At 41.0% G+C, this 57,671-nt stretch carries 50 protein-coding genes (1 of these 50 running past the window's edge); 38 read left to right on the top strand and 12 right to left on the bottom strand.

All coding sequences use genetic code 11. The annotated features are described in order from the left end of the window. Positions 1–71 precede the first annotated feature (71 nt). From ACSSVW_RS04360 to ACSSVW_RS04350, 3 genes are all read left to right on the top strand, one after another. A complete protein-coding gene (locus ACSSVW_RS04360; RefSeq protein WP_074989402.1) occupies positions 72–632 on the top strand; it encodes an RNA polymerase sigma factor in 561 nt (186 codons plus the stop codon). Next, on the top strand, positions 629–1,699 hold the full coding sequence (locus tag ACSSVW_RS04355; RefSeq protein WP_036967913.1) for a FecR family protein: 1,071 nt from the start codon (positions 629–631) through the stop codon (positions 1,697–1,699). The genes ACSSVW_RS04360 and ACSSVW_RS04355 overlap by 4 nt, the downstream gene beginning before the upstream one ends. Positions 1,700–1,824: 125 nt before the next feature. Beyond that, positions 1,825–4,731, top strand: coding sequence for a TonB-dependent receptor plug domain-containing protein (locus ACSSVW_RS04350; RefSeq protein WP_065978534.1), 2,907 nt, complete (start codon positions 1,825–1,827; stop codon positions 4,729–4,731). A gap of 58 nt (positions 4,732–4,789) precedes the next feature. On the opposite strand, the gene ACSSVW_RS04345 is transcribed toward ACSSVW_RS04350, so the two are convergent. Then, positions 4,790–5,188 carry an ExbD/TolR family protein gene (locus ACSSVW_RS04345; protein WP_454178915.1) on the bottom strand — a complete coding sequence of 133 codons (399 nt, stop codon included), beginning with the start codon at positions 5,186–5,188 and terminating at the stop codon, positions 4,790–4,792. 288 nt (positions 5,189–5,476) lie between these two features. Between ACSSVW_RS04345 and ACSSVW_RS04340 the strand changes: the two genes are divergently transcribed. Next, complete coding sequence (locus ACSSVW_RS04340) at positions 5,477–6,454, top strand: catalase family peroxidase (RefSeq protein ID WP_182394969.1); 978 nt, start codon at positions 5,477–5,479, stop codon at positions 6,452–6,454. A gap of 57 nt (positions 6,455–6,511) precedes the next feature. Here the strand turns inward: ACSSVW_RS04340 and ACSSVW_RS04335 are convergent, their stop codons facing one another. The 6 genes from ACSSVW_RS04335 to ACSSVW_RS04310 form a co-directional block, all read right to left on the bottom strand. Continuing rightward, positions 6,512–6,955, bottom strand: coding sequence for a ferritin-like domain-containing protein (locus ACSSVW_RS04335; protein ID WP_036967916.1), 444 nt, complete (start codon positions 6,953–6,955; stop codon positions 6,512–6,514). Positions 6,956–7,148: 193 nt separating this feature from the next. Continuing rightward, complete coding sequence (locus ACSSVW_RS04330; RefSeq protein WP_036967919.1) at positions 7,149–8,087, bottom strand: LysR family transcriptional regulator; 939 nt, start codon at positions 8,085–8,087, stop codon at positions 7,149–7,151. A gap of 16 nt (positions 8,088–8,103) precedes the next feature. After that, complete coding sequence (gene aceK, locus ACSSVW_RS04325) at positions 8,104–9,828, bottom strand: bifunctional isocitrate dehydrogenase kinase/phosphatase (protein ID WP_036967922.1); 1,725 nt, start codon at positions 9,826–9,828, stop codon at positions 8,104–8,106. Positions 9,829–9,928: 100 nt separating this feature from the next. Further along, positions 9,929–10,402 (bottom strand): DUF4124 domain-containing protein, encoded by a 474-nt coding sequence (locus ACSSVW_RS04320; RefSeq protein WP_036967925.1) that lies wholly within the window; start codon positions 10,400–10,402, stop codon positions 9,929–9,931. Positions 10,403–10,477: 75 nt separating this feature from the next. Beyond that, a complete protein-coding gene (locus ACSSVW_RS04315) occupies positions 10,478–11,971 on the bottom strand; it encodes a DUF3413 domain-containing protein (protein ID WP_065978494.1) in 1,494 nt (497 codons plus the stop codon). Between the two features lie 5 nt (positions 11,972–11,976). Next, positions 11,977–12,189: a YejL family protein gene (locus tag ACSSVW_RS04310; protein WP_036967930.1), complete on the bottom strand. Its 213-nt coding sequence runs from the start codon at positions 12,187–12,189 to the stop codon at positions 11,977–11,979. Between the two features lie 63 nt (positions 12,190–12,252). Between ACSSVW_RS04310 and yejK the strand changes: the two genes are divergently transcribed. The 6 genes from yejK to ACSSVW_RS04280 all read left to right on the top strand — a co-directional run bounded on the left by yejK (position 12,253) and on the right by ACSSVW_RS04280 (position 17,320). Next, entirely contained in the window at positions 12,253–13,269 is a 1,017-nt protein-coding gene (gene yejK, locus ACSSVW_RS04305) for a nucleoid-associated protein YejK (protein ID WP_036967934.1), read from the top strand. A gap of 196 nt (positions 13,270–13,465) precedes the next feature. After that, the gene (locus tag ACSSVW_RS04300) at positions 13,466–13,963 is read left to right on the top strand and encodes a DinB family protein (protein ID WP_454178914.1); all 498 of its coding nucleotides are present in this window, start codon (positions 13,466–13,468) and stop codon (positions 13,961–13,963) included. 155 nt (positions 13,964–14,118) lie between these two features. Further along, entirely contained in the window at positions 14,119–14,484 is a 366-nt protein-coding gene (locus ACSSVW_RS04295) for a cupin domain-containing protein (protein ID WP_074989399.1), read from the top strand. A 24-nt stretch (positions 14,485–14,508) separates the two neighbouring features. Beyond that, positions 14,509–14,781, top strand: a complete 273-nt coding sequence (locus ACSSVW_RS04290) for a hypothetical protein (protein WP_454178913.1) — start codon at positions 14,509–14,511, stop codon at positions 14,779–14,781. A 982-nt stretch (positions 14,782–15,763) separates the two neighbouring features. After that, positions 15,764–16,183 carry a hypothetical protein gene (locus ACSSVW_RS04285; protein WP_036967950.1) on the top strand — a complete coding sequence of 140 codons (420 nt, stop codon included), beginning with the start codon at positions 15,764–15,766 and terminating at the stop codon, positions 16,181–16,183. A 270-nt stretch (positions 16,184–16,453) separates the two neighbouring features. Continuing rightward, a complete protein-coding gene (locus ACSSVW_RS04280) occupies positions 16,454–17,320 on the top strand; it encodes a PhzF family phenazine biosynthesis protein (protein ID WP_454178912.1) in 867 nt (288 codons plus the stop codon). Between the two features lie 80 nt (positions 17,321–17,400). On the opposite strand, the gene rne is transcribed toward ACSSVW_RS04280, so the two are convergent. Then, positions 17,401–20,670: a ribonuclease E gene (gene rne / locus ACSSVW_RS04275; protein WP_454178911.1), complete on the bottom strand. Its 3,270-nt coding sequence runs from the start codon at positions 20,668–20,670 to the stop codon at positions 17,401–17,403. 622 nt (positions 20,671–21,292) lie between these two features. On the opposite strand from rne, the gene rluC reads away from it, so the two are divergent. Both rluC and ACSSVW_RS04265 read left to right on the top strand, forming a co-directional pair. After that, on the top strand, positions 21,293–22,261 hold the full coding sequence (rluC, locus tag ACSSVW_RS04270) for a 23S rRNA pseudouridine(955/2504/2580) synthase RluC (protein WP_036967959.1): 969 nt from the start codon (positions 21,293–21,295) through the stop codon (positions 22,259–22,261). Then, on the top strand, positions 22,248–22,940 hold the full coding sequence (locus ACSSVW_RS04265) for an HAD family hydrolase (protein WP_454178910.1): 693 nt from the start codon (positions 22,248–22,250) through the stop codon (positions 22,938–22,940). Before rluC ends, ACSSVW_RS04265 begins: the two co-directional genes overlap by 14 nt. On the opposite strand, the gene ACSSVW_RS04260 is transcribed toward ACSSVW_RS04265, so the two are convergent. After that, the gene (locus tag ACSSVW_RS04260) at positions 22,876–23,484 is read right to left on the bottom strand and encodes a Maf family protein (RefSeq protein ID WP_036967964.1); all 609 of its coding nucleotides are present in this window, start codon (positions 23,482–23,484) and stop codon (positions 22,876–22,878) included. The genes ACSSVW_RS04265 and ACSSVW_RS04260 overlap by 65 nt on opposite strands. Before the next feature lie 141 nt (positions 23,485–23,625). On the opposite strand from ACSSVW_RS04260, the gene yceD reads away from it, so the two are divergent. The 14 genes from yceD to ACSSVW_RS04190 all read left to right on the top strand — a co-directional run bounded on the left by yceD (position 23,626) and on the right by ACSSVW_RS04190 (position 35,327). Further along, positions 23,626–24,150, top strand: a complete 525-nt coding sequence (gene yceD, locus ACSSVW_RS04255; RefSeq protein ID WP_036967966.1) for a 23S rRNA accumulation protein YceD — start codon at positions 23,626–23,628, stop codon at positions 24,148–24,150. A gap of 10 nt (positions 24,151–24,160) precedes the next feature. After that, positions 24,161–24,331: a 50S ribosomal protein L32 gene (gene rpmF, locus ACSSVW_RS04250; protein ID WP_036967969.1), complete on the top strand. Its 171-nt coding sequence runs from the start codon at positions 24,161–24,163 to the stop codon at positions 24,329–24,331. Positions 24,332–24,342: 11 nt separating this feature from the next. Continuing rightward, positions 24,343–25,371 carry a phosphate acyltransferase PlsX gene (gene plsX, locus ACSSVW_RS04245; RefSeq protein WP_036967971.1) on the top strand — a complete coding sequence of 343 codons (1,029 nt, stop codon included), beginning with the start codon at positions 24,343–24,345 and terminating at the stop codon, positions 25,369–25,371. Between the two features lie 71 nt (positions 25,372–25,442). Further along, the gene (gene fabD, locus ACSSVW_RS04240) at positions 25,443–26,369 is read left to right on the top strand and encodes an ACP S-malonyltransferase (protein ID WP_454178909.1); all 927 of its coding nucleotides are present in this window, start codon (positions 25,443–25,445) and stop codon (positions 26,367–26,369) included. Positions 26,370–26,380: 11 nt separating this feature from the next. Then, entirely contained in the window at positions 26,381–27,127 is a 747-nt protein-coding gene (fabG, locus tag ACSSVW_RS04235) for a 3-oxoacyl-ACP reductase FabG (protein WP_036967976.1), read from the top strand. A gap of 238 nt (positions 27,128–27,365) precedes the next feature. Next, positions 27,366–27,602 (top strand): acyl carrier protein, encoded by a 237-nt coding sequence (gene acpP, locus ACSSVW_RS04230; RefSeq protein ID WP_016707440.1) that lies wholly within the window; start codon positions 27,366–27,368, stop codon positions 27,600–27,602. A gap of 117 nt (positions 27,603–27,719) precedes the next feature. Further along, positions 27,720–28,958 (top strand): beta-ketoacyl-ACP synthase II, encoded by a 1,239-nt coding sequence (gene fabF, locus ACSSVW_RS04225; RefSeq protein WP_036967982.1) that lies wholly within the window; start codon positions 27,720–27,722, stop codon positions 28,956–28,958. 59 nt (positions 28,959–29,017) lie between these two features. Next, positions 29,018–29,830, top strand: coding sequence for an aminodeoxychorismate lyase (gene pabC / locus ACSSVW_RS04220; RefSeq protein WP_036967985.1), 813 nt, complete (start codon positions 29,018–29,020; stop codon positions 29,828–29,830). Beyond that, positions 29,827–30,807: an endolytic transglycosylase MltG gene (gene mltG, locus ACSSVW_RS04215; RefSeq protein WP_036967988.1), complete on the top strand. Its 981-nt coding sequence runs from the start codon at positions 29,827–29,829 to the stop codon at positions 30,805–30,807. Before pabC ends, mltG begins: the two co-directional genes overlap by 4 nt. Positions 30,808–30,822: 15 nt before the next feature. After that, on the top strand, positions 30,823–31,449 hold the full coding sequence (tmk, locus tag ACSSVW_RS04210) for a dTMP kinase (protein ID WP_454178908.1): 627 nt from the start codon (positions 30,823–30,825) through the stop codon (positions 31,447–31,449). Position 31,450: 1 nt separating this feature from the next. Then, positions 31,451–32,344, top strand: coding sequence for a DNA polymerase III subunit (locus ACSSVW_RS04205; protein WP_454178907.1), 894 nt, complete (start codon positions 31,451–31,453; stop codon positions 32,342–32,344). Positions 32,345–32,352: 8 nt separating this feature from the next. Next, on the top strand, positions 32,353–32,679 hold the full coding sequence (locus ACSSVW_RS04200) for a PilZ domain-containing protein (RefSeq protein ID WP_036967997.1): 327 nt from the start codon (positions 32,353–32,355) through the stop codon (positions 32,677–32,679). A gap of 12 nt (positions 32,680–32,691) precedes the next feature. After that, positions 32,692–33,471 (top strand): TatD family hydrolase, encoded by a 780-nt coding sequence (locus ACSSVW_RS04195; protein WP_036968000.1) that lies wholly within the window; start codon positions 32,692–32,694, stop codon positions 33,469–33,471. 2 nt (positions 33,472–33,473) lie between these two features. Next, positions 33,474–35,327: an alkaline phosphatase D family protein gene (locus ACSSVW_RS04190; protein WP_199524615.1), complete on the top strand. Its 1,854-nt coding sequence runs from the start codon at positions 33,474–33,476 to the stop codon at positions 35,325–35,327. On the opposite strand, the gene ACSSVW_RS04185 is transcribed toward ACSSVW_RS04190, so the two are convergent. Beyond that, the gene (locus ACSSVW_RS04185; protein ID WP_454178906.1) at positions 35,324–36,139 is read right to left on the bottom strand and encodes a polysaccharide deacetylase family protein; all 816 of its coding nucleotides are present in this window, start codon (positions 36,137–36,139) and stop codon (positions 35,324–35,326) included. The genes ACSSVW_RS04190 and ACSSVW_RS04185 overlap by 4 nt on opposite strands. 310 nt (positions 36,140–36,449) lie before the next feature. Then, positions 36,450–37,889 (bottom strand): 16S rRNA (cytosine(1407)-C(5))-methyltransferase RsmF, encoded by a 1,440-nt coding sequence (rsmF, locus tag ACSSVW_RS04180; RefSeq protein WP_454178905.1) that lies wholly within the window; start codon positions 37,887–37,889, stop codon positions 36,450–36,452. 281 nt (positions 37,890–38,170) lie between these two features. Between rsmF and ACSSVW_RS04175 the strand changes: the two genes are divergently transcribed. From ACSSVW_RS04175 to ACSSVW_RS04140, 8 genes are all read left to right on the top strand, one after another. Further along, the gene (locus ACSSVW_RS04175; RefSeq protein WP_036968009.1) at positions 38,171–38,872 is read left to right on the top strand and encodes a GntR family transcriptional regulator; all 702 of its coding nucleotides are present in this window, start codon (positions 38,171–38,173) and stop codon (positions 38,870–38,872) included. A gap of 87 nt (positions 38,873–38,959) precedes the next feature. Next, complete coding sequence (gene prpB, locus ACSSVW_RS04170) at positions 38,960–39,835, top strand: methylisocitrate lyase (protein WP_036968012.1); 876 nt, start codon at positions 38,960–38,962, stop codon at positions 39,833–39,835. A gap of 24 nt (positions 39,836–39,859) precedes the next feature. Further along, positions 39,860–40,984, top strand: coding sequence for a bifunctional 2-methylcitrate synthase/citrate synthase (gene prpC / locus ACSSVW_RS04165; RefSeq protein ID WP_118844358.1), 1,125 nt, complete (start codon positions 39,860–39,862; stop codon positions 40,982–40,984). Positions 40,985–41,100: 116 nt separating this feature from the next. Beyond that, positions 41,101–43,692, top strand: a complete 2,592-nt coding sequence (acnD, locus tag ACSSVW_RS04160) for a Fe/S-dependent 2-methylisocitrate dehydratase AcnD (RefSeq protein ID WP_118844357.1) — start codon at positions 41,101–41,103, stop codon at positions 43,690–43,692. Between the two features lie 2 nt (positions 43,693–43,694). Beyond that, positions 43,695–44,864, top strand: a complete 1,170-nt coding sequence (gene prpF, locus ACSSVW_RS04155) for a 2-methylaconitate cis-trans isomerase PrpF (protein WP_454178904.1) — start codon at positions 43,695–43,697, stop codon at positions 44,862–44,864. Between the two features lie 362 nt (positions 44,865–45,226). Further along, positions 45,227–48,301, top strand: a complete 3,075-nt coding sequence (locus tag ACSSVW_RS04150) for a hypothetical protein (RefSeq protein ID WP_454178903.1) — start codon at positions 45,227–45,229, stop codon at positions 48,299–48,301. A 59-nt stretch (positions 48,302–48,360) separates the two neighbouring features. Next, the gene (locus ACSSVW_RS04145) at positions 48,361–49,452 is read left to right on the top strand and encodes a hypothetical protein (RefSeq protein WP_421418348.1); all 1,092 of its coding nucleotides are present in this window, start codon (positions 48,361–48,363) and stop codon (positions 49,450–49,452) included. A gap of 9 nt (positions 49,453–49,461) precedes the next feature. Continuing rightward, a complete protein-coding gene (locus ACSSVW_RS04140) occupies positions 49,462–51,330 on the top strand; it encodes a hypothetical protein (RefSeq protein WP_454178902.1) in 1,869 nt (622 codons plus the stop codon). 15 nt (positions 51,331–51,345) lie between these two features. On the opposite strand, the gene ACSSVW_RS04135 is transcribed toward ACSSVW_RS04140, so the two are convergent. After that, positions 51,346–52,254: a substrate-binding periplasmic protein gene (locus tag ACSSVW_RS04135; RefSeq protein WP_036968026.1), complete on the bottom strand. Its 909-nt coding sequence runs from the start codon at positions 52,252–52,254 to the stop codon at positions 51,346–51,348. A 288-nt stretch (positions 52,255–52,542) separates the two neighbouring features. On the opposite strand from ACSSVW_RS04135, the gene bla reads away from it, so the two are divergent. From bla to ACSSVW_RS04115, 4 genes are all read left to right on the top strand, one after another. Beyond that, positions 52,543–53,298, top strand: a complete 756-nt coding sequence (bla, locus tag ACSSVW_RS04130; protein ID WP_421418346.1) for a subclass B1 metallo-beta-lactamase — start codon at positions 52,543–52,545, stop codon at positions 53,296–53,298. 265 nt (positions 53,299–53,563) lie between these two features. Then, positions 53,564–56,254 (top strand): TonB-dependent receptor, encoded by a 2,691-nt coding sequence (locus tag ACSSVW_RS04125; RefSeq protein ID WP_036968029.1) that lies wholly within the window; start codon positions 53,564–53,566, stop codon positions 56,252–56,254. 60 nt (positions 56,255–56,314) lie between these two features. Next, positions 56,315–57,091, top strand: a complete 777-nt coding sequence (locus ACSSVW_RS04120; RefSeq protein ID WP_074989384.1) for a family 16 glycosylhydrolase — start codon at positions 56,315–56,317, stop codon at positions 57,089–57,091. Positions 57,092–57,126: 35 nt separating this feature from the next. Continuing rightward, positions 57,127–57,671, top strand: the 5' end (the start) of a protein-coding gene (locus ACSSVW_RS04115) for a glycoside hydrolase family 3 N-terminal domain-containing protein (RefSeq protein ID WP_454178901.1). 1,987 nt of this gene lie beyond the right edge of the window; only the first 545 of its 2,532 coding nucleotides appear in the window; it begins with the start codon at positions 57,127–57,129; its stop codon lies beyond the right edge, outside the window.

Genomic DNA, 57,671 nt, shown 5'->3' with positions numbered 1-57,671 from the left:
AACAAATACGCTTGTATTTATAATGAAAACTCGTACCCTAAAGTAATAAAAATAATAAAGGTGAGTTAGGGATGACGAAACACATTGGGGTAACATCAACGTTTGCTGAAATATCTAATAAACTAAGGCGCTTTGTATCTCGCATTGTGAGCCCAGATGATGTCGAAGACATAGTGCAAGAAACCTTTATTAAAAGTTATGAGGCTGATCTCAAGCAAAATATTGAATTTACGCACAGTTATATGCTTAAAACAGCGAAGCACTTAGCACTTAATCATATAGCTAAATGGGATAATAAATACAAAGATTCATTGGATGAACAGCAGCAAGTTGAACGTCATATGCGCACAATGGCGTTGGAAGATGAGGTTACCTCTAAAGAGCGATTTTTGTTCTTTTGTCGTGTAACAAATGAATTGAGCCCACAAGTTAAAAAGTGTTTTATCCTTAAAAAAGTATATGGTTTGAGCCAAAAGGAAATTGCCAAAGAAATGAACCTAAGTACGAGCACTGTTGAAAAACATATCGCTAAAGGATTGTTACATGCGCACCGTGCGATGAAAGCCCACGATATTCAACAAAACAATTACCCTGAAACAAACACATTTACAGCCAAAGAGGTGAATAAATGAGTAATGTTCACCCATTTACCTCACACGACATGATTCAAGCGCAGGCAAGCCGTTGGATAAGCGCGATTGACCGTGGCTTATCAGATGAAGAAGTTAAACAATTACAAGTTTGGGCAAGTCAAAGCCGAGCGCATCAGGATGCATTGTTTGAGTTAGCACAATTATGGGATGAAATGAGTGTGCTAAATGAATTAAGCAGTTTGTTTCCACATAAAGCGCCTACAAAACAAAGTACTTCATTTGGGATGGCTACCGCTGCGAGCTTTTTAGTGGTGATGCTACTTGGTTGCATCATGTTAATCTATTCAAGCTATTGGCACTCAGCTGAAAACGATCATGCTAAATTTACTAAAATTTACCGAACAAAAGTCGGCGAACAAGCCACCTTTGTCCTGCCAGACAGTACTATTGTTCAGTTAAATACCAACACAAATCTTGAAGTTGCATACACAGGTAATCGTCGCCAACTCATTTTGAATCGAGGTGAAGGACGATTTAATGTTGCAAAAGATGCGAGTCGTCCATTCACTGTGATAGCGGGTGATAAATCGTTTACGGCATTAGGCACTGTGTTTAACGTGCAGCGGAACACGGCATCAGATCTAGAACTCGTTGTAACAGAAGGCAAAGTGATGATTGCCGACCCCAGCACTCAGGTTGACGCCACTGATTTTAATCGTCTTAAAGATGCAACAGACACCAGCAACGATATTAAAAAGCTTAAAGCGAATGTTGTTGTTTCAGGTGAAAAAGCATTGATTAAACACAGTAAAACAGAGCCAATAAAACAATTATCAGCAGATGATGTGCAGCGTGATTTAGCGTGGCAACATGGCATGCTTATTTTTAATGGTGAGCCCCTCAGCGACGCATTACAGGAAGTGAGTCGATACACAGCAACACGCTTTGAACTCCTTGACCCTGAACTCTCAACATTGAAAGTGGCGGGAGTATTTAAAGCTGGCGACATTAAAGGGTTACTTGATTCTTTGGCCGCTAACTTAGCTGTTGAACATCAACGATTAGGTGAACATCGTGTTACTTTGACCTTAGCGACTAAAAGTTAATATTGCCTATGAGAGCACACTTATTTCATGCAGTTAATGGTGCAGACGCTGCTTGTCATAAAAAATTAAACACAAAAAAATTAAATTTATGTAGTGGATTTTTCTTTCTCAACTGTTTGGTTAAGTTGCGCAGTAAACATGTGTATTTGTTACCAGCGGCCTGTTTTGTTTATGGACTGAATGTAAGTCAAACAGTCATCGCTGCTGAAAAACAAATGCTGCAATTTGATATTAAAGCGCAACGAGCTGATTTGGCTTTGATTGAATTTGCAAAGCAAACCGACCAAACAGTCATATTTTCGTTCGATTTAGCAAAGCAATATCAAGCGCAATCTGTGTTTGGTTTTTACACCAAATTAGATGCGTTAGATGCCATGCTAAAAGGCACTGAGCTCGATGCGGTTGTTGATCAAAATGGTTTACTGAGTATAAAACTCAAACAAATCAATAGGAAAGATAACAACATGAAAAACCTTTCAGGGATCAGCGCTGCAGTCGTGCCGTTACTGCTTGCTTCGAATACACAGGCGGTAGCTGCTGATCAAGCTGCACAGGAAAATATTGAGAAAATAGCTGTCGTGGGTAGCCGTGTCGCAGGGCGTTCAGTTGAAGATTTACCTGTACCGGTAGATATTTTAAGCGCAGAAGCACTGGAAAATACAGGTCAAACTGAGGTTGGCCGTATGTTGCAAGCCATTGCGCCTTCATTTAACTTTTCCAGCTCGTCTATCAGCGATGGTACAGATGCGTTAAGACCTGCAACATTGCGCGGTTTAGGGCCCGATCAAACGTTAGTTCTGATTAATGGTAAGCGCCGTCACCAGGCAAGTATTATTCATATCAATACCTCTGTTGGTCGTGGTACGGCCGGTACAGACATGAATGCGATTCCCGCTGCATCCATCAAACGTATTGAAGTCTTGCGTGATGGTGCCGCAGCACAATATGGTTCAGATGCGATTGCGGGCGTTATCAACATCGTATTAAAAGACGCAGAAGAAGGCGGTAAAGCGGCGATTAATTATGGTGAGTACTCAGAGGGCGATGGCGAAACAGTTAATATCGATTTTAATAAAGGGTTTGCGTTAGGCGACGAAGGGTATTTAAATACGACGATTAATTATCGAGATCGTGCGCCAACAAACCGTGCAGGCTTACATGGTTCATGCCAATTTTATGGCTGTACTGAGCTTGAAGATGGCACATTACTCGCGGGCGATCCTCGTGAGCTAACAGCCCCGCGCGATACTTTTAGAATTGGTGATGCAGATTCACAGCAATTTGCCCTCACAGTTAATACAGGCTATGAACTTGCTGGTGGTGAGCTTTATGGTTTTATTACTTATTCGAACCGTGAAAATGAATCAGCTGCATTCTTCCGTCATAATGCCAATGCAAGTGGTAACCCTGTTTTACAAGATGGCGATGCAACCATTCCTATGGGGTTTCTACCAAAAATTAACACAGTAATCGATGACGTGTCCTACAATGTTGGTTTCAAAAAATCATTTGATAATGACGCGAGTCTTGATTTGTCTTACACCTATGGCGAAAACAGCATCGATTACACCACAAGCGATACGATTAATGGCTCGTATGCTAATTACCTTCGTTATGAGCAAGGCTTAACGGCTGACGAAATTCGAACTACGATCCCGCGCTCGGCGTATGCCTATGGTCTTGAGTTATCACTACAAACACTGAATCTTGACTACACCAAAGATTACGAGCACTTTTCGCTGGCGTTGGGTGCTGAGCTTCGTACCGATGAATTTCGCATCCTAGAGGGAAGTGAGTATGCGTATCGTGATTACGATACAGTTGATGGGGTAAGTATTTATGCAGGCCTTAATGACGGCATAGGAAGTGTTGATGCTGCAAGTGGTGCTCAAGGGTTTGGTGGTTCCGATCCGGCCTCGTCAGTGGATGAGTCACGCGATGTAATTTCATTTTATTTAGACGCCGAAACGTATGTAATTGATGATGTGATTATCTCAGGGGCACTTCGTTACGATAACTATAAAGGTTTTGGCGATACCGTTAACTTTAAACTGGCGGGTAACTGGTCAATCACTGAAGATGTTTCGTTACGTGGGGCTGTGAGTACAGGATTCAGAGCGCCTTCAATGCAGCAGTTGTACTTTAATAACGTAAGTACACAGTTTGTTGTTGGACCAAATGGTGACTTAATTGCAGAGCAAGTGGGCACCTTTAGAAACGACAGTACGCTGGCGCAATCTATTGGTATTCCTAAACTTAAAGAAGAGAAATCGCAAAATCGTAGTTTAGGGATTGTTTACAACGTCACAGATAACATCAACCTGACTATTGACTACTATGCGATTGATATCGATGACCGTATTGTGATCAGTAATCGTTTAGGGAAAGGATTATCCGACACATTAGATGCAGCGTTAGAAAGCGCTGGCGCGGGAGCTGGACAGTTCTTCTTAAATGGCGCTGATACAGAAACCGAAGGGGTTGATTTAGTCGCAACGTGGAATACCGAGGGCCTTGGTGGAACACTTGATTTTACTTTTGCTGCTAACTTTACAAAAACGGATGTCGTCGATTTATTCACCCCTGCAGGCAGTGGGCTTGAAACGATTCCGGTTGAAGATGTGTTTTCTGCGCAAGAAACATCGATTATTGAAGAGTGGCAACCCGAAGACCGCATTAACTTAAGTGCACTTTACCGACTAGAAGACTGGACGGTCAATTTATCACTTAATCGTTACGGTGAGTACACGGTAGAAGATGGAGGTCGCCAAACGTATGGTGCTGAAATCTTAACTGACGTAAAAGTTAACTACTTCTTTAACGAAAATCTGTCGTTTAATATTGGTGCAAACAACTTATTTGATGTTTACCCCGATAAGAATACCATTGGTAATTCGCGTTCGGGTACCATTGTTGATGCAAATGGAAACACTATTGTTTCAAGCCCAGGTGTGTTCACTTATTCACGTCGCTCAGCACCCTTTGGCTTTAACGGTGCGTACTACTACGTAGGCGCAGAATATAAGTTCTAAAAATCCTATCGATTCCTTTATTATTTAACCTTCAAAGGGCCGTTAGGCCCTTTTTTAGTTATAGAGACGTGCTTATAGAGATTGGAACATCTTGATATTGTTTTATTTTATCAAGCAAGGTGACTAAGGTTTTGTGGCTGCTTTGCTCACTTGCAGTTACTTGCACCTGTGTCATTTCAAACTGTGCGGCAAATAACGCGAGGTTAGCTATAATTTGCTCTGGTGTTATAAGTCGGTTTGCAAAGTAAATACTGTCGTTTTCAGTAATAGTAAATTGCGCTTGTTTTTTTGGGTTTTCAAGAATTGGTTTTGCTAAAGGGCGATTGACTTCTATAGCGCGCTCTTTAACAAATGAGGTTGTAACGATAAAAAATATCAGCAATATAAATACAATATCGAGCATCGGGGTCATATCTACATCAGCGTTTGCAGCGGTTTTTTTAGGTTGTTTCACCATAATTAGGTCCTTGTTGTTTTTGACCAAGCCACAAAATTTACGATTAAGTGGACTAGCCATAGTCGTGTTAAGAACACGGATTATTTTTAAATGCTGGGCGCCACAGCCGTATTTCGGATCCTAAATTTAAAGTTAGCAGCTTTTAAAAATACTGTAGTTAAATAAATATTCTAAGTTTATTAAATGTTTGTAGTGTTTTTGTTGGTAAAAATATTTATTAACTTTGATGAAATCATTTCGAGGTTTGTCAGGTCATTTTTGTTGGAACTAAGTTTAAAGGATGGATAAATGCTAAAAATTAAGTCTTTAGTTTGTGCTATGTGCCTTGTTTTACCGACAGCAAGTTTTGCTGAGCAATCAGTTAACGGGCAAGATTTCATAAATTTATTTGAGAAGCTGTCAGGTAAGCAGCCCGGAATTAGAAAAGGTCACGCCAAAGGTGTATGCGCTGTGGGCACATTTACACCTAATCAAGCAGCAAAACAGTATTCAATCAGCCCTTTATTTAACGCACCGTCAAAAGCAAATATTCGTTTTTCTATGGGTGGGGGTAACCCTAATGCTGATGAAACATCACGTTCTCCGCGAGGAATAGGGGTGCAGTTTGTGCTAGAAAATGGGGATGTGCACAATATTGCAGGGCTAACTACGCCCGTATTTGCAGGTAACAGCCCTGAAGCATTTTTTGGTTTGCTAAGTACCTTAGTACCTGACGAAAAAACAGGTGAAATCGATTTTGCAAAAGTGAAAGCATACAGAGAGCAAAACCCGAGTACGTTAGGACAATTTAATTGGCTACAAAGCCATAACCCGCCAGCATCGTATGTGTCTTCACGTTATTTTGGTGTGCATACCTTTTACATGGTTGATGAAAAGGGCACTAAGCAAGCTTTTAGATGGACCATGGTGCCAGAAGCGCCAGAACAAGTACTAACTGAAGAACAAATGAAAGCATTACCTAAATCATTTCTTGCTAAGCGACTTGAAGAGGATTTAGCGAAAGGGAAAGTTCATTACCGTTTTCAAGCTGAATTAGCCGAGCCGGGTGATGCATTAACGGATCCTTCAGTGCAATGGCCTGCTGATCGCAAAACAGTTAATTTAGGAAAGCTCACGATAGAATCCACGGGTGAATCAGGGTGTGATTTAACTAATTACGACCCAAATCTGCTTTCACAAGGCTTTATGCCAAGTGAAGATGAAGTGTTAAAGCTGCGCTCAACTGCTTATGCTATTTCATTTTCAAAACGTATTACTGGGCAATAACGTTCTTTAAATTTTCAATATGAAGCCCAGTTATGCTGGGCTTCATATGGTTAGCAGTTAATGCTTTTTCATTTTACTCATTTCGGCATGACAGCTTTGAATAGTTAGCAGGGTTTTTGATAACGCTGCTTCACAGTCGTGGGGTTGAGGTTTTTTGAGCGCACTTTTTATTTCTGCGAGTGTTTTGTCTTCGACTTCTTCAAGCTCACTGACGTAGGTTGCATCTTTGTCTGCACCGAGTTTAGTGATTAAAGATGTGTAAGCTTTACGAGCTTCTACCGCAAAGTCTGAGCCATTTTCACGGTGACCTGTTTGGTTTATGGCGTATGGCTGTAAACGTTCAATACTTACTTTACGGGCATCGATCATGCGCTGAAATAACGCGACGATACTGGGGTCTGAAACTTTTTCCTGTGCTTTTTCATAAAAATCGATACCACTGTTCATAACTTGAATGATATCTGCAATATGATGAACGTCATGTCCTTGATGTGTTTGCATAATGACCTCTCTAATAATATAGACTGAATTAAAACAATGCTCTCTACATGAAGCAAAGCATGTTCCAATCCCTAACATAAAAGTATTATCATTAATAATCAGAGTGTTACATTTTTATTTTGAGATAAAGCGAGTTTGGTACGCCCATATAAAAAGGCGTACCAGCAATAATTACAGGTTAATAGGTAAAATATTACTTAAGCTCATTGGCCACTTCAGCCACTTTTTGTCTAAGCCAAATATGGCTGGCATCACGGTGTAAAAGAGGGCTCCAAATCATGTCGAGTTCAAAAGGCGGAATAGGGAAAGGTGGCTCAAGAATTTTTAATCCCGGATCATCTAAATAAATATTCGCCGCTTTTGATGGCAGTGTGGCCACTAAATTCTGCTCTTTAGCCAGGTGAATGGCGACATGATAGTTTCGAGTAAAGGTTGCAATATTCCGGTGCTTACCAAAATGAGCAAGCGCTTCGTCTACCCAACCTAACTTTTGGACATCTTTTGGATCCATACCTACGCCAACACCAAAACCTGTTTTACTTACCCAAATATGGCGCGCTTTTAAGTAACTATCGAGACTGAAGTCTTTAATGATAGGGTTGTCGGCTTTTACTAAGCAGCAAAAACTGTCTTTCCAAATTTGTTTGTAGTGAAACGATTGGGGTAAGTTTTCAAAGCGGTTAATTGCCATGTCGACCTTGCCGTTTTCAACGTCATGAAACGTAACGTCACTGGGGGTCAGGATATCAAGCGTGGTGTCAGGCGCTTCTTCGTGTAACTTACTAAGTAGTTTGGGCGCAAGGGTACTGGCCGCATAGTCACTGGCCATAATACGAAATACACGTTTACTTTGAGATGCTTCAAATTCACGGTTAGGAGCGAGTGTTTCTTCTAACGTCATTAAAATACCGCGTATGACAGGTTGTAGCTCTTTAGCACGCTCTGTCGGCACCATTCCTTCACTGGTGCGTACCAAAATCGGATCATTAAATAAATTTCTCAGGCGCTTTAAACCGTTACTCATTGCGGGTTGTGTAATGCTTAACTGATTAGCCGCTTTGGTTACATTGCACTCTCTGAGTAATGTATCTAGGTAAACAAGTAAGTTTAAATCTATTTTACTTATATTCATTCTGTGTCCTTGGTGTTTACCAATAATGGATAAATCGTTGTGCAGCAGGGTAAGGGTAAATGTGGCTTACCACGCCTTGCTTAATATTATATTGAGCTTGTCGCCAATAAGCGGGGTCTTCAAGCTCTGGGTGTGTACTTAATAAATAGTGTTTGTACACAGGGTTAGCCGTAACAAAGGTGCACAATTGCTCAGGAAATACGTCTTGCGGTGCCACTGAATAACTTTGCTCATTCGTTAAGTAGTCATCGTATGACTTGGCTTTTGGTAAGGCACGAAAGTTCATATCAGTTAAATATTGCACTTCATCGTAGTCATAAAAAATAACGCGGTTATGCTTACTTACCCCAAAGTTTTTCAATAGCATGTCGCCTGGAAATATATTCACGGCTATCATTTCTTTTAATGCTTGACCATATTCTTCAATGGCTTCAAATGCTTGTTGTTCACTGGCATTTTCAAGGTAGATATTTAATGGTGTCATGCGCCGCTCAATATATAAGTGTTTTATGATCAGCCAGTCACCTTCAATAATCATTGAAGAGGCGATTGTTTTATGCAGCTCTGCTAACAATTTACTATCAAAACGACTCAGAGGAAATACGACGTTAGAATACTCTATAGTATCGGCCATGCGTCCGACACGATCATGACTTTTAACTAATTGATAGCGTTTAAGCACGGTATCGCGCCCAAACGGTTTGCTTTCGCCAAAGGTGTCTTTAATCACTTTAAACACATAGCCAAAGGATGGCAGAGTAAATACCATCATCACCATACCCGGTGTGCCAGGGGCAATAACTAATTGATCGTTTGAGTTATTTAAATGCTGTAAGAACTCACGATAAAACTCTGTTTTACCTTGCTTATGAAAGCCAATTGCATTGTAAAGCTCTGCCAATGTTTTGTTAGGCATTAGTTGATTTAAAAAACGAACTAATGCAGAAGGAGCATGCGTTTCAACCATAAAATAGGCGCGGGCAAAACCAAAGATAACCCGCATTTGCGATGATTTCGTCAGCAACGCATCAAGGTATAAGCCTTTATCCTCATGGTGTAAAACAGCAATGATAAAAGGTTGTACGCCACTTTCAGACACCACTCGGCCAACAATGTAAGCGGCTTTATTTCGGTAAAAAGGGGCTTGAAGGATATCAAAGCGCATGTGCCACGCTTGGTGGTGTGTATCGGGAGCTTGCTTATAAAACGCCTTAACCAACAATCGAATATCACGCTCAAGGTCCACAAAAGGGGCTTTAAAGTCAAATTGATTAATAATTTTACGTATTGTGGGTCTTAGCCCATCTACGACAGGAAAATAACTGCGATATTCAGCTTCCATTGGGAGGGCGGGAGCATCTGCGAGAGTGGCTTTTACAAATATAAAGTCGTTATTAAAATAGCGGCGGTGAAATAAGCGACAAAAAACGGAGTTATAGAAAGTTTCAGCCAGCTCGGCTTGTGGGTGAAAGCTTAAAAATTGTTGGTATATTTGTTTGGTTTCGAGCCAGCAAGTCTGATTGAGCTCAATAATTTGTTGTTCATTCAGCGATTTTAGCTTGGTAATGGTTTCGTTAACCCGATCATCATAATGGCTAATTCTGAGCTTACTAATTTCATTAATTTTTTGCCAATCTCGGTTGGCAAATGCGATAGGAGCTTTGGCTGTTATTGCTTGGAAGAGTTTATAGTGATTACGAAAGCCAGATAAAATTAACTCCGCAATATGTTGTGGCTGCATACAAACTCCTTCGAAACGGCTGAAATGTCGTGTTTAGAGCATTAACTCTATCCGTGTTAAGAATATGTTATTTATTAGTGAAACCCAATAGTAAAGTTAATTAATTATAGCGTGCTAATTTTTTTTCTAAGTCAGCCAGCTTTTTATTAGCCTTTTTTACGTCTCGTTGGTATTGCTTATTGATACTGTTTAGCTGCTTTTGTATGTCTTTGCTGATTTGCTTGCTTTGTGAATCAGACAAAATGCGGTTAAGCCGTTGCTCTTGTTGGTACTGCGCTCTGTCACGCTCGCGACTTAAAATGTCTAAGCGATGTTTTTGACTACGAATTTCGGCTTCTAATCGCTTTATTATCTGTTCTCTTTCCAGTTCATTAAGTTGTTTAACATAATTATCAGGTGCTTGTATATCAGGATCAGTTACTGTAATGCGGTGTTTAGTTGCGCGATTCCCACAAGGAAATTGGCTAAATACGGTGCCTTTGTCAGTTACACATTTATAGTATTCCGCCGCTGTAAGTGCGGGAGAAAAGGTAATGAAAAGAGAGGAAAATAACGCGGTGATTGTGGCTTTCATGACATCCGTGTCCTTACTTTAATACGTGTTATTAAATATAATAAAGCCAGCTCGTATAGCAAATAATCAAAAGGGCTAAGGTGTATAGCGTTTTAGTTTTTTAATGCTTTGCACTAAAAAAGGTACATCGAGTCGCTGCTCTATTGCAAAGCCCTGAGCTGCAGAGATGTTTTTAAAATTACCATCCGAGTCAATTAAAGTAATTCTATCTTTCTTAAATGCAATAAACACATTTTGAGAGTAGTTTACGCCGGTATCATCATGGCGTTTATATAAATTACTGCCTAGCATGCTTTGTTTCGCGAGCGTTTGGCAATTTAAATAATGCCCAACACTGGTGGCTATTATGTCACTTGGTTGAATAAGCCCGTCTGTTTGCACAACTTTTTTATCTGAGCTGTACAGGCGAGACGTAGTCACAATGCCGTTGCTATGCTGAGCAAGGCTAAATGCGAAAACAGCGTGTGCATTATTACGCACTGTGGTTGTTTCATCTGCGCTGACAAGTCTTATTGATGAGTCTTCATTGGTTGAATTGATAAATTCAAATTGTTCGAAGCCCTCTACCTGTAGTGAGCGAGATTCGCTTAACCAAACAGGCGACTGCTGTTTTTCAAATATAGGTGATTTGTAAAAAGCCGGTAAGCCATAAACTAGGCTAAATAACGTATCTTCAACTTCAATAGGTTGTAAGAATAAATCAGTTTTACGTAAATTTGGTTGAGTATTTACAAAGCTTTCAAGGGCGTCGTTGTTTGAAAATACTAAAATATCGATTTTTGCTGTAGTTTCATCAACACATTGTGCTGGAGGCGTCGGTGCTAAATAATCAATATTGTGCGGATCTAGCCTAACATCATGAGCTTCTTTATAGCTGTCAAGGTCAAGTAAATCGTTTTTAGCCAGCAGGCTTTTTGCAGTTGTTGGGTACGATAATGGCAGTACGTTATCTTGCTTAGTAATATCAAATTTTAAATTAGCATCGGCCCAAATATGAATACTGTGACTAAGAGCAAAACACACTAAGATTGTGCTCGTAGCATAACGTGCGAATTTATACTGTTTTAAGCGTGCCAGATGATGCCAAGTGTAATTACTGACTAATAACTGGAAAGCTAAAATGAGTAGTACGATACCGCCCGCAAAAATAGTCGTGAGTGCAGGGGAGTCTGTAAGACGGTGCCATAATAACGACACAATCTCAGGTAAAGCTGATGAATTCAAATGATAGCCTAGGTTGAAATAAACGTAGGCATCAAGTGTCAGCAGTGATGCACCAAAGGTCGCAATTACCGCGGCCATCCCCCGAATATGTCGAGGGTAAGGAAACACCAAACTCAGCGGAAATATCGTCAGAACAAAGGCAATAAACGTAATAAAGCTTGTGTGGCTTAACCAAGTTACAAACATGTACAGGTAACCCACAAAAGTAGTGGGGGCACTGTCGGCAAATAAATAACTTAAGCTGATAAACAGCAGTAAACCTATATTTGCGAAGGTGAACCAATGGCCCCAACTAAGAAGCTGACTTACTTTTGATGAAAATTGACTTTGTTGCGATAAATTCATAAATCTTATTTAACCGACTGCGCTAATGCTTTGGCAAAGTTGTCGGCAACCGCTTGTCTTTTCTCTGAAGGTACATGCTCTTTTAAAATATGCGTGATAGAATTTCCTAAACACATAAGGCTTAAATCTACAGGCGCTTTATGCTCTGTAAGTACATCAATCAGCTGATCAACGATTTGTTCTACTTGCTCATTAGAATATTTTGATATGATAGGCATCAGTTGGTTCGATAAAAAGAGTTATATTCCCGTATTTTAACACCAGAGGCGTGAAAAACAAAGATGACAATAGATGTTAAAAAATTAGTCGTTCATTATGTAGACAAAAAAGACGACGATACTGAAATTCATTTACGCAATGATGAAATGGTTGTTAACGACAAAGTCGCTGTATTCATAGAACAGCTTCACCATGCTTACAATGGTAAACCGGGTAAAGGGTATTGTGCATTCAGTGGCGAGAAAAACAGTGTTGTAGCTTCTGCAATGCAGAGCTATCGAAACAATGAGCTGGGCTTTTGGCACATGACTGAGCAGGCCACAAATGTATTAAAAGAAGAGCTAAATAAGTATGCGTTTAACGAAACTGGTTATTTAGTTTTTTGCCATTATCAATATGTTGCAAGTGATTATGTGTTAATTGCGCTGATCAATATTAAAGAACATTATTCAATTACTTCGGAACTTGATTTAGCGTCATCGCGTCACTTAGATATCTCACGCATGCAATTAGCTGCGCGTGTCGATTTGACAGCCTGGGACACGCAAGCGGAAGATAATCGCTATATTTCTTTTATTAAAGGGCGTGCGGGTCGTAAGGTTGCGGATTTCTTTTTAGACTTTTTAGGTTGTGAAGAGGGCATTGACCCTAAACAACAAAGCCAAGTAATGCTTAACGCCGTTGAAGACTACTTATCAGAGCAACAGTTTGATAAATCAGAAAAAGATGAGCTTCGTAAACAAGTTTTCGATTACTGTAATGACTGTGTGACCACAGGTGAAGATGCCAACGTTAAAGAATTATCGGCGACATTATCTAAAAGTGATGACAGCCCATTTGACAGCTTTTGCCAAGAACAAAACTATGATTTGGAAGACTCGTTCCCTGTTGATAAAAAGACGGTAACGAGCATGGTTAAGTTCTCTGGTATGGGTGGTGGCGTAAGTGTGAGCTTTGAGCGCAAACACCTAGGCGAGCGCGTTACATATAATGAAGCAACAGACACACTTGTGATTAAAGGTATTCCACCTAACCTAAAAGACCAACTGCAACGCTTTATGGAGCAAGAAGAAGATTAAATAAAGTCATGCGTTAAGGCATTAGACAGTTGGGTTAATCTCGACAAAATTGACAGACTTTTGGCCCAGTTACTGCTGGGCTTTTTATTATTTAATAATTAAGGCTTGCAGTAAGACAGTTTATTATTAGGTATTAATCGTTTAGGGTATTATCGGTCAAGATTGGTAAAAAGCTGGCATATACGTAAGGATGAATATGGACTTTTCTAAGGCGTTTCACTACAAAAAGTGGGCAAATACTCAATTGCTTGATTTAGGAGAACAGCAGTTTTCAGGGCTTCCAGAAAGTGATGCTACCTTTTTCGTCAGACTTTTAAATCACACAACTGTCGTCGATAGCCTATTTATTAGCCGAATTTTGAGAGAACCTGAAAAATACAGTGATGATAATACCGTTGAAACACCAACATTTTTAGAGTTGCGCAAGAGAGTAAATGAAAATGACTCATGGTTAGTTCAGTATTCTAAAACAGTACAGCAAGAAGAACTAGAGCGGGTTGTTTCATTTAAATTTGTTGATGGTGATACAGGGCAGATGTCAGTGGCAGAGATTCTAATCCATTTGTTAACTCATAGCAGTAATCACAGAGGTATGGCATCTAGGGTACTTGCGGCAAATAATTTAGAGAGACCTAAGGACACATTCACTCGCTATCTGCATCAATTAGAGCCATTAAGAAGAGTTATAGTATAGCCTCTTTTTTATGGGGCGTTATATGCAAAACCTCAAGACGACATAAAGCGTATATCCAGAGTTTAATTGTCACTGAAAGTGAAGATAACAGAGATAAATGAGATGAGTCTTTTGATTTATTCGACCCTCAAATTAAATTTACGCATAGGGATTTTATGACTTACAAAGCAATTAATTTTAAAGAGAAGTTTTCTAAATTTACTGAACATTGGTCACCGCGAGTAATTGCAGAAATGAACGACTATCAATTTAAACTCGCTAAAGTTGAAGGTGAATTTGTTTGGCACGATCACCCTGATACTGATGAAGTGTTTATTGTTATTGAAGGCGAGCTAGAAATCGAATTTAGAGATGGCATTGTAAATTTAGAGTCGGGTGAAATGTTTGTAATCCCTAAGGGGGTTGAACATAAACCCCATGCGAAGACTGAATGTAAAATTATGCTTGTTGAGCCGAAAGGCGTGGTAAATACCGGTGAAGCTGGTGGTGAACTGACCGCAGCGAATGATGTTTGGGTGTAACAAACAAGTCTGATGGTGTCAGATTTGAATCAGCAGCAATTACAAACCCTGAAAAAGGCAGCAATGCGCAGTGTGTGGGTGTTTTTGCTATTAAATAGCAGTCTGTTGCTGTTGTTTTTCTTAGGTAATACAGAGTTTGTGTTTATCGCTTTAGTGATACAGATTAGCATAGTTGTTATTTGGCAATTACCCGTATTTATATTTCACGTAGTTTATAAAAAACAGCCAATATTAATATCGATCTATAAAGCATTGGCGTCATATCGTTACGTTATAGAGCAAGTGCAATGGCCTTAGTATTTAATTTATATAAAAGAAGCGTGTAATGATGGTAACTGCATTTGTAGCAAATTTGCAGGTGGCACAGACGCGAACCTTGCAGGCGTTGTATTAAATGCGGATAAGCTTTCTGATGCTGAAAAATATAATTGCCTAATTATTAATATTTATCTGTAACAGAGACAAAATAACCGCTAATCTACTGAGATGATTACGACGTATTCTAAGAAAAGGTTTTGAGGTGTAAATTTCTTTTAATACTGCTCTTTATTTTGAGCACATTTAACCCATCTTTTAGCAAGTTGTTAAAATGAAAATGTTAGTTAGGAGAACTAATGCCACACTTTATAATGGACTGCTCTGAAAGTATCCTGAAATCCCATCATGAAGAATGTATTATTGAACAAATCTATCATGTCGCTAATTCTACAGGATTATTCGATGAAGGTGATATTAAGTTAAAAATTAATCCATTTCAAAAGTATTCCGTGGATAATATGAGAAGGTTTTATCCCTGTTTTTTCTCAAATTGATTATTCCATTATTTAGTTTTAGTTAGAAAAGGATGTCTAGCCTATGTATCAACTTTATTTTTCTCTTGCTCTAATATTTATTATTTTTAGTTTGCCCATTTATATTTACTATATAACATTAAAATTTGAACAGTTCGAAGATAAAGGTTCTAGTTTTTTCTCTTTATTTTTTGGCAGAGCCAAGCTTGAGGGTAGTACTAACAGTTTTGTGCTTTCCGTTTATAGGCATTATAAGTGTTCTAAGCACTATTAAGACTTTATGTAGACGGAAGCCAGTTAAACCATCTTTGTTATTTTCTGCAATAGTTTCATTACTGTGGTTGGCATTTTTACTTACAGGGCTTGTGCAATATTTAGGCGAATAGAAGTTAAATAAGTACGAAAATATTTAAAATTTTTATTCGCTTTTTAATGCTATTGTTTTTCTGTTATGACTATTGAGTTGTTTACAAGGAGATTTTAAAAGCATGAATATATTTCTTATTATTGCAGGTGTATTAAGTGGAATCGTTGCAATTTTGCATCTTGGATGTATTTATTTTGGCGCACCGTGGTATCGCTTTTTTGGTGCGGGGGAACAAATGGCGCTACTATCTGAGCAAGGTAGTATAAAACCAACCCTTATAACCAGTGGCATTACACTCGTGCTCTCAATGTGGTCAATGTATGCGTTTTCTGCTGCTGGGATTATTTTCAAACTCCCATTAACGCGTTTAGCGCTTATATTAATTACGTTCATTTATATTGCCCGGGGCATCGTCGGTTTTTTGTTTGTAAAGTCACCCCAAGGTCGAACTCCCGAGTTTTGGATTTGGAGTTCAATTATTTGTTTATCTTTAGGTGTTGTTCATCTAATAGGACTGAAACAACAATGGGCTAGTTTGTAGGCAAATTTAAATAAAGTCATTATGATTGCAGCACATATCCAAAGTGCCACCTCGTCAACAGATAAGGTGAGACAAGTTGCACTGCGCAAGATTTGAAAGTGCTGTTTGAGAATAAGGCGCAAGCTATAAATTAAAACTACGGATATTCAACGTCTATATCGGTACTCTCTATATCGGTAATCTCTATATTGGTACTGACTATAACAATACTATCTATATTGACACTATCTGTAGCTTTTATTCGTTAAATCTAAAAAGAGAGTTGTGTGAATGAAAGTAGAAGCATTTTTAGTTAACTCGTTTACTGCAGATGGAAGCGGAGGTAACCCTGCCGGTGTTGTATTCAATGCGGATAAACTTTCTGATGCGGAAAAACTGACTGTTGCGAAAGCCGTGGGCTTTTCAGAAACGGCCTTTGTATCAGACGATGAAGAGGTCGATTTTTCGGTGTCATTTTTTACCACAACAGAAGAGGTCGATTTTTGTGGTCATGCTACGCTTGCTGTATTTTCGACTCTATTCAACCAAGGTGTGATAGCTGCGGGTAATTACACGCAGAGAACCAAAGCGGGTCTACTCGGAATAACGATTGCCAATGACGGTCAAGTTACGATGGAGCAAACCTTACCTAAATACCTCGGCAGCTTTGCGTATCATGAGGTCGCTGGATTATTGGGGGTTGATGAAGCGGTTTTAGCATCAACGGCTTTACCGATAGACGTAATCACAACAGGTTTACCCGATATTATCGTTCCTGTACCACGGGGCTATCTCGATAAAATTGAAGTTAATAACGCTGCTCTCAGTGATTTTTGTAAACAACATGAAGTGATTGGTGTGCATGCATTTGAGCTTTACGATGCGCATGAAAAGCTGACTGCAAGTTGTCGAAACTTTGCACCTTTAGTGGGTATTCCAGAAGAATCGGCAACAGGGAGCGCGAGTGGTGCGCTTGCTTGTTACTTAACTAAGCATCTTTATTCTGAACACATTAATCATTTCAAATTTGAACAAGGACGACTTATGGGGTGTGCTTCACATATCTCAGCATGCGTTAGATCAGACAAACAAGGTGTGAGTCAGGTGTTAGTGGGTGGATACGCCAGTGGCTTCGGAACCCAAATAATCGAAATATAGTGTATATATCTAAAACAAAAATCTAAAACAAAAAAGCCGCGTTATTTTCATAACGCGGCTTTTTTCGTATAACAGCTAGACTAGTCAGCCGATAATGTTTTAGCCATATCAGCACGGGCTTTACCGGCAGGTTTAATTGAACCTGCGCGTAAACCACTGTCTGGAATAGCTTCACGCTTATCGTGTGCCATAGCACCTGGTGTTGGTACTGGCTCGCTGTCTGCAACTGGTGCAGGTTTTGCCATTGCAGCGCTTGCTGAACCCTTAACTAACACTGTTCTTTCATTGTTAGGTGCTTGTTTAGCTTGCATTGGTTCATCAGCTTTAACTGCTTCGTCAGCTTTAACAGGCTCTTCAGCTTGCACTGGTTCATCAGCTTGTACTGGTTCGTGAGCTTTAACTGGTTCATCAGCTTGTACTGGTTCGTCAGCTTTAACTGGTTCTTCAGTTGTTACTGGTTCTTCAGCTTGCACTGGTTCTTCAGCTTGTACTGGTTCGTGAGCTTTAACTGGTTCGTCAGCTTGTACTGGTTCGTCAGTTTTTACTGGTTCATCAGCTTTTACTGGTTCGTCAGTTTTTACTGGTTCGTCAGCTTTTACTGGCTCTTCAGCTTTAACTGGCTCTTCAGCTTTAACTGGCTCTTCAGCTTTAACTGGTTCGTCAGTTTTTACTGGTTCGTCAGCTTTTACTGGCTCTTCAGCTTTTACTGGCTCTTCAGCTTTTACTGGCTCTTCAGCTTGTACTGGCTCTTCAGCTTTAACTGGCTCATCAGTGGTAGCTGATTCAGGCGCTTCAACTGGTTGTTCAGTTTGCGCTTGTTTAGCTTTTAATTCAGCTTCATATTCAGCAGCAGCTTGATCCGCAACAGGAATAAAGGCAGGTGTGTCACCTTTATCTTCATTTTGCTTTTCATCTTGCTCAGGACGACGACGGCGTTGTCCAGCTGCACGAAGGTGACGAGGTGAACGACGTGAGCGTGTGCGCGGCTGTGCTTGTTCATCATCAGCAACTGACTCAGCGTTTACATTTTGCTCCTCAACCGGTGTGTTGGTTTCTTCTGTTTTAACCGATTTAACGTCAGCTTTTGCAGGTTTTTCTGCTTTAACCTCAGTCTGTGCAGGCGTTTCAGATTTAACCTCTGGTACTACATCGTCTTTCGCTTCTTTCGCCTGCTTGGCAGGTTTTGCTGCTTTGTCTGTTTTCTCAGCCTGAACAGTATCACTGCTCTGAGTTGATTTTACTTCCTCGGCATTTTCGTCTTGTAAACGCACTTTCTTACGAATATTACGACGTTGACGGCGAACCTTAGGTTTAGTCTCTTTCGGTTGCTCCGTTTGCGTTTCTTGAACTGCCTCTGTTGACGTTGTTTCTACGTCATCAGTACGCTTTTCATTTCGCTTTCGGTTAGTCGAATTGCGACGGCGCTTATTACGGTTTTCGTTACTTTCTTTTTGCTCAGGAGCTGAAGTAGTGGCCGGTTTCTCTTCTTTCGCTTCAACGTCTGAAGGACGCTTATTACGAGAGTTGTTACGACGACGTTGGTTATTGCTTCTGCGACGGTTGTCGTTATTGCGACGGTTGTTGCTGCGCTGTTGTGCCGCTTTTTTCTCTTCTTGCTCTTTTTCAGTCTCTTCTTCAGAGTTGCTGAAGAGTGATTTAAACCATTTACCAATGGCTGCAAATAAACCACCGTCACTTTTCTTAACGTCTTGAGCTGGTTGTTCAGCTTTTGGAGCAGCTTGTGGCGCTGGGTTTGTTGGCATAACAACACCTTTTAACACAGGCTCTTCACGAACCGGTGCTGTGGGTGCTTTAGCCATTTCAAATGCTTCTGGCTCTGGTGCAACGACTTGCTCATAGCTAACAGTTTCAATCGTTTCATCTTTGCGTAAACGAACTACTTCATAGTGCGGTGTTTCCATGTGTTGATTTGGAATAATGACCACATCAACACTATGGCGTTTTTCAATACGGTGCACACTACGGCGTTTTTCATTTAATAAGTAAGCAGCTACCGCAACAGGTACTTGTGCGTTTACTTGCGATGTATTGTCTTTGATTGCTTCTTCTTCGATTAAACGAAGGATAGACAATGCAATTGATTCGTTTGAACGAATAGTGCCTTGACCATTACAACGCGGACACGGACCTTGGCTTGCTTCACCTAGAGATGGACGCAGGCGTTGACGTGACATTTCAAGAAGGCCGAAGCGTGAGATTTTGCCTATTTGTACGCGAGCACGGTCTGGACGTGCAGCATCTTTTAGGCGATTTTCAACTTCACGTTGGTGGCGAGGTGGTGTCATATCGATAAAATCGATAACAATAAGACCACCTAAGTCACGTAGACGTAATTGACGTGCAATTTCATCAGCGGCTTCTAGGTTCGTATTAAGCGCGGTCTCTTCGATATCACCGCCTTTGGTTGCTTTTGACGAGTTAATATCGATAGAGGTAAGCGCTTCTGTTGGATCAATAACGATTGAACCACCAGAAGGTAAGCGAACTTCTCGTTGGAACGCTGACTCAATTTGGCTTTCGATTTGGTAATGCGTGAATAATGGCACATCGCCTTGATAAAGCTTAACACGGCTCATGAAATCAGGGCGGAAGCGTTCAATGTGCGCTTTAGCTTCTTCAAAAACACGGGCTTTATCAATTAAAATTTCACCAATATCACGACGTAGATAGTCACGGATAGCACGGAAAATAACGTTACTTTCTTGGTGAATTAAGAATGGAGCAGGGCCGCTATCTGCAGCTTGTTGAATGGCATCCCAGTGAACTAAAAGCGCTTTTAAGTCGTAGTCTAGTTCCTCGAATGATTTGCCAACACCCGCAGTACGGACAATGAGCCCCATACCTTTAGGAAGTTCTAAACGGCTTAGCGCTTCTTTTAGTTCAGTACGCTCATCACCTTCAATACGACGTGAAATACCGCCGGCACGAGGGTTATTTGGCATAAGTACTAAATAGCTGCCTGCTACGCTTATAAAGGTTGTTAGTGCCGCGCCTTTTTGGCCACGTTCTTCTTTATCAACCTGAACAATTACTTCTTGGCCTTCTTTGATTACGTCACGAATATTCGGACGACCTTGGAATGTATAGCCTTGTGGGAAGTATGTGCGTGCAATTTCTTTAAGTGGAAGGAAACCATGTCTTTCCGCGCCATAATCAACAAAGGCTGCTTCTAGTGATGGTTCGATACGGGTAATTTTACCCTTGTAAATATTGGCTTTTTTTTGTTCGTGACCTGGGCTCTCTATGTCTAAATCATACAGGCGCTGGCCATCAACCAGTGCAACGCGCATTTCTTCTTGCTGCGTCGCATTGATTAGCATACGTTTCATATTGTTACTCTACTAATTTCTGTCGCTGACATGACGATATCATTTCGTCTGTTCAGTGGTTTTTGACGGTTATTCTTGTGCAATCTCACGACTGGTTAAAATCAAAAACCGACGTTGTTCGCTTACATTGAGCGTGTCTATGGTGTGGCTGACAATAACATGTTGTCACGTTATTAAATTCTTTTTGGTGCCAAAACTGCCGCGTCTTTCACGGTTTTAATTTACGAGTTCTGTTCCGAAGTCGACCATGTTCAAATTTTAATTCAATGTCTTGCTACAACAGCTTACTCTGAATGACGTTGTTACGTCGTCACTATCAGACAATTTATCTTGTTCAATTGCTTTTTCTATTCATTAATCAGCATTCGTGCTCAAATTATGCAGGCAATATATTACGCGCATCGCCGATAATTGAACGCTCGTGTTGGCTGGGTAATTATAAAAGCTTTGGAAAACTTAGCGCGGATCTGTATGATCGGCAACCCAGAATATGCATCACGAATGTTTTAATGTGGTAAAAAGCACCGTTGTTACTTGCAAACTTTATGTTCGCAGCGGTGATTATCCCACTATTACAACCGCGTTAGCAACTAAATTATTTACTTAAATCAGTGATTAGGCAATGTCAGAAAAAACCGGCTTACAAGTATCATTTGTTACCATAGGTGAAGACCACTTAGGTCAACGCATTGATAACTTTCTTATTACTCACCTGAAGGGTGTGCCTAAAAGTGCAGTTTATAAAATTCTTCGTAAAGGTGAAGTGCGAGTAAATAAAAAGCGCATTAAACCCGTTTATAAATTACAACTTGATGATGTTATTCGTATTCCGCCCATAAAAGTGGCCGAAAAAGATGAATTTGTGCCGAAAAAGCTAGATAAGGTTAAACAGCTTGAAGAGGCCATTTTATTTGAAGATAAATACTTGATGGTGATTAATAAGCCGTCAGGAATGGCGGTGCATGGCGGCAGTGGTTTAAGTTATGGCTTAATCGAGGCACTGCGAGTACTTCGCCCAGAAGAGCGCAGCCTTGAACTGGTTCACCGTCTTGACCGTGATACTTCAGGCTGTTTACTTATTTCAAAGCGCCGTTCTGTGCTTACACACTTGCATCAGCAGTTGCGTGAAAAAACCATGGAAAAAAATTATTGGGCACTGGTTGATGGGCAATGGGATGCGAAAACTAAAAACGTCACTGAAGGCTTACGTAAAAATACTTTAAAGTCTGGTGAGCGCGTGGTGCGTGTAGACAATACCGAAGGTAAACCGTCGCACACACGTTTCCGTGTTTTAGAGCGTTATGCAGAGTGTTCACTGGTGCAAGCGTCGCCGGTGACTGGGCGTACTCACCAAATCCGTGTTCATACGCAATGCAAAGGTCACCCAATTGCGTGTGATGATAAATATGGTGTGGCTGAATTTGATCAATACGTTAATAAGTTAACGGGGTTAAATCGGTTGTTTTTACATGCGCATGATTTACGCTTTATCCACCCTAAAAACGAAACAACGATGCATGTTGAAGCGCCGTTAGATAAAGCTTTAAGTAATTGTATTAAAAAGTTACGTGCTGATAATGAACAGGTTTAAACTCGCTATTTTTGATTGGGACGGCACAGTCATGGATTCTGTGCCAAAAATTGTGACCTGCCTGCGAAATACTGCGCGAGATTTAGGTATTCCAGTTCCATCAGAGCAACAAGCGAAAGATGTGATAGGTTTGTCGCTAACCAAGGCCACTGAAGTACTTTTTCCTGCTTATTTGCATTTAAACGATGAACTCGTTGCAGGTTATAAAGCACAATATCGTGAATTAGATGTCACACCTACACCTCTATTCGCAGATGTAGAACCTGTACTAACGCAGTTAAGAGACGCAGGTATACAGCTCGCTGTGGCTTCTGGTAAAGGACGTGAAGGTATTGATAGATTACTTAATGAGTCGGGCCTCGGTAAGTATTTTATGAACGTAAAATGCTCAGATGATGCTATGTCAAAGCCATCCCCTGATATGCTGGAGCAAATTTTGCGCGAGCAGGGCATAGCGAAAAGTGATGCCGTGATGATTGGCGATAGCCAATTGGATATGGCGATGGCGAATGCCGCTGGTATTGCCTGTATTGGTGTGAGCTTTGGTGCCCACAGCAAGGCGCAGTTGCAACAACATGCGCCGATTACTGTCGTTGATTCGTATTGGCAGTTACTTAGCGTGTTGACATCTCATGCTGAAGAGTCAGTACATCAACACCAAACTCAGCCAGCACTTTAGTTAATGTGATCAGTGGCAGGCCAATAAGTGTATTTGGGTCATCGCCACTGAGCTTGTCAAATAAGCAAATACCTAACCCTTCACTTTTAAAGCTGCCAGCACAATTGTAAGGTTGCTCAGCATCGCAATATGCGCCAATTTGCTCAAGTGTTAGTGTTCTAAAAGTCACGTCGAATGGCACAACCGTCGTGATTGCGTTATTTGATTCTATATCGAAGACACTCAAACCCGTTAAGAATCTCACAGTATGGCCGCTAAATGCAGATAATTGCGCAACGGCGTTTTCTTTATTGTGTGGTTTACCTAGTATTTTATTGTTGAAAACGGCTACCTGATCAGAGCCTATCACTAAGCCATTGGTAAAATGTTCAACTGCGACACGCGCTTTTTGCTCACTTAGTCGCTTAACAAGTTGCGAGGGCGTTTCATTTTCTAGCGCTGATTCATCGATATCAGGTGAAAAACTTTCAAAAGGTAGATTTAATTTAGTTAATAATTGCTGTCTAAATGGTGAGCTTGACGCTAATATAAGTGTTGGTTTCATAAAATATTCTGGGTATAAAATGTCTTTTGGCAAGGATAAGCCACAATGAATCCGAAAACAAAGCAGAAGATTGTTAAAAACCGACTAAAATTGGTTTTTTACTTTGACTAACCAACTAACTATCTATATGATGCAGCCCCTATGCAAAAGGTGAAAATTCCCATCACTCTTCATCCCAGCAAAGCAGCACAACATCGTTTAACGTATGACGGTATTGTACCGCTTGAAAAACTTTCTCGTTTAGAGCAAGTTGTGCAGGAAGAAGCAGGTGAAATAGCGGTAAAGATTCATTGCAAAATTGATGACCAGGGTTTAGTAGTGATAAGTGGTAATTTATCAGTACATGTAACCGTAACTTGTCAACGCTGCAATGGTGAATTAGGGTTGGATTTGGATCAAGACTTTGTGTATTCGCCAGTCGGTTTGGATGCAGAGTCAGATCATCTTCCTGAAGGTTACGATGAAGTAGAACTGGACGAAAATGGCGAAATCAACGTGTTTGAGTTAATCGAAGACGAACTGATTTTGGCAATTCCTATAGTGCCTACACACAACGAAGCCTCGTGCAGTTATTCATCAGAGCCTACAAGCTTTGGTAAATTATCAGCAAAAGATGACAAACCAAATCCATTTGATATTTTGAAACAACTTAAGAAAGATTCTTAGGAGAAGACTAATGGCTGTACAAAAAAGCAAAAAGTCTCGTGCAAGACGCGGCATGCGCCGTTCACACGATGCGATCAGTGGTCCAACTTTAACTGTAGACCAAGTTTCTGGTGAGACTCACCGTCGTCACCACGTAACTGCTGACGGTTACTATAAAGGCGTTAAAGTAATTTCTAACTAAGAGATTGCTATATGCTGACCAATCTAACCATAGCGTTAGATATGATGGGGGGCGATTACGGCCCCCGTTCATCTATCCCCGCCGCCGTAAGAGCGGTAAATGCTAATACCAACTTAAGACTGATCTTATGTGGTAATCAGCAAGTTATTCTTAAAGAACTTGAAGCGCTTGATTCGCTTTCTCATCCGCGATTAATCATTCGTCATTGTAGTGAAGTTGTTACTAATGCGTGTGAACCCGCTTCAGCTGTTCGTTCAAAAAAAGATTCCTCAATGCGAGTTGCCCTTGATTTAGTTAAATCGGGTGAAGCGCAAGCCTGTGTAAGCTCGGGTAATACTGGCGCGTTATTTTTTATGGCGCATTATGTATTAAAGATGCTGCCGGGTGTAAAACGACCAGCCCTTATTTCAGCCGTCCCTACTGAGCGAAAAGATCCCGTTTATCTATTAGATTTAGGGGCCAATGTGCATTGCGATGCGCAAACACTTTATCAGTTTGGCATTATGGGCTCTGTGGTCGCAGGACAAGCGCTTGGCTGTGATAATCCTCGCGTTAGTTTATTAAATATTGGCTCTGAAGACATCAAAGGGCATGAGGGAATAAAGCAAGCTGCACAACTAATGCAGCAATGTAAATATCTCAACTACACAGGTTACAGTGAAGGTAGCGATATTTTCAGTGGTAAAGCCGATGTGATTGTGTGCGAAGGATTCGTAGGTAATGTGGCATTAAAAACCTGTGAAGGGATTGCCAAACTTATCATGCATAAATTAACGAAAGCCTTACACAAACATTTTTTGTACAAATGTTTGGCGTTTTTATTGCGTCCAGTGATAAAAAAGCTCTACAAGCGGGTGAACCCCGACCAGTATAATGGCGCAAGTCTGGTAGGATTGCGCGGTATTGTTGTTAAAAGCCATGGTAATGCCTCTGCAAAGGCGTTCCATGCTGCTATAGATGAAGCCGTGCGGGAAGTCGAACGCCAACTCCCTGAAAAAATCGCTGCGATTTTTGAGCAAACACATCCAACAATAAAGTAGTGCAGCATTTAAAAAACTTGTTATGCTGCCTACGAAAGAATTATTTTTTTGTTTAATTATAAGAGCAAAGTATGGCACATAAAATTGCACTCGTATTTCCAGGTCAAGGCTCACAAACTGTGGGCATGGTATCTGAACTTTTAGCCGATTCTGATATTGTTAAAGCAACATTTTCAGAAGCATCAGACGCGCTTGGCTATGATCTAGCTGCACTTGTACTTAATGGTCCAGAAGAAGAATTAAATCAAACCCATCGTACACAACCGGCCTTGTTAACTGCCAGTGTGGCAATTTACCGCCAATGGTTAGCAGCAAACCCTGATGCAGACGTTGTTATGGCTGGCCACAGTTTAGGCGAGTATTCAGCGCTTGTTTGTGCAGGCGTTGTTAGTTTAAGCGAAGCCGTCAAGCTTGTTGAAAACCGCGGTTTATATATGCAAGAAGCAGTACCAGCGGGTACCGGTTCTATGGCAGCTATTATCGGTTTAGGTGATGATGAAATTAAAGCCGCATGTGAAGCATCGGCTAATGGCGAAGTGGTTTCACCAGTTAATTATAATTCACCTGGTCAAGTTGTTATTGCAGGCCACAAGGCCGCGGTAGAGCGCGCATCAGAAGCGTGTAAAGAAGCAGGTGCAAAACGTGCCTTACCGCTTGCTGTAAGCGTGCCTTCACACTGTGAGTTAATGAAACCTGCGGCAGAAAAATTAGCCGCTGATTTAGCCGCTTTAACATTTAATACACCTAAGTGTGATGTAATTAATAATGTTGACGTTAAAGCAGAGCAATCAAGTGAAGCAATTAAAGATGCGCTAGTACGTCAACTATACAGCCCAGTACGCTGGACTGAAACTGTACAGGCCCTTGTAGCGCAAGGCATTACACAAAGCTATGAATTTGGCCCAGGCAAAGTATTAACGGGTCTGGCTAAACGTATTGATAAAGCAATGGTATGCGCAGCGGTAAACACGCAAGCTACGATTGATGAAGCGAAATAAGTAGGAATAGAATGACAAATTTATTTTCTCTTGAGGGCAAAGTTGTCCTTATCACAGGTGCTAGCCGCGGTATAGGTAAAGCGATTGCGAATACCTTAGTGGCACAAGGTGCAAAAGTTGCGGGCACAGCGACAAGCGAATCAGGTGCTGCAAAAATCAGTGAGTACTTAGGCGATAATGGTAAAGGTTATGCGTTAAACGTGACTGATCCAGAGTCGATTGAAGCAACACTTGCTGCGATCAAAGCTGATTTAGGTGATATTGATGTATTAGTAAATAATGCGGGTATTACGCGCGATAATTTACTTATGCGAATGAAAGACGGCGAGTGGGATGACATTATTGACACCAACTTAAGCTCTGTTTTCCGTTTATCTAAGGCTGTTTTACGTCCTATGATGAAAAAGAAAAATGGCCGTATCATCAACATTGGTTCAGTTGTAGGCACGATGGGTAATGCGGGTCAAGCAAACTATGCTGCAGCAAAAGCAGGTGTGATTGGTTTTACTAAATCACTTGCACGCGAAGTGGCGTCTCGTGGTATCACGGTTAACGTTGTAGCGCCTGGATTTATCCAAACAGACATGACTGATGAGCTGACAGATGAGCAAAAAGCAGCCACGCTAGCAAATGTGCCAGCGGGTCGTTTAGGTCAGCCTGAAGAAATTGCAGCCGCAGTGTGTTATTTAGCATCTGACGCAGCTGCGTATGTATCGGGTGAAACATTGCACGTAAATGGCGCGATGTACATGGTTTAATGAATGTTAGCACCAAAGTGCTAACAAAAGATTATCGAAAAATGTTGAATTTTTTGTGATCTTGCTTTAAACATACTTGAATTCGCTATGAAAATAAGCGATAAATGAACAAATACCAATCAAGAGGTTTGACCAGATAAGTAATTATCAGCAAATCCTTGAATCACAGAATTATGCGGCGTAAACTACGCCGCAATCTGAAAATAACGCATTGGCGTATTTAATAAAGGAAAGAAGAATGAGCGACATCCAAGAACGCGTAAAGAAAATTATTATCGAGCAACTAGGTGTTAAAGAAGAAGAAGTAAAACATGAAGCTTCTTTCGTTGACGACTTAGGTGCTGATTCACTTGATACTGTAGAACTAGTAATGGCTCTTGAAGAAGAGTTCGACACTGAGATCCCAGACGAAGAAGCTGAAAAGATCACTACAGTTCAAGCTGCAATCGATTACGTTACAGCTCACGCTGAGTAATCAATCGCATTTTGATTTTAAGGGCAGCTTTAGGCTGCCCTTAGTCTATCTAAAGAATGATACTGAATATTTTGGTATACACCCCACCTAAAATAATTTCCTTATTGGAGGCAACCCGTGGCTAAACGTCGAGTCGTCGTAACTGGCTTAGGAATGTTGACACCGCTAGGTAATGATGTTGAATCTACTTGGCAAGGTTTGTTAAACGGTAAAAGTGGTATTCAAACTATCACGCATTTCGATACCTCAAGTTTCGGCACCAAATTCGCAGGTTTGCTGAATGACTTTGATGCATCAGCTTACATGTCACCGAAAGATGCAAAAAAAATGGATTTGTTTATCCAATATGGCATTGCAGCGGGTGTACAAGCACTACAAGATTCTGGCTTAGAAATCACTGACGAAAACGCGACACGCGTTGGCGTCGCAGTGGGTTCGGGCATCGGTGGTTTAACGTTAATCGAAGAAAACCACGTAAAACTATTAAACAGTGGTCCGCGTAAGCTTTCTCCGTTCTACGTACCGTCGACCATCATTAACATGATTTCGGGTCACTTATCGATCATGCATGGGCTACGTGGTCCTAATATCTCAATTGTTACGGCCTGTACAACAGGTTTGCATAACATTGGCCACGCAGCGCGTATGATTGCATATGGTGATGCTGATGCGATGGTTGCGGGTGGTGCTGAAAAAGCATCTACGCCAATTGGTATGGGCGGATTTAATGCAGCTCGTGCATTATCAACACGTAATGATGATCCACAAGCCGCATCTCGTCCGTGGGATAAAGACCGCGATGGTTTTGTTCTGGCCGATGGTGCAGGTGTTATCGTACTGGAAGAGTATGAGCATGCAAAAGCACGTGGTGCAAACATTTATGCAGAGCTTGTAGGTTTTGGTATGAGTGGTGATGCTTACCACATGACCTCACCGCCAGAAGATGGCGCTGGGGCAGCACTTGCTATGGAAAATGCGTTGAAAGATGCACAAGTAAATGCTGATCAAGTGGGCTACATTAACGCGCATGGTACTTCAACGCATGCAGGTGATAAAGCTGAAACATCGGCTGTTAAATCAATTTTTGGTGATGCAGCAAAAGATGTGATGGTTAGTTCGTCTAAATCAATGATGGGTCATTTGTTAGGTGCAGCGGGCTCTGTTGAGTCTATTATTACTATTTTGTCTTTACAAGACCAAAAAGTAAGCCCAACAATTAACCTTGATAACCCTGATGAAGGGTGTGATTTAGACTATGTACCGCACACGGCACGTGACGCTAAATTGGATTATGCACTGTGTAATTCGTTTGGTTTTGGTGGTACTAATGGCTCGTTGCTATTTAAAAAGGTATAATTGCCGGTAACAACGGACTAAATTAAGAAGAGCCCAGTTGTTTAACTGGGCTTTTTTATATGAGTAAATTTAAACAAACAATAATTATAACCAACGACCACACCATGGTCAGCTTTCAAGATCGTGGTCTAAACTATGGTGATGGCTTCTTCACGACGGCTCGCATTAATGATGCCAGTATAGAGCACTGGCCATTACATAAAGCCCGTTTAATAGAATGTGCAGCGCGCTTAGCATTCCCAACTTTAGATGTCATGGCAATAGAAAATGCCTCGCTTCAGGCCATAGGCGATATGCAATCAGGCATTTTAAAAATTGTTATTACCCGCGGCAGTGGCGGCCGAGGTTACGGCTTACCTGAAGCGCCTTCGATTCAAGTTCTTATCACGGTATTACCTGCTGTTGCACATTATAAAACATGGCAAGAGCAGGGGGTTTCACTCGCTATAAGCAGTATTAAACTTGCACATCAGCCTGTGCTTGCCGGTTTAAAAACCTTAAACCGCCTCGAGCAAGTGCTCATTAAAAATCAAATGAACACACTTAATTGCGACGATGTTGTGGTGCTCGATATTAATGACAATGTAATAGAAAGCTCTGCTGCTAATTTATTTGCGATAAAAAATGAACAGATTTTTTCGCCACAATTAAATAACTGTGGGATTACTGGGGTTTACCTAAAATCGTTATGTGCTAAGTTAGCAATTGAGTTTAAACAAATTAGCGTAGAAGAGTTATTAGCGATGGATGCGGTTTTTATGTGTAATAGCTTAATGGGTGTTGTGCCTGTTGCAGCCATTACGGATACACAGTTTGACATTACTCGAAGTAAAGCATTATTAGCGACCCAGTTTGCCAAGGAGAATGTGTGATAAAAGTCATTGTTAGCGTGCTTTTATTAGCATTGCTATGTTGTGGTATTGGCTATCAACAACTTCAAGCAGCATTGAGTATGCCATTAAATGTTACTAACAGCACACTGTTTAAAGTGGACCGCGGAACAGGATTTAATCAATTATGCCAACAGTGGCAAAGTAAGCAATGGCTTGACAGTTGTTTTAAATTTCAGGTGCTTGCAAAGTTAGACCCGACCTTAACGGATTTAAAAGCAGGCTTGTATGAGCTTGATTCTACCTCTGTAATCGATAATATTCGCCGCATTAATCAAGGCGCTCAAGTCAGCTTTAGTTTTACTATTATTGAAGGGCAACCACTGAGAGAAGTAATTACCAACATTGCTAAGCAAACTCATTTAAAGCAAGACCTTGATGAAGAGAATTTAGCAAAGCAAATTAGCAATAAAGATGAAAATTTAGAAGGTTGGTTATTCCCTGATACATACCACTATCATAGTGAAGACACGGCCAGCAGTGTATTAAAGCGTGCCTACTCTAAAATGCAAACAGAGCTCGATAATGCGTGGCAAAATAGAGCACACGATTTAATCTTGAACTCACCGTATGAGGCACTAATACTTGCCTCAATTATCGAGAAAGAAACAGGGCTTGCAAGTGAAAGGCCCTTAATATCGGCTGTTTTTACGAATCGGTTAAAGAGCAATATGCGCTTACAAACAGACCCAACGGTAATTTACGGCATCGGAGCCGACTTTGATGGTGATATTAAACGTAAAGATTTAACCACTTACACACCGTATAATACGTATAAAATTAAAGGGCTGCCGCCAACGCCGATTGCCATGCCATCGCGAGCGGCATTACTTGCAGCGGTGAATCCGCCTGAGTCAGAGTATGTTTATTTTGTGGCGAAAGGCGATGGGAGCCATCAGTTTTCAAAAACATTGAAAGAGCATAATCGTGCTGTGCAGCAGTACCAATTAAACAAATAACCAGAATAGAGTCATATGACAGCGAAATTTATAGTGATTGAAGGTCTTGAAGGAGCCGGAAAATCAACGGCAATCGCCGTGTGCCAAGCTTACCTACAGCACAAGCAGGTTGAATTTATTAATGTACGTGAGCCAGGTGGTACCCCTGTGGCGGAAGCACTACGTCACATTGTAAAACAGGCTCATGAAGAGCAAATAACGGGTGAGACAGAATTGCTTATTATGTACGCTGCACGGTCTCAACTTGTTGCGAATGTTATTAAACCTGCAATCGATAAAGGGACCTGGGTACTGGGAGACCGTCATGATCTCTCATCGCAAGCCTACCAAGGGGGTGGTCGTGGTATTGAGCAATCAAAACTCTCTTTTTTGGCTGATATGGTTTTAAAAGGCTTAAAGCCAGACTTAACAATATATTTAGATATTGACCCTGCTGTGGGACTTGCACGTGCGAAGGGACGCGGAGAACTTGATCGAATTGAACAAGAAGCGATCGGCTTTTTTGAACGTACACGTGAGCGTTATTTGGCACTTGCTGAACATGATCCCAGTATTCAAACTGTTGACGCAAATAAAGCGATGCCTGAAGTGCATGCTGCCATCACCACGGTACTTGATACCTTTTTTGAGAGTTTAAAATAATATGCCATTGCCTTGGCTTGAACCCTTACAACAGCAGTTAGCACAGAGCTACTCTCAGCATCGTTTTCACCATGCGCAATTGTTTAATGGTGATAAAGGGGTTGGCAAGCAGCGCTTAGTAGAGCAGTTAGCTGATGGTTTGTTATGTGCCTCATCCAATAATTTGGTTGCCTGTGGTCATTGTAAAAGTTGTTTGTTAAATCAAGCAGGCACGCATCCCGATAAACGGGTGGTTAAAGTAGACGGGCAAACGATCGGTGTTGATGAAATTCGTGATATTACCGATTTTATAAACCATTCAGCTGCTCAAAACGGTAATAAGGTGGTTGTACTTGAGCAGTGCCATAAAATGACCACAGCCGCTGCCAATGCGCTATTAAAAACGCTTGAAGAGCCAAGTTTACACCGCTACCTATTATTAACCTGTGAACAAATCGCGCAATTACCTGCGACCATACTCAGTCGTTGTGCTGTGCACGAAGTGAAAGTTAATATAGAAACTACGACACAATGGTTAGCCTTCCTAGATATTCCTAATTATTCTTGGTTAGGTTTGTTTTCGCAACAACCACTCCTAGTAGAACAATGGCAAAATGAACAGCAATTAGAGTCTATTGATACACTCTATAAATTTGCAACTGAGATAAAAGACAGCCATAATTTCAGTGCGTTAGTCGACATACTGAATAAAGATACAAGTTTGGTTAATGTCTTTACTTTGTTTTTAACTGAGCAACTAAAAACGCAATTAGTATTGGGAATGGATTTTTTCAGCTATCAAAAAGCGCAATCTGCAATTTCTGAGTTTATTTATAACAGCTCACATGTGCTTGGTTTGAATATGCCGCTGGCCATTTCGCAACTAGCGTTTTCTTTACGTGAAAGCCATAATTAGGACATATTGTGCAAGAATTATTAGTAGATATCGAAGATTTAGAAGAATTATATCGCTGTTACATGCCTTTCATAAAAAATGGTGGTTTGTTTGTACGTACTAATATGCGGTTTGAAATGGGGCATTCATTGGCTTTAAAAGTGACATTACCAGATGCTTTAGAAGATGACGTAATTACTGGGAAGGTTGCTTGGATAACCCCACAAGGTGCACAAAGCTCGAATCCGCCAGGTATTGGTATAAGCTTTATCGACGATAAAACCAATTTAAATGCCAAGATCGAAAAACTGCTGGGTACTATGTTAAACTCTGACAATCCGACGTATACCATGTAAAAAAGTAGTACCATGATTGTAGATTCTCATTGTCATTTAGACCGTCTTGACTTCGACAAACTCGACCTTAATTTAGACCAAGTACTTGAAAACGCACGTGCAAAGCAAGTCGAACACTTTTTATGTGTTAGTGTGACTTTGGAGCAGTTTCCAAGCATGCTTGAAAAAATTAAAGATTATCCAGATGTATCCGCTTCGTGTGGCGTACACCCTCTTGATCAAAAAGATGCACTTGATAAACACCAACTGATCAACCTTGCTACTCACGATAAAGTCGTTGCAATTGGTGAAACCGGTCTTGATTATTATTACTCAAAAGAAACGCATATCGTTCAGCAAGAGAGCTTTGTTGGGCATATAGACGTTGCTAATGAGCTTAACAAACCCCTTATCATTCACACTCGAGATGCGCGTGAGGACACAATTAACCTAATGCGCGCTCATAATGCTGAAAAATGTGGTGGTGTACTGCATTGTTTCACTGAAGATTGGGATATGGCTAAGAAAGCGATTGATATGGGCTTTTATATTTCGATTTCAGGCATTGTCACATTTAAAAATGCCGTTGAACTAAAAGACGTTGTGAAGAAAATCCCTTTAGATCGGCTCCTAATCGAAACAGATTCGCCTTATTTAGCCCCTGTGCCATACCGTGGAAAAACAAACCAACCCGCGTATGTAGAAGACGTTGCGTATTATATTGCTGAGTTAAAAGGGCTTACTTTTAACGAATTGTCTAACGCAACGACGGATAATTTCTATTCACTGTTTAAGCAAGCAAAAAGGGCTTAACAATGACCGGCGTATCAAATTTACCTCAACTTATTATGGGGCCTATGGTACGCCGTGCAGATCCTCATCAAGTTTGTTTTCAGTTTGTAACAACCCGAAATAGTGATTATAGAATTGAGTTTGAGGGCCTTGAATCTACCTGTCAGCATGAGGTCATTCAATTAGGCGAGGCTCTCTTTCTTCACTATGTCATTGTTTTACCAACCTCACAGCCATTTGGGGTTGATTCACTGATCTATTATTCACTTCATGATCGTGATAAAAGCCTCGATTTATCTGCATTTTGCTACGAACGTGCCGATTTTCCTGCATTTGTAATTCCTAATAGACTCGATAAAATCTTACATGGTTCGTGCCGTAACCCCCATCATCCTGCTAAAGATAGTTTGGTGGCAGCCGACACGTGGCAAAATGAGCAGCGACAATCGCTTAACGCGGGCGCTGATTTACTTTTGTTATCGGGTGATCAAGTATACGCAGATGATGTCGCAGGGCCGATGTTACTGGCGATAGAAAAAATCATAACGCTGTTTGGGATCTTTAAAGAGCCGCCGCTTAAGCTCAATTTACCCGCTTGTTTTAGCGAACAGCTTTATAGTCGCCACCTTTATTTACCTAAAGTGCCTTGGCAAAATCGCAGCAAATGGGGAGTCGGTTATTGGCTTAAAAAAGATGAGCCTCATTTTTCTAGTTTAAAAGCTGAAAATCATTTAGTACATTTTCAAGAGTTCATTGCACTTTATATACTTAACTTTAGTGCTGTTTCGTGGCAGCTAATTGATTTTGCACAGGCAGATTGCCCAACACTGCCGCCTAAACACGCCACGCAATTTCAGCTTGAAAAGGATGCACTCCTTGGCTTTGCGGATGGGTTGAATAAAACACAGCGGTTGTTTGCTAATGTATCAACCCTGATGATGTTTGACGACCATGATGTCACAGATGACTGGAATTTAACGGCAGGGTGGGAGCACGCTATCTATCAACACCCAGTCAGCCGACGAATCGTTAATAACGGTTTAATAAGTTATTGGTTAATGCAAGGGATTGGTAATGATGCGGGTGAAAAAACGCTGTCTTTGTTATCTGCTTTCACTAAAAGCTTTGACGGCCAAACATGGCAGTTCAAAGAGTTCGATAAGCTGATCCTCAATTTTAATTATTGGCATTACGAGCTCAATACCATTCCTAAAGTGGTGGTGCTTGATACGCGCACCCATCGCTGGCGTAATGAGCAAAACTTTAATGAGCCTTCAGGTTTACTCGACTGGGAACGCTTAACCGAACTTGAAGAAAGCTTACTTTCGCATGATAAGGTTATTATCGTTTCTCCAGCGCCCGTATTTGGGGTGAAATCAATAGAAGCGATTCAGGCTATGTTTAATTTTTGTGGTCAGCCTTTATTAGTTGATGTTGAAAACTGGATGGCTCACGAAGGCTCTGCTAAAAAGTTACTCGATACATTTCGGCGTGAAGATACACCGAAAGAAACATTAATTCTTTCTGGCGATGTCCATTATTCATTTTGTTTTTCTGTTCAAAAGCGCTTTGGGAAACATAAAAACCGTATTTGGCAATTAACGGCCAGTGGTATTAAAAATGAGTTCCCGCGAAAACTTATTAACGTACTCGATAAGCTTGATTCAATTTTATATGCCCCGAAAAGTCCCCTTAACTTTTTTACTAAGCGCTGGCAGATGGAAGTTGATAAACATCAAACTAAAGGCGACGGGCAAAAATACCTTGTAAGTAATGCGGCTATCAGCTTGATTGAACTTAATGACGGGTTGCTTGCAAAGTATGAGCTTATTCACGCTGATAACCAAATTACTGAATTTGATTTAAATGATCATTAATCAATTTCTTGTCTGTTAGCTTTTACATATTTAGCCACGTTACTCACGGTATCAAGCCAAAAACCATTGTCTGGGTTTTGTAAATACACGATAAGCTTCTCAAGTGCTTCGCTGTCTGTGGTGTACTGACTGCTTTTACCCACCTCATGCCCCGCAAGAATAATCCAGCTGTTATTTGTACGGTGCTGCTCAAGCATGTTTTTTATTTGTTCAAAGGTAAGGCCATCAATCGCTAAGCTAGTGAGCTGAGTAAAATCGGTAAAATTAGGGTTGTTGGCGGTTTCATCTAGCCAAGTTCGACCTGTTTCGAAGTGCTTGGCAATAACAGGCACATAACTTTTTGTGTTAGCACCACGCCCTACAAATGTGTTTCCACACGGATATGCGAACGAGGTTGGTTCAATGCCCAACGTATGCTTGATATAGTCTTGCGCTTTTAGAATATCTTGTTCTATGCCTTTGAGCGTAATTTGCTCAAGAGAAACCCCCTGTTTACGCAACCACTCAAAATTGCCGGTGCATAAATGGCTGGTAGTGTGGTTCGCTATCTCATGCCCAGACTTTACTGCCATTTGCCATTTTTCAACGCGTTCTTTGACATTAAAAGGGGAGACATAAAAGGTGGCCTTAACCTGATACTTGTCTAATAGTGCTAACCCTGTGTCTACCTGACTGTGTCTGGCATCATCAAAGGAAATACTAATGGCGTTCTTTGCCTTATTAGGATAGCTAAAGCCTTCGTATTGGCTGTTTTTTGCAATACTTTGGAAGCTAATAAAAACGGGAAGTAATACACACAGCGGTTTTAACATGGAGGATCCTTTTTAGTTATTTTATTAATGAAATCAAAAAGGATTATGTTTGGCTATGCGACTTTTGAATAAAAAACGCCCAGAACGAATCCGCATTGTTCTGGGCTTAGGGGGTGGCTCTTGCGAGCCTGCGCTAACTTTAAAAAAACACCTTCTAAATTCAGTAGGGAGAAGTAGAAAGTACTTTTAAGTGTAGTTAATGAGATGAAAATTGCACTATAAATGTACAAATTTTATACTGGTTTAAAATCAAGTTGTTACCTTTGTTTACCCAAAGTAGAACCGTGTTTATACAGCGTTTATTCGCATGTTATACCCATGTTATCAACTGGGTATTTTGTACGAGATCGCGTGGTAAAGAGTTTTTAATTTTATTTTTTTGCCATTTACCTAAACCCACGGGACAGCCACACAGCAATAACACAACTTCACCATTGTCTTGAACCGGTTTCTCAAGACGGATATCTTTACCATTGAAGTAATCATTTGCTTGAGAAGCTGTCATTTCATAAGTGTTTTTATCGCAATATTGGCCAAATACTGTGGCAAACTCATGCGTTAAGCGCACACCCCCTTTGTGGATCACACCAATTTGGATTCCTAAGCGGGAATATTTGATTTTATCTTGAAGTGCATTAAAGGATTCAGGAAATAACCAAAGTTCTTTGTCACGCTGCATTAAGCTGCCTGGCAGTGATTTTAGACCGAACTGTTTTTTAATTGTTTGCATAAATGCTTGGCTTTGTTTTTTATCAAACGCCGTAAATGGAAATGCCCCTTTTTTGACTTTTTGATTCGGGTTATCAACTGAGGCTACTTTTTTGAATTTTGCGATAAAGAAGCCTTCGCTATCGTATGTTTGTGGCCATACGTGTAAGTAGCCCTCAGGGGTTGTCGCCTTATTAGCCCCTTCGAATAAACAATCAAGTGGCTGTACTTCAACACAGTTAGGAAATGTGTCTAATAAACACTCACAAACATGCTGGTTTTCAAGTGGGGTTAGGGTACAGGTTGAATAAACGAGTGTACCGCCAGGCTTCAATGCATAAAATGCACTTTTAATGAGTGTTTTTTGAACCGCTGCAATATCGATGTTAGATTCAATGGACCAATTTTTAAGGGCGTCTGCATCTTTACGAACGGTGCCTTCACCAGAACACGGTGCGTCGAGTAAAATGCTATCAAAGCATTCATACATGTAATCACCAAAGATCACACCATCAAAATGTGACAGCGCACAGTTACCCACGCCCATGCGTTTAAGTGTGGCAGCCAGTACTTTTAAGCGTGATGACGACAATTCATTCGCGACTAAAACCCCTTGATTATTCATCATGGCGGCAATTTGTGATGTTTTAGAACCCGGCGCCGACGCCATATCAAGTACCGCATCGCTGTGCTGTACTTCTGTTCTTAGTGCAACCGGGGGGAGCATTGAGCTTGCTTCTTGTACATACATAGCGCCACTTAAATGCAAGTCAGTATTGCCTATGGCAAGAGCGGATTCCTCTTCGCTTGGTCGTGTTAACCAAAACCCTTCTTCGCACCACGGAATGGCCGTTAACTCCCAGCCTTTGCGTGCGCATTGGCGCTGAAACTCTTCAACAGACATCTTTAATGTATTAACGCGTACAGAGCGTCTGAGCGGGCGCCTACAGGCAGCAATAAAATCGTCTAGGGATAAATGTGCAGGAAGGTAGCTTTTTACATCATCAATAAATGAATCGGGAATAAATGTATTAGCGTCCACGAAAGGGCTCTCAAGTCACGTGATAATGTGCTGATCATATCATTTTTGATGTGTACGGGGGACTTTTTTATAGTTTTACACGCATGACTAAACTGTCGACACTTCACCCCTATAAACACTGTTTATGGTCAATATTTTCAAAAGATATTACTTTATGTCGACATTTTGCTGTTTTTTTAGCCTGTTTTCATGGTCTGAAGGTTGACAGTTTATACGATAGCGCGCATAGTGACGTTATTAATTGTCGACAATCTAAATTCAGCACGTTTAAAGAAGTGACTATGACAGAGCAAAAAGCCAACGATAACTATAACGATATCACGATAACGACAGCGTCAGACCAAGTGTTTGTCGACATGCGCCGTGAAATAGTTCAAGGCACTATTGAACAGGGTAGTAAAATTTCTGAGCCTGAACTTGCGAAGCGTTATGGCGTTAGTCGCGCTACATTACGTGAAGCACTTAATCGTTTAGAAAGTTGCTACTTAGTTGAACGTAAAGCAAACGTGGGTTGTCGTGTTGTGGCACTGACTGCTGAGCGACTTATTGAAGTGTATCAGGTTCGTAGTGCGCTTGAAGGGCTTGCGTGTCGTTTAGCTGCCGACAATATGGAGCCACAAGAAGTGCAAGGTTTAAAGCAGTTACTTAATCAACACTTGCAAACACAACGTGTCAAAGAAGGTGAATCTTACTACCAAGAAGCGGGTGACCTTGATTTTCATTATCGCATAATCAAAGGCTCTAAAAACGCACACTTAATTCATCTTTTATGTAATGAGTTGTATCAGTTAATCCGTATGTACCGTGTACAAATGGGCATGGCGGGGCCTCGCGTATCAAAGGCTTTTGATGAGCATCTTGCAATTATTAATGCCATTGAAAATCATGATGGGGAGTTAGCTGAAATGCTAATGAAGCGCCATATAAGCGCATCTCAGGCCAATATACAGACTAAGTTTGATTTACACGCGGCAAAAAAATAGCCGAGTTGTCGTCAACCCGTCACAGATTAATTTTAAAAATTAGACACAGCCAAAGAGCTGTGACCGTTCAAAGATAGGAGTTATCCAATGTCAGCAGGATTAAAGTTCAAACAGGCGATAGCCAACAATAAGCCACTGCAAGTGGTCGGCACTGTCAATGCGTATTGTGCCATGATGGCTGAAAAAACAGGCCACCAAGCGTTATACCTCTCAGGCGCTGGTGTGGCTAATGCATCATACGGCATGCCAGATTTAGGCATGACCAGCCTAGACAACGTACTTGAAGATATTCGTCGAATTACCAGCGCTACCGACTTACCGCTTCTTGTTGATGCCGATACAGGCTGGGGCGGGGCATTTAACATTGCGCGTACAGTTAAAGAAATGACGAAAGCGGGCGCGGCGGGTTTTCATATTGAAGACCAAGTAGCACAAAAGCGCTGTGGTCATCGTCCAAATAAAGAAATCGTTTCTAAAGATGAAATGGTTGACCGTATTAAAGCCGCGGTTGATGCAAAAACGGATAGCGATTTTTACATTATGGCGCGTACTGATGCATTCCAAAAAGAAGGCCTAAATGCAGCTATCGACCGTGCAGCAGCCTGTGTTGAAGCGGGCGCTGACGCAATCTTTGCTGAAGCAGTTCATGATTTAGCCGATTATCAAGCGTTTGCGAAAGCGTTAAATGTGCCAATCCTTGCGAATATCACAGAATTTGGTCAAACACCGATTTATACCAAAGAGCAGTTAAGTGAAGTGGGTGTTGAAATGGTGCTTTACCCATTAAGTGCATTCAGAGCCATGAACAAAGCAGCACTTAACGTGTATGCATCTATTCTTAACGAAGGCTCACAACAAAGCCAAATCGATAATATGCAAACACGTGCTGAGTTATATGAGTTTTTAGACTATCACTCATATGAAAATACACTTGATAACCTTTTCTCAGCTAAAAAATCATAACGACAACATTGAAGGAGAACACTCATGGTAGATAAAGCATTAGGCGGCGCAGGTTTACGTGGTCAAGTAGCAGGTGAAACAGCTCTGTGTACAGTAGGTAAGTCAGGCTCTGGTTTAACGTATTGTGGTTATGATATTAGTGAACTGGCTGATAAAGCCCAGTTTGAAGAAGTCTCTTTTTTACTATCGCGCGGTGAATTACCAACAACCGCAGAGCTTACTGAATATAAAGCTAAATTAAAAACACTTCGCGGTTTACCAGACGCACTAAAAACAGTACTAGAAAACATTCCTAAAGATGCACACCCAATGGATGTTATGCGTACGGGTTGTTCTATGCTAGGTAACCTAGAAATGGAGCAAGATTTTAGTGAAGCCAATGATGCAATCGACCGCATGGTCGCTGTATTCCCAAGCATTATTTGTTACTGGTACCGTTTTAGTCATGACGGTGTACGTATTAATACAGAAACAGATGATGATTCGGTTGGCGCACATTTCTTACATTTGTTACATGACAAAGCGCCATCGGCATTATTTGAGCAAGTAATGAATGTTTCGCTCATTCTATACGCAGAGCACGAGTTTAATGCATCGACATTCACAGCGCGTGTGTGTGCTTCAACTTTGTCTGATATTCATTCATGTGTGACAGGTGCAATTGGTAGTTTGCGTGGTCCACTACATGGCGGTGCGAACGAAGCTGCGATGGATATGATTGAAAGCTTTACGAGCGCCGATCAAGCTGAAGAAGCATTAATGGGCATGCTTGAGCGCAAAGATAAGATTATGGGTTTTGGTCATGCCATTTACCGCGAGTCTGACCCACGTAACGTGATCATCAAAAAATGGTCTGAAAAACTGGCAGCAGAAGTGGGTGATACTGTGTTATACCCGGTATCTGTTCGTTGTGAAGAAGTTATGTGGCGCGAGAAAAAATTGTTCTGTAACGCTGATTTCTTCCATGCATCAGCGTATCACTTCATGGACATTCCAACGAAGTTATTCACGCCTATTTTCGTGATGAGCCGTGTAACAGGTTGGACTGCTCATGTTAAAGAGCAGCGTGCTAATAACCGTATTATCCGCCCAAGCGCTGATTACACGGGCCCAGAAGCACGAAGCTATACGCCAATTACTGAGCGTTAATAACACCAATCAAACCAATGACAGGGGCGGCCAAGCCGCCCTTTTATGAAAGGGCATAAAAACACTAAAAACAAGCCCAACTTCCTTCATCGTCACCAAGTACAAGTAGAGTCATCATGAATACAGAATATAGAAAACCATTAGCAGGCACCGGCGTTGATTATTTTGATACTCGCGCTGCTGTTGATGCCATTAAGCCAGGCAGCTACGCCACACTTCCTTACACATCACGCGTATTAGCTGAAAACTTAGTTCGTCGCTGTGAACCTGAAATGTTAAACGATGCACTTTCGCAATTAATTGAACGTAAACGTGACCTAGATTTTCCGTGGTTTCCTGCACGTGTCGTGTGTCATGACATTTTAGGCCAAACAGCGCTGGTTGATTTAGCCGGTTTACGCGATGCAATTGCCGCGAAAGGCGGCGATCCTGCGAAAGTAAACCCAGTGGTACCTACTCAATTAATCGTTGACCATTCGTTAGCAGTAGAACACGCAGGTTTTGAACCCGATGCGTTTGAAAAAAATCGCGCCATTGAAGATCGTCGTAACGATGATCGCTTTCACTTTATAAATTGGACAAAAACGGCATTTAAGAACATTGATGTTATTCCACCGGGTAACGGCATCATGCACCAAATCAACTTAGAGAAAATGTCGCCTGTTATTCAAAAACGTGATGGCGTTGCATTTCCAGATACCTTAGTCGGCACAGACAGCCATACTCCTATGGTTGATGCATTAGGCGTTATTGCTGTGGGCGTGGGCGGGCTTGAAGCTGAAAGCGTCATGCTTGGCCGTGCTTCGTACATGCGCTTACCTGATATTGTTGGTGTTGAACTTACCGGTAAACCACAACCAGGCATTACTGCAACCGATATCGTACTTGCGATCACGGAGTTTTTACGTAACGAGAAAGTTGTTTCAACTTACCTTGAGTTTTATGGTGAAGGGGCTGATGCACTGACGTTAGGTGACCGTGCAACGATTTCAAACATGACACCTGAATTTGGTGCCACAGCAGCTATGTTCTATATTGACGACAACACACTTGATTACTTGCGTCTAACCGGCCGCGAAGAAGAGCAAGTTAAGCTGGTGGAAACCTATGCAAAAGAAACTGGCTTGTGGAGCGATAGTTTAAAAACGGCTGAATATGAACGTGTTTTAACGTTCGATTTATCATCCGTTGGCCGTAATATTGCGGGCCCATCTAATCCACACCGTCGTGTTGCAACCAGTGACCTTGCTAAAGCAGGGATCACAGGGGTTGTTGAAAATGAAGCAGGCTTAATGCCTGATGGTGCATGTATTATCGCAGCAATTACGAGCTGTACTAATACCAGTAATCCGCGTAACGTGATTGCTGCTGGTTTACTTGCGCGCAATGCGAACGCGAAAGGTTTATCACGTAAACCGTGGGTTAAAACCTCTTTAGCACCGGGTTCTAAAGCGGTTAAATCATACCTAGAAGAAGCCAATTTATTACCAGAGCTTGAAAAGTTAGGCTTTGGTATTGTGGCATTTGCATGCACAACCTGTAATGGGATGAGTGGCGCGCTTGATCCTAAAATTCAACAAGAAATTATTGACCGTGACTTATACGCAACTGCTGTGTTGTCGGGTAACCGTAACTTCGATGGTCGTATTCACCCTTATGCCAAACAAGCGTTCCTTGCGTCACCTCCCTTAGTGGTTGCTTATGCCATTGCAGGTACTATTCGTTTTGACATCGAAAAAGACGTATTGGGAATCGATTCACACGGCAACGAAATCCGCTTAATGGATCTATGGCCATCAGATGAAGAAATTGATGCAGTGATTAAACAAAGCGTTAAACCTGAACAATTTAGAAAGGTTTACGAGCCTATGTTTGATTTAAGTGTTGATTATGGTGAAGACAACGACCCACTTTATCAATGGCGTCCGCAAAGCACTTATATTCGTCGCCCGCCATATTGGGAAGGTGCATTGGCTGGTGAGCGTAGTTTAACTGATATGCGTGCATTAGCTGTATTAGGTGACAATATTACGACTGATCACTTATCACCCTCGAATGCAATCTTAGCATCAAGTGCTGCGGGTGAGTACCTTGCTAAAATGGGCTTACCCGAAGAAGACTTTAACTCGTATGCTACTCACCGAGGGGATCACTTAACTGCTCAACGTGCAACGTTTGCAAACCCTAAACTATTGAACGAAATGGTTAAAGAAAATGGTGAAATAAAGCAAGGTTCTTATGCTCGTATTGAGCCTGAAGGTAAAGTGACCCGTATGTGGGAGGCTATCGAAACCTACATGGCGCGTAAACAACCACTCATCATTGTGGCGGGTGCTGATTATGGTCAAGGTTCATCACGTGACTGGGCTGCAAAAGGAGTTCGTCTTGCTGGTGTACAAGTTATTGCTGCAGAAGGCTTTGAGCGAATTCACCGCACAAACCTTATTGGTATGGGTGTGTTACCACTTGAATTTAAAGCGGGCACAACACGAACTACATTAGGCATTGATGGTAGTGAGACCTTTAGCGTTAAAGGCGAGCCAACACCTGGTGCGACATTAACTCTGCTCATTACACGCACAAGTGGTGAGGTGGTTGAAGTACCGATGACCTGTCGCTTAGACACAGCCGAAGAAGTATCAATATACTCAGCTGGTGGTGTACTTCAGCGCTTTGCTCAAGACTTTTTAGAGTCTGAGGAGCATTAATTATGGCCTTTAAACCACAAATTAAAGTGCCTGCTACTTATATGCGTGGCGGCACCAGTAAAGGGGTGTTCTTTAATTTAACTGATTTACCTGAACCTGCCCAAGAGGCAGGTGAAGCACGCGATAATTTACTTCTGCGTGTTATTGGTAGCCCAGATCCATACGGTAAACAAACGGATGGTATGGGGGGAGCTACATCAAGCACCAGTAAAACCGTTATTTTATCGAAGAGCAGCAAGGACGATCACGATGTTGATTATCTTTTTGGTCAAGTTGCTATCGATAAGGCATTCGTTGATTGGAGTGGTAACTGCGGTAACTTAACCTCTGCAGTGGGCGCATTTGCGGTGAGTAATGGCTTGGTTGATGCCAGCAAGATTCCAGATAACGGCGTTGTAGAAGTTAAAGTTTGGCAAGTAAATATTAGTAAAACTATCATTGTACATGTCCCCATTACCCATGGTGAAGTTCAAGAAACAGGTGATTTTGAACTAGATGGTGTGACATTCCCTGCAGCTGAAGTAAAGCTTGAGTTTATGGATCCGGCTGATGGTGAAGGCGCGTTATTCCCAACGGGTAATCTCGTTGATGAACTCGACGTTCCGGGCGTTGGGGTGCTATCTGCGACCATGATTAATGCGGGTATTCCTACTGTATTTATTAATGCCAGTGAAATCGGTTATGACGGTACTGAGCTTCAAGATGCTATCAATAGTGATGCTTCAGTCCTTGAAAAGCTAGAAACAATTCGTGCCTATGGTGCGCTAAAAATGGGTTTAATTCAGCACGTAGAGGAAGCTAAATCACGCCAACATACACCTAAAGTTGCGTGGGTTGCACCCCCTAAAAGCTACCATGCATCCAGTGGAAAAGAAGTAACAGCCGACAATATTGATTTACTCGTTCGTGCTATGTCGATGGGTAAACTGCATCATGCCATGATGGGCACGGCAGCGGTTGCTATTGGCACTGCAGCTGCGATACCCGGCACCTTAGTAAATCAAGCTGCAGGTGGCGGACAGCGCCATGAAGTAAATTTTGGGCACCCATCGGGTACGTTAAAAGTGGGAGCCGCAGCAGAACGAGTTGGTGAAGATTGGCAAGTAACAAAAGTCAGTATGAGCCGCAGTGCGCGAGTACTCATGGAAGGGTGGGTAAGAGTGCCAGCTTAACAGCTTTCAGTTACAAAAAGTTACATTGTAAATGTGAATAATTGTAAACAGGGATAACGCCTTATGGCACTGTTTTTAGTTATTCACATTTTTTTTTGTAATTTACGGAGGGTTTTTATGTAACCTAATGAAAATCAATGTCTTATTTTTTATTTCTTAGATGAAATACTCTGTGTATTTCTGCATTTTATATTCCATTTTCTTATGAATGTCATAAACATCCGTTATTTTGTCACGCCATAAAAAGGAATTATGCCTGCATAGTTTCTCGGTTACGTTTAATTAATGTTTGATAATAAATTGTAACCTAGTATTTTATTACTGCTAAGCTACAGAAGTAGCCATTAAGGAGAATAACGACAATGCGAATTAATAAATTTACCCCGATAGCAGCTTCTGTTGCTTTATCACTTGGGTTAACGGGTTGTAATTGGTTTGACGACGACAATAAAAAAGAAACAGTCAAGCCGGTTCAAACATTTGAAGGTTCAGCTTCTGCAAGCTTTGGAACAGAAGTAACAGGTCGAGCTGTAAAAGGCTCATTATCAAACGCAGCGGTCGTTGTCAAAACGATGAATGATGCAGGAGAGATGATACCGGTTGCATTTCGTTTAGCAGCTTCTGCAGACGAATCGTTTACAGCAACTGCTAACACACAAGCTGAAGCTGATGCGATGGCAAAAGCAAAAGTTCTTGCTGCAAACCCAGAGTCAGTTTTAACTGCAATGAATGGTGGTTACTCACTATTTGTTGAAGATGATTTTACTGGACCATTATATATCACAGTTACAACCTCATCTGAAGGTGATGACAGTATGGTCAAATGTGACTCTTTCACAGGATGTGGCGACTACGATACAGCACCAGGTGTATCAGAAGAAGCGGGCATGGAAAACAATGGTGATAGCAACATCGATTTCGGCGAGTGGTATAAAGACGATGTAACATTGCAAGTTGTTAAATTTATAAGTGCTCCTGCTGCAGCGGCATCTGTTCGTGGTATGAGTTATGCTGACGGCGAAAATAAGCCAACTCAGTACTTTGCTAATTTAACGTTGTTTACCAGTATTGCTGCAGAGCTTCTACTTGAAGGTGCGGGTAACGGTGAAGCAATTTCTGAAGACGCAATCTCTCAAGCAAGTCTAAAAACATTAATTCAACTACTTGGTCCTGATACTGCCATTGAAGCTGCAGCCTTGTTAGCTGATATTTCAACAGGTGGTGCGGTAGATTTTACCGAACTTGAAGACGGTGATTCATTAGACGCGGGTACATTAGCGCTAATTCAAACTGCTATATCTCTACAATCAATGGCTGGCACGGGTACAAACGGTTCGCTTAATGAACTGATGTCACAGCTTGCTAAAGGTGTTTCTGATGGCAAAGTCGCCGATAATGATGATGATACTGTCAAAGCGGTTGCTGCGGCATTACAACAATCGGTAATTAATACGAGTTTAATTTTTGCAGCCCTTGTAACAGGTGAAGGTGTTGACGAAGCTTTTGCCGCGGTAGCTCAAAGCTTAGGTATAACGGACCCTGACGCTATCGCAAAACTAAAATCGAAAGCAACGAAAGCTGTTGAAAAAGTAGTAAAAGACGCTAAGAAAGCAGGCGCTGATGATGAGCTTAAAGAAACAGCTAAGTATGTAAAAGATGCGCTAAGTAAGATTGGTTGTTCTGGTGAAGAATGTGATGCTGGGGATGACTTTGATTCGAAAGCTGCACAAAAACTAAATGAAAAAGTGATTGAAGCCCAAGCTGATCTAGATGCTGTGATGGCTCTTATTGATACTGCGCAAGCGTCACTTGCCGATGTTACTGAATTAGGTGATGCAGGACTTGAGACCAATGAGCAAGTAATAGCATATAGTTCAGCGGTATATTTACTAAATGGTAATGTAGATACTTACACGGTATGGCAGAAGCAATTAAAATCAGTTAAATCTAAGATGAATGGTATTGCGAAAGCAGCTGCGGCATTTGCAGCTAAAAATAGTGATTACCAACAACTTGCAGATCAAGCTGCAAGTGTCCGTGATGCGGTAGCACAGGAATACGACAACGTTGTGTCATTGATTGCAGGTATCGAAGCTGAAGTTGTACGAGCAGATGAAGCGGTATCGGCATTAGGTTTAGAGTTTGAAGTAACGAAAGCGAATGCGGTAGCTGCAGCAGCTGCTGCACTTGAAGCCGTAACGGTTGCAATGACAGCTGATACAACTTTGGCTACTGCGATGATCGCCGTTGAAGCTGCTGATGTATCAAACCTTGAAAGTGCGACTGCGGCTTTAGAGGCAGCAGAACAAGCAATAGCGGCTGCAACAGACTCGCAAATGAAAGCTGCGGCTTCAATTTCTGCGTCTAATTTATCAACAGATGCTGCCACAGCATTCAAGAAAGTCGCCACTGAAGCTGATGATATTGCAATGGCGGATGCGCAACTCGAAACTGCAGCAGCTGAACTTAAGTCAGCCGCTATGTATGCAGAAAACGCAGATGATGCACTATTAGCAGCACAAGCGCTTTATGATACTGCTATGGATGCAATTGCTAAGTTCACAGTATTAGTCGACGTGAAAGCGGGAACAGAGACTGTTACTCAAGCAACGATTCTTACGAAGTCAGGCGGTAAAGCACTTTTTGATAAAGCTGAAGTAATCTACGACATTCTAACAGAAGCTTGGGACTTAGGTGACGAAGCCGACAATGTACAGTCTACTCGTTTCCCTGAATGGACATACAGCTTTGATAAAGATGCGTTAGAGTTATCGTTGTCTAACGACACAACATCTGAAATGATCAGTGTTAATGGTGTTATTGAAACAGATACACTTGTGTTCGCATTTGGTGGTACAGTTACCACCGAAGATGGAGTCACCGTTATCGTTGAAACGCTTGAGGATACAGCGCAAGCAACGCAAGATTGTGTTGATGTAAAAGACGGTAAGATCGCTGCAGATTTATCTGATTCATGTTTGATTGTTAAATTTAACGATGAGATATCTTCAGATACATTAGTGGATGGTGAAGTTGAAACTATCGAAGCATGGTCTCGAGTTCAAGTAACTGATGGCGATTCTGGCTTTACGGGGATGTTAAGTTTAGAAGGCTCTGATCTAACTAGTCTTGCTAATATTAAAGCATCAGGTATGACCGGTGACACTGAATTTACGGCGATGATTGGCTTAGACAGTGCTGTTGATGAGATGGAAACATACATGGTCAGCGTAGAGCTTCATAACGATATTGCTTATATGATGTCACTCAGTGCTGTTGAAAGTGCTGACTTCTCTGGTTCTGTTGATGCATTATATTCAGGGAAAATGATGAAGTTTGGTACAGTGACTGAAATTACCAATGGTATCTCTATAGAATATATTGATGGTGAAGTTATTGACTACACTGATATTAGTTTTTTAGACATGACTAAGTAATAACGCAGTATAAAAAAGAGGGGAGCTTGCTCCCCTTTATAATAATAAGTGGATAAACTATGAAAAAAACACTACTTGTTATGGCTATAACAAGCTCTTTATTTTCTTCCTTTACAGCTGCCGCAGAGCCAACTACTTTTTTCACCACCCTAGATGCAGAAGTTTACACTGAATCTCAACCTGTAAAGTCTTTTATAGATGACTTTGATGCTCCTTTAAAAAGCGGAGATAGTGCGTTTACTTTTAATATTTTTGAGTTAGGTATTAAAACCCGAAATTATACAGTGGGTGTACAAAGTCGATTTGATTACTTGCTTGAATTTGATCCTGATACCGCACGATACTTACACACAGAAAAAAATGATCTGCCGTTTGAAGAACGTGATTATCGTTATTTTTTAGACGGCAAACAAGCAACTACTAATGGTGTTTTTGTCGCTTATGATTTTAAATTTTTAGATAATAATGCGCTGACAATTACCCCCAAATTCACCATTTTTTCAAGTGCACATTTCCAAGACGCCAAGGTCGATGGCACGGTGTTTAGTGATGAAATTCAAGGAGCTTTGGAGGTTGATTATTATTACTCTAAGGACCTACTTTTTAAGCGATTTACTTCAGATGAAAACCCGACCGGTTTAGGCTATAGCTTCGATCTAAATATTAATTGGCAAATTACACCAGAGCTAGAGTTGAATGTACAAGCTCAAGACCTCGCGTATGAAACAGAATATAAAGAGGCGGGTTTTGTTCAAGGCTATACAACCGAAGTGCCATTCACTGAAAGTGAGAGTAGTAGCATCATTACTGAGCCTACAATAAGGCTTACTACCTCAGCGAATGGTCATGAGGTTGATCATACATTTGAAATGCCAGTACGGATAAAAGCATCATTAAATTATCGTATTAACAACGCATTCTCTGCGCATTTAATGGCTAAACAAATAAAAAGTGACACGTTTACTCAAGTAACTGGACGCTATCATTTTGCAGATACATGGAAACTACTTGGTGGATATGAGAGTAACAGCCAGGCATTTTTAGTCGGAATCGAAAATGAATATATAGGGTTAACTTTGCAAACTGATAGCTTAGATTTAGACGAAGCATATTATGCAAATTTGAATTGGTTTGTTAGAGTGAATTTCTAAGGATAAAGCATGGTAAAAAGAATAGCGCCCTTAGGCATTTTTTTATTTTTGGTAGGATGCGGAGGCTCATCAGAGCAAAACATCGTACCCGAACAAGTCGTGATTAAAACTACCTCGACAGCAAACTTCTACATTGCGCCATGGCAGTCAAATGCTGGCACGCTGATACTTACAAATAACGCAAGTGGTGAACGACAAACGTTTGAAACTTCAGATCTCAATAGTTTAGATATCTCACTAACGAGTCTAGCAAATTATTCAGTTGAGTTTGTATCAAATGATGACTTTGTTTTGTGTCCAAGTTATGAAGGGTGCGGCAGAACGTATCGTGACAATCCTGATGACACAAACGTAAATCGTCAAATTGATTTTGAAGAAGTTTTACCGCTTTCGTTAGATTACAGTGCGTCATTTTTTGCAGCTCCTGGTGAAAATAGGCTATTTTTATCGCCAGTCAGTGCCGTAATTAGCGCTCAAAAGCTAGATGTTACATCACAGAGCGTTAGCGCAACTCCATTTTATCACTTAACACATAGCCAATTGAATGATTCATTAGAAGCTGAACTATTAACTAACGCGTTAAGTTTTGGAGTCATTTTAAAGCGTGCGGCTGAATTAGAAGCAAACTTATCGCAACCTGAGCTTATTGAACTTGAAAGCCAGGCGCAAATTTCACGCTTCCCTGAGTACGCGCAGTATGCAAATCGCTATATTCGTGAAAATTTATTGAATGTAAAAGGAAATCAACTTATTCAAACGGTTGTGGGGAATTTAAAGCAACGTTTAGTTGGATTAGGCAAGGTTTCTGAACTTTCAGCATTAGATGAACAACCCCCCATACTTCAATCGCGCGAATTATTGGATGATATTCGTAATGTTATCGGCGTAGTAAGGTTACAAGAACAACAATACAGCGCTGAGTTGTCGTCACATTTAAATAGCTTCACGAATGCATTGGATGATGATTCACAGTCGGTTGTAGTTGCATTAGCAAATGTACTATTTGATGTACTCTCAAATGTATCGCCCGCAGATGATACCTTACCGGGACTTTATACTGTAAATGGTCTTACAGTGCAGTATCAACATTCCCCTTATCGATGGTCAATTTCAGGGCAATACGATGGCATCGATGTGAATATGGATATAAACGTTCCACAATGGCGGATTAGTAGTCTACTAGGAAATCAAATAACAGGCGTTATGAGCGCCCAAATGAGCAGCAATGAGACTCAGTTATTGGTTGATGTTAGTGAGTTACTGTTATCGTTTGATGGAACGGATGATCCCTTTACAATTTTAAGTGATGATTCTACTGGTGAAGGGACTCTTAATACAGATATTACCTTAGTAAAAAAAGACAGCGAACTTGTAGGAAACCTAAACTTGACACTTAATCGCTTTGTGTCACCGTTTGAAGAATTGCTTACTATTGTATCTGACTTTGATCTTGATGGTGAGTTTTCAACCGCATCGAAAACAACATCATTTAATCTTCAGGCTATTGAGGCTACGCCTTTTATAAATGAGGAAACTGAAAATCTTGTTTTCGCATTACATTTAGGCACGCCACTAAATGGTGCTACAGATTTTGAGTTTGGCTTTGTTGGTAAGTTAACTGCTTTAGCGCAGTTGACGAATACAGATATATTTATCAGGCAGAATAGCCGAGCACTAGATATTAACCTACGAACTGTTGGTAATAATGTAAACGCGGTTATCAAAGGTGCTGATGGCCGATGGTTAGATTTGAAACAAAAAGGACGTAATTTTAGTGGTGGACTTTATTTTGGAGATACCCAGATTGGTGATGTTACTACTGTGAGGGGGGCACCCGGTATCTTGTTCCCTGATGGTACGTTTGAATCATTATTTTAAGTTAAGAAGCGGCATTCATGCCGCTTTTTCGACTCCATAGCATTGCTGTTTCATCTTTTTAATGAAGTTTTCAAATTGGCCGCTTTGTCGTTTTTGCTTGATCTCGTCATTTAAATCTTTCAGTACTTTTTGCCAGTGCGGTGTTGATTTACTAATAGAAAAGTAGAGGGGCTTATATTCAAGTTTTGGTTCAAGCGCAACCAATGATTCAATGATTTGTCTTTTGCCATTAATCGATAACTCTGATTTATAAACACTGGCTTTAAGCACTTCAAGATCTGCAACAATGAGACTAACGCGATTGCTTAGTAGTAGGTGGATAAGTTGGTACTCATTGTTTGCAACGATGGTGTCAATTTGTTTATTATCAATCATTTCATCAAGTTGCTGAGTGTTTTTGTAAGATCTGACAACGCCAATCACCTGGTCTTTAACAGAGTTTAGGTCGCCATTAAAACGAATTTGGTTTCCTTTCAAGGCAACAAATGAGAGATCCCCACCAGGAATCGGTTGGCTGAGAGCTAATAACTCGTTGCGTGTCTTGTCTAAAAAGTTATCTGAAATAACCGTGCTTTCAATAAAGTATTCAGGGAAAAGGATGTCTGCTTTGCCAAGCTCTGCTTCCCTCACTGCTCGTGCCCACGGGTAGAAGCCGATATAGACGCCATAGCCTTTTTTAAGCAAAGATTGAATTGTAAACTGGTAAAGCCAGCCTTTGTTACATAGGTGTTCATCGATATAGGGTGGCCAATCAAGCGTAACAAGTCTTAATACATGTTCGGCATTTACGTTGTAACCATAGCCGTCTTTGTAGCGTACCGCATTTTTGGTAATGACTTCTCCATCTTTTTCATAGGTCACGGGTGTAAGCATTGCAACCACTTGAGTAGAGAAGAAAAAAAAGAGCATTACTAATAATTTCATATTTTTTCTAAGCATTTGTTATGTATATAAAGCTTAGCCTCTTGTTGCAAATATACAACATCGAAAAGTAACCGTGTAAATAGAATATACGCTTAAACGAGTTGGCAGAATTAAAAGCAGGGAATAAAGGGCCGATGCACCCGTTTTTAATCACTGCTATCAGAGGCTGAACTAGGGCGAGCATTCGTATCGAGTAAATTGAGTCCACTTTTAAAATTAGCGTTGTTTTTGGTACAAAACGATCACGTAAAAAATTATAATATTATAACGTCAAGAAGATTAGGAATTATGATGATATTTAAAAGGATATTGGGTGTATTATTTTTTGTTGTTTGCGGTGTATTTACTCAAAGTAGTTTAGCGAATATACACGCTGAGAATGAAGTCTTTATCACGAAAATAGATGAAGGCGTTTGGTTGCATACCTCTTTTTATGTTTATCCTAACGGGACAAAATTCCCTTCGAATGGTTTGATTGTCAGGGAGGGGCAAAGTTTAACCCTGATCGACACGGCGTGGGGAGAGTTACAAACACAACAGTTATTAAGCGTCATTAACACAGAAATAAACTTGCCGATAACCAAGGCACTTGTCACTCATGCACATGCAGACCGAGCTTCAGGGGTTGATGTATTAGAAGCGCGTGGTATCAAAGTGTATTCTCACCCTTTGACGCAGCAATTGACAATTGAGCAAGGGACTGCTGTGCCAAACAATGTGATAGCCGAACTTGCAACAGCCGGTGCACAGGTGAAATTTGGCTCATTGAATGTGTTTTTCCCAGGCCCCGGTCATGCGATGGATAATATAATGGTATGGTTACCAGATAAACGTATCTTATACGCAGGCTGTGCGGTTCGTGCATTACAGTCTAACTCTGTAGGGAATATGGCCCATGGAGATATTCATTCATGGCTGAAAATTACTCAGCAGTTGAAGAATGATTACAAAAAATTACGAAGAGTGGTTCCCGGACACGGTGAAATAGGCGGTTATGACTTATTGAGCCACACCGAAAAACTCATTCTCAATCAACTTAAGTAACGTCAAAACGTTGGGTTTTTAATAAAATTGTTAGGAATATTTCGCAATGTTTAAAAGCCCAATGGCCCCCGTTTATCCCCCTTTTTTTTGCGCGTTAGAAAACCTAAATTCTGTCGCTAACCCTCTTTTATCTGAATCCAGTCTCGCTTTGTATTGTTTGAAACTCGCTTTGCCGAATTTGACTAGTAATGAAAAATGCTCCTTTAGATACTGTTAATTAAACGTAAAGACTTTAACACTAGAACACACATTAAAAAGGTCGAATATGCACACAATAAATAAAAAAGCTGTTGCTATCGCTGTCGCATTAGCATGCTCATTACCGGTATATGCACAAAATAATGATCAGCAAGATTCAAAGTCTAAAGACGTTGAACAGCAGAATAGTGGGTTAGAAATTATCTCAGTAACGGCAACAAAACGTAAAACCAAATTGATGGAAACACCGGTGGCCATCACTGCACTTACAGAGGCTGAGCTTAAAAAAAATGGTGTAAATAACATAAAGGATATAGCGAACTTGGTGCCTAGCTTAGATATTTCTACAGCAACGGATCAATCTGCTCCTGTTATTTCAATGCGAGGCGTGCGTTCAACTAACTTAACTGAGTTAGGGGACCCTGCTGTTGGTGTTCATTTAGATGGTATTTATTCACCAAGAATGCAAGGTGCGCTTGCGCTGATGTATGATATTGACCGTGTTGAGGCGCTTCGTGGACCACAAGGTACTTTATTTGGCCGAAACTCGACGGTGGGAAGTATCAATGTGATTTCCGCCAAGCCTGAATTTGAAAACCAATATGGGCAGTTGAATATTGAAGCGGGCAAGTTTAATAGCCGCAGTATTGATGGCCTTATCAATATTCCAGTAACTGAAGAGTTTGCAGTTCGTTTTTCAGCGAAAGGCCTAAAGCGTGACTCTTACCTAGAGGGTTACTATGACCCTAACCAATATGACACGCGCCGACTTTCTGATGAGGTTTTAAATGCCCCTGTAATCTCTGAAGATTCATACCAAGGTGTTGGACAAACAGTGACACAAAGAGAAAACTGGTGGATTGATGGCGCAGGAACCGATCCTGAGGCTCAAAAAGTTCGTCAGTTAACAGCTGCAGATAAAAGTGATTTCTACAATAACGCAGATGAATATTCTTTCCGTATAAGTACACTTTGGGAGCCGTTGGATGGCAATTTTTCAAACCACACCGTTTTCCAAAAATATGTAAACGATAGTAATAATAACCTTGATTTAGTTAACTGCGATAAGTTACGTGGAAGACCCGCTGAAATGGGAGGTGATTGTACGAATTTCCTACCGAGTGATAACACGTATCAAGCCGTAGTTAATGTGCCAGGAAAGTTGAATCTAGACATAACATACCTTCGTAATACCTTTAACTACACCATAAATGATCAATATGATCTGGTGTGGTTAGTGGGATATGAAGATATGGAAAGGTCTTCAGCACAAGATAGCGAAGTTGGTTTAGACCCTTGGGATGGCGCTACTTATTTCCTAGATGGCACCGGAGCAGAATCATTTTCTACAGAATTACAACTGCAATCAGATGAATACGGCGACTTTATTTGGATTGTGGGTGCCAATTATTTTCATGAAAAAACAACCACAGTTGGTTATTACGATAATCCAATGGATGATAAAGCATTTTGGGACCAGCCAGACCGTTCAACAGATGCGTATGCTTTGTTTGGCCAAGGCACTTATAAATTAACTGAAAAGTTGCATGCGACATTTGGTTATCGCTTTAGTGATGAAACGAAGCAGGATAAAGGCGGTCGTACCTATCGTTGTTCAAATGCTGATGGCTGTGCTGTTGGTTGGTTAAATAGAACAGAGCTTAACAATCAACCTGTCGATTATTATGAAGATCCGTCTATTTATGCGTCGTACTTTGAAAACGACAATAAAGGAAGTTGGCAGCATCATGATTTTCGTGTTGGCTTAGATTATGACATCTCCGAAGAAACAATGCTCTATGCCTACCTTGCAAGCGGATTTAAAGCGGGTGGTATTGGTGATGTTTACGAAGTGGTTAATGATAGAACGGGTGAAGTAACTCGGTTTGAAACAAAATTTGATCCCGAAGAAGTGCTGACCTGGGAATTCGGCGCAAAGTCTAGCTTTTTTGATAATTCATTGAACCTAAAAGCTGCATTTTTCTATACAGATTATACAGATATGCAATATGCGTCAGTGGGATCAATTGGTAATGTTGAGCGCTTGTCTGTTGTTGAAGATGAGGATGGGGCACCTGTAATCGGTGAAGATGGTCAGCCAATTCTTGATTATCAGAATCAGCCTGTAATTGCTTATTATACTCAAAACGTTCCGGGCTCTACGATTAAAGGTCTTGAGTTTGAATTTGACTGGAAACCCTATCCAAATGGGCGAATTACTGGTTACGTGACCTGGACTGAGGCAAAAATTACGGAAGATTGGCACACTAAATGGGATTATGATTCTGAGTATTTGTTTAATATTTCTTATGAAGAATCTAAAGACCCTGAAAATACATTGCTAACGACTAACCTTAGAGGTAATAACTTAGCAATGACGCCAAAATACACGGCTAACATTAGTTATACACATACCTTTGATTTGGGTGAATATGGATTTATTCATGGTTGGTTTAATGCCAGCTGGAAAGATAAAGCGTATACAACCGTGTGGAATCTCGATAAGCATTTGGATGATATGGATTTTGCAGTTTCAGACGAAGCAACTAAATACATAGACGATAGCCGCGATGCCTTTGCTGTATACAATGCCTCTTTAAAATATGAGCCAAAAGAGAAAAACTGGTATGCAGAAATGTTCATCAATAATGCATCAGATGAGACGATTCAATACTGGAACAATACCAGCAAGGGTATTCCTAAGGGCAGCTTTGGCATGCCTAGGTATTATGGTGTAAGAGCTGGATTTTCATTCTAACCCCTCTATTTTACGCTCCCATATTTTTAATATGGGAGCCAAATTATTTAAGGCATAACAATGAAAAAACTGTTTCTTAGTGCATTATTGGGCTGCACCACTTTAGTCGCTACCCACGCGAATGCTAATTATTTTAAAGATAATTTTTCATGGGGATATGATAGCTCTGTTTGGACTGCACGTACTGGCAGTAATGGCACACCCTTTGGTTGCGCATTTAAAACTGATTTACTAAATCCCAGTGAGCATGGTTTAACGTTGTCATTAGCACAAGGCTCATGTTCAGAACTACAAAGCAACCATTTTTATGGGTACGGTAAAGTTCAGGGAAGATTAAAATCTGGCAACGTGGCGGGCACTGTTTCATCAATTTTTACCTATACATCGTGGTGGGATAGCCCTGGACGAGCGTGGCAAGAAATTGATATTGAATTGCTTCCTTCGTTAGGTAATGTTGTTCATACAAATGTGATTTACCAACCGCAAGGTGGTCAATACCAAAGTTGGGAAAAGGATATTGACTTAAGTCAGTATGGGCTAGATTACCGAGAAAACTTGCTGACTATTGGCTTTGATTGGTCAAGCAATGCCATTCGCTGGTATTTATTCGATGCCAATGGCCATGAGCAAACGATCCGAACGGTGTATAAAGAAAACGGAGATGGTCATTTAGCAGAGAATGAAATTCCAGCTTACGCGTGGCCCGTCGATAATAGCAAAATAATGATTAATCATTGGCATGGTGATAATTCTGTCGAAGCAAATTATTTCCCAGGTCAATATTATGGCGCTTCATCTTGGGTATATTACGATTTTATTGAATACATACCGCGTTGATTTTCTCTGTAATTAATTGTTTTTATAGGTTTTTGATGTCTAAATTTAAATTTTTAAAGTTACTGTTTTGCCCACTCTTTTTAACCGGTGTTGTTCATAGCCCATTGTCGTATGGTGTAGAAACGGGCAGTGTAAAATGGCCAAATGTTAATACGAAACTAAAACGCGATCCTGCAGTTGAAAAGCATATAGATAAACTGCTAGCCACGATGACAATTGAGCAAAAAGTAGCACAAATGGTTCAGCCAGAGATTGGCTATTTAACGGTTGAGCAAATGCGTAAGTATGGCTTCGGTTCATATTTAAATGGTGGGAACACGGCCCCTTATGGCAATAAACGTGCATCAATGGACATGTGGTTAAAGTACGCTGATGAGATGTATCTCGCTTCAATGGACGCATCTGTCGATGGTATTGCTATTCCGACTATTTGGGGTACCGATGCCATGCATGGCCACAGTAATGTTTATGGCGCAACGTTGTTTCCACATAATATTGGACTTGGCGCAGCTAGAGATACTGATTTGATTAAGCGAATCGGTCAAGCGACAGCTAAAGAAGTTGCAGCAACAGGAATTGA

The sequence above is a fragment of the Pseudoalteromonas sp. MBR-15 genome (genome assembly GCF_053628915.1).
Note: the sequence above shows the minus strand (reverse complement) of the source record. Positions and strands in the feature narration are given on the sequence as shown.

Excerpts from the sequence above, each read along its gene's own strand:
- rpmF (WP_036967969.1), top strand. The coding sequence starts at position 24,161 with ATGGCTGTACAAAAAAGCAAAAAGTCTCGTGCAAGACGCGGCATGCGC.
- ACSSVW_RS04145 (WP_421418348.1), top strand. The coding sequence starts at position 48,361 with ATGAAAAAAACACTACTTGTTATGGCTATAACAAGCTCTTTATTTTCT.
- ACSSVW_RS04185 (WP_454178906.1), bottom strand. The coding sequence starts at position 36,139 with ATGTTAAAACCGCTGTGTGTATTACTTCCCGTTTTTATTAGCTTCCAA.
- ACSSVW_RS04140 (WP_454178902.1), top strand. The coding sequence starts at position 49,462 with ATGGTAAAAAGAATAGCGCCCTTAGGCATTTTTTTATTTTTGGTAGGA.
- acnD (WP_118844357.1), top strand. The coding sequence starts at position 41,101 with ATGAATACAGAATATAGAAAACCATTAGCAGGCACCGGCGTTGATTAT.
- acpP (WP_016707440.1), top strand. The coding sequence starts at position 27,366 with ATGAGCGACATCCAAGAACGCGTAAAGAAAATTATTATCGAGCAACTA.
- prpB (WP_036968012.1), top strand. The coding sequence starts at position 38,960 with ATGTCAGCAGGATTAAAGTTCAAACAGGCGATAGCCAACAATAAGCCA.
- ACSSVW_RS04295 (WP_074989399.1), top strand. The coding sequence starts at position 14,119 with ATGACTTACAAAGCAATTAATTTTAAAGAGAAGTTTTCTAAATTTACT.
- rluC (WP_036967959.1), top strand. The coding sequence starts at position 21,293 with ATGTCAGAAAAAACCGGCTTACAAGTATCATTTGTTACCATAGGTGAA.
- ACSSVW_RS04345 (WP_454178915.1), bottom strand. The coding sequence starts at position 5,188 with ATGGTGAAACAACCTAAAAAAACCGCTGCAAACGCTGATGTAGATATG.
- ACSSVW_RS04205 (WP_454178907.1), top strand. The coding sequence starts at position 31,451 with ATGCCATTGCCTTGGCTTGAACCCTTACAACAGCAGTTAGCACAGAGC.
- tmk (WP_454178908.1), top strand. The coding sequence starts at position 30,823 with ATGACAGCGAAATTTATAGTGATTGAAGGTCTTGAAGGAGCCGGAAAA.
- ACSSVW_RS04125 (WP_036968029.1), top strand. The coding sequence starts at position 53,564 with ATGCACACAATAAATAAAAAAGCTGTTGCTATCGCTGTCGCATTAGCA.
- fabG (WP_036967976.1), top strand. The coding sequence starts at position 26,381 with ATGACAAATTTATTTTCTCTTGAGGGCAAAGTTGTCCTTATCACAGGT.
- aceK (WP_036967922.1), bottom strand. The coding sequence starts at position 9,828 with ATGCAGCCACAACATATTGCGGAGTTAATTTTATCTGGCTTTCGTAAT.
- yceD (WP_036967966.1), top strand. The coding sequence starts at position 23,626 with ATGCAAAAGGTGAAAATTCCCATCACTCTTCATCCCAGCAAAGCAGCA.
- ACSSVW_RS04315 (WP_065978494.1), bottom strand. The coding sequence starts at position 11,971 with ATGAATTTATCGCAACAAAGTCAATTTTCATCAAAAGTAAGTCAGCTT.
- prpF (WP_454178904.1), top strand. The coding sequence starts at position 43,695 with ATGGCCTTTAAACCACAAATTAAAGTGCCTGCTACTTATATGCGTGGC.
- fabD (WP_454178909.1), top strand. The coding sequence starts at position 25,443 with ATGGCACATAAAATTGCACTCGTATTTCCAGGTCAAGGCTCACAAACT.
- ACSSVW_RS04175 (WP_036968009.1), top strand. The coding sequence starts at position 38,171 with ATGACAGAGCAAAAAGCCAACGATAACTATAACGATATCACGATAACG.
- ACSSVW_RS04260 (WP_036967964.1), bottom strand. The coding sequence starts at position 23,484 with ATGAAACCAACACTTATATTAGCGTCAAGCTCACCATTTAGACAGCAA.
- ACSSVW_RS04265 (WP_454178910.1), top strand. The coding sequence starts at position 22,248 with ATGAACAGGTTTAAACTCGCTATTTTTGATTGGGACGGCACAGTCATG.
- rne (WP_454178911.1), bottom strand. The coding sequence starts at position 20,670 with ATGAAACGTATGCTAATCAATGCGACGCAGCAAGAAGAAATGCGCGTT.
- pabC (WP_036967985.1), top strand. The coding sequence starts at position 29,018 with ATGAGTAAATTTAAACAAACAATAATTATAACCAACGACCACACCATG.
- prpC (WP_118844358.1), top strand. The coding sequence starts at position 39,860 with ATGGTAGATAAAGCATTAGGCGGCGCAGGTTTACGTGGTCAAGTAGCA.
- ACSSVW_RS04340 (WP_182394969.1), top strand. The coding sequence starts at position 5,477 with ATGCTAAAAATTAAGTCTTTAGTTTGTGCTATGTGCCTTGTTTTACCG.
- yejK (WP_036967934.1), top strand. The coding sequence starts at position 12,253 with ATGACAATAGATGTTAAAAAATTAGTCGTTCATTATGTAGACAAAAAA.
- ACSSVW_RS04285 (WP_036967950.1), top strand. The coding sequence starts at position 15,764 with ATGAATATATTTCTTATTATTGCAGGTGTATTAAGTGGAATCGTTGCA.
- ACSSVW_RS04135 (WP_036968026.1), bottom strand. The coding sequence starts at position 52,254 with ATGAAATTATTAGTAATGCTCTTTTTTTTCTTCTCTACTCAAGTGGTT.
- ACSSVW_RS04355 (WP_036967913.1), top strand. The coding sequence starts at position 629 with ATGAGTAATGTTCACCCATTTACCTCACACGACATGATTCAAGCGCAG.
- ACSSVW_RS04120 (WP_074989384.1), top strand. The coding sequence starts at position 56,315 with ATGAAAAAACTGTTTCTTAGTGCATTATTGGGCTGCACCACTTTAGTC.
- ACSSVW_RS04300 (WP_454178914.1), top strand. The coding sequence starts at position 13,466 with ATGGACTTTTCTAAGGCGTTTCACTACAAAAAGTGGGCAAATACTCAA.
- bla (WP_421418346.1), top strand. The coding sequence starts at position 52,543 with ATGATGATATTTAAAAGGATATTGGGTGTATTATTTTTTGTTGTTTGC.
- ACSSVW_RS04360 (WP_074989402.1), top strand. The coding sequence starts at position 72 with ATGACGAAACACATTGGGGTAACATCAACGTTTGCTGAAATATCTAAT.
- ACSSVW_RS04280 (WP_454178912.1), top strand. The coding sequence starts at position 16,454 with ATGAAAGTAGAAGCATTTTTAGTTAACTCGTTTACTGCAGATGGAAGC.
- ACSSVW_RS04310 (WP_036967930.1), bottom strand. The coding sequence starts at position 12,189 with ATGCCTATCATATCAAAATATTCTAATGAGCAAGTAGAACAAATCGTT.
- ACSSVW_RS04335 (WP_036967916.1), bottom strand. The coding sequence starts at position 6,955 with ATGCAAACACATCAAGGACATGACGTTCATCATATTGCAGATATCATT.
- ACSSVW_RS04190 (WP_199524615.1), top strand. The coding sequence starts at position 33,474 with ATGACCGGCGTATCAAATTTACCTCAACTTATTATGGGGCCTATGGTA.
- ACSSVW_RS04320 (WP_036967925.1), bottom strand. The coding sequence starts at position 10,402 with ATGAAAGCCACAATCACCGCGTTATTTTCCTCTCTTTTCATTACCTTT.
- ACSSVW_RS04195 (WP_036968000.1), top strand. The coding sequence starts at position 32,692 with ATGATTGTAGATTCTCATTGTCATTTAGACCGTCTTGACTTCGACAAA.
- ACSSVW_RS04330 (WP_036967919.1), bottom strand. The coding sequence starts at position 8,087 with ATGAATATAAGTAAAATAGATTTAAACTTACTTGTTTACCTAGATACA.
- ACSSVW_RS04150 (WP_454178903.1), top strand. The coding sequence starts at position 45,227 with ATGCGAATTAATAAATTTACCCCGATAGCAGCTTCTGTTGCTTTATCA.
- plsX (WP_036967971.1), top strand. The coding sequence starts at position 24,343 with ATGCTGACCAATCTAACCATAGCGTTAGATATGATGGGGGGCGATTAC.